Origin of the sequence: Planococcus sp. A6, from assembly GCF_028823615.1 — a bacterium.
GTDB lineage: Bacteria > Bacillota > Bacilli > Bacillales_A > Planococcaceae > Planococcus.
Window position 1 is genome coordinate 1 of record NZ_JAPEHT010000001.1, and the last position, 57,671, is coordinate 57,671.

At 44.3% G+C, this 57,671-nt stretch carries 54 protein-coding genes, 1 pseudogene and 1 riboswitch; of the genes and pseudogenes, 41 read left to right on the forward strand and 14 right to left on the reverse strand.

Annotation, left to right across the window (positions count from 1 at the left end; translation table 11 throughout):
- Positions 1 to 13: 13 nt before the first annotated feature.
- On the reverse strand, positions 14 to 1,198 hold the full coding sequence (locus ON064_RS00005) for an MFS transporter (RefSeq protein ID WP_274623065.1): 1,185 nt from the start codon (positions 1,196 to 1,198) through the stop codon (positions 14 to 16).
- A gap of 309 nt (positions 1,199 to 1,507) precedes the next feature.
- Positions 1,508 to 1,607: riboswitch (purine riboswitch) on the reverse strand.
- Between the two features lie 149 nt (positions 1,608 to 1,756).
- Here ON064_RS00005 and ON064_RS00010 point away from each other — a divergent pair.
- The 3 genes from ON064_RS00010 (at position 1,757) to ON064_RS00020 (ending at position 3,720) form a co-directional block, all read left to right on the forward strand.
- A complete protein-coding gene (locus ON064_RS00010; protein WP_274623066.1) occupies positions 1,757 to 1,927 on the forward strand; it encodes a hypothetical protein in 171 nt (56 codons plus the stop codon).
- A gap of 117 nt (positions 1,928 to 2,044) precedes the next feature.
- Complete coding sequence (locus ON064_RS00015; RefSeq protein ID WP_274623067.1) at positions 2,045 to 2,728, forward strand: response regulator transcription factor; 684 nt, start codon at positions 2,045 to 2,047, stop codon at positions 2,726 to 2,728.
- A 2-nt stretch (positions 2,729 to 2,730) separates the two neighbouring features.
- Positions 2,731 to 3,720: a sensor histidine kinase gene (locus ON064_RS00020; protein ID WP_274623068.1), complete on the forward strand. Its 990-nt coding sequence runs from the start codon at positions 2,731 to 2,733 to the stop codon at positions 3,718 to 3,720.
- A gap of 84 nt (positions 3,721 to 3,804) precedes the next feature.
- On the opposite strand, the gene ON064_RS00025 is transcribed toward ON064_RS00020, so the two are convergent.
- Positions 3,805 to 4,035 (reverse strand): hypothetical protein, encoded by a 231-nt coding sequence (locus ON064_RS00025; RefSeq protein WP_274623069.1) that lies wholly within the window; start codon positions 4,033 to 4,035, stop codon positions 3,805 to 3,807.
- A gap of 486 nt (positions 4,036 to 4,521) precedes the next feature.
- Here ON064_RS00025 and ON064_RS00030 point away from each other — a divergent pair, with 486 nt between their 5' ends.
- Both ON064_RS00030 and ON064_RS00035 read left to right on the forward strand, forming a co-directional pair.
- Positions 4,522 to 5,205, forward strand: coding sequence for an ABC transporter ATP-binding protein (locus ON064_RS00030; RefSeq protein WP_274623070.1), 684 nt, complete (start codon positions 4,522 to 4,524; stop codon positions 5,203 to 5,205).
- Complete coding sequence (locus ON064_RS00035; protein WP_274623071.1) at positions 5,202 to 7,787, forward strand: FtsX-like permease family protein; 2,586 nt, start codon at positions 5,202 to 5,204, stop codon at positions 7,785 to 7,787. The genes ON064_RS00030 and ON064_RS00035 overlap by 4 nt, the downstream gene beginning before the upstream one ends.
- Positions 7,788 to 7,848: 61 nt before the next feature.
- Here the strand turns inward: ON064_RS00035 and ON064_RS00040 are convergent, their stop codons facing one another.
- Together ON064_RS00040 and ON064_RS00045 are read right to left on the reverse strand one after the other, a co-directional pair.
- Positions 7,849 to 8,145 carry a TIGR04104 family putative zinc finger protein gene (locus tag ON064_RS00040; RefSeq protein WP_274623072.1) on the reverse strand — a complete coding sequence of 99 codons (297 nt, stop codon included), beginning with the start codon at positions 8,143 to 8,145 and terminating at the stop codon, positions 7,849 to 7,851.
- 73 nt (positions 8,146 to 8,218) lie between these two features.
- Positions 8,219 to 8,509 carry a hypothetical protein gene (locus ON064_RS00045; RefSeq protein ID WP_274623073.1) on the reverse strand — a complete coding sequence of 97 codons (291 nt, stop codon included), beginning with the start codon at positions 8,507 to 8,509 and terminating at the stop codon, positions 8,219 to 8,221.
- Between the two features lie 181 nt (positions 8,510 to 8,690).
- On the opposite strand from ON064_RS00045, the gene ON064_RS00050 reads away from it, so the two are divergent.
- Genes ON064_RS00050 through ON064_RS00060 form a run of 3 tightly spaced genes read left to right on the forward strand, consistent with a single transcriptional unit; the run spans position 8,691 to position 9,359 of the window.
- Entirely contained in the window at positions 8,691 to 8,915 is a 225-nt protein-coding gene (locus ON064_RS00050) for a hypothetical protein (RefSeq protein ID WP_274623074.1), read from the forward strand.
- On the forward strand, positions 8,908 to 9,114 hold the full coding sequence (locus ON064_RS00055; protein ID WP_121300378.1) for a DUF2061 domain-containing protein: 207 nt from the start codon (positions 8,908 to 8,910) through the stop codon (positions 9,112 to 9,114). Before ON064_RS00050 ends, ON064_RS00055 begins: the two co-directional genes overlap by 8 nt.
- Positions 9,111 to 9,359: a hypothetical protein gene (locus tag ON064_RS00060; RefSeq protein WP_274623075.1), complete on the forward strand. Its 249-nt coding sequence runs from the start codon at positions 9,111 to 9,113 to the stop codon at positions 9,357 to 9,359. The genes ON064_RS00055 and ON064_RS00060 overlap by 4 nt, the downstream gene beginning before the upstream one ends.
- 44 nt (positions 9,360 to 9,403) lie before the next feature.
- Here ON064_RS00060 and ON064_RS00065 read toward each other — a convergent pair whose 3' ends face one another.
- Positions 9,404 to 9,958: a hypothetical protein gene (locus ON064_RS00065; protein ID WP_274623076.1), complete on the reverse strand. Its 555-nt coding sequence runs from the start codon at positions 9,956 to 9,958 to the stop codon at positions 9,404 to 9,406.
- A 348-nt stretch (positions 9,959 to 10,306) separates the two neighbouring features.
- Between ON064_RS00065 and ON064_RS00070 the strand changes: the two genes are divergently transcribed.
- On the forward strand, positions 10,307 to 11,530 hold the full coding sequence (locus ON064_RS00070) for a M48 family metallopeptidase (RefSeq protein ID WP_342455299.1): 1,224 nt from the start codon (positions 10,307 to 10,309) through the stop codon (positions 11,528 to 11,530).
- A 27-nt stretch (positions 11,531 to 11,557) separates the two neighbouring features.
- On the opposite strand, the gene ON064_RS00075 is transcribed toward ON064_RS00070, so the two are convergent.
- Positions 11,558 to 11,824, reverse strand: a complete 267-nt coding sequence (locus ON064_RS00075) for a hypothetical protein (RefSeq protein ID WP_274623078.1) — start codon at positions 11,822 to 11,824, stop codon at positions 11,558 to 11,560.
- A 214-nt stretch (positions 11,825 to 12,038) separates the two neighbouring features.
- Between ON064_RS00075 and ON064_RS00080 the strand changes: the two genes are divergently transcribed.
- The 3 genes from ON064_RS00080 (at position 12,039) to ON064_RS00090 (ending at position 13,907) form a co-directional block, all read left to right on the forward strand.
- Positions 12,039 to 12,194, forward strand: coding sequence for a hypothetical protein (locus ON064_RS00080; protein ID WP_157073443.1), 156 nt, complete (start codon positions 12,039 to 12,041; stop codon positions 12,192 to 12,194).
- 288 nt (positions 12,195 to 12,482) lie between these two features.
- Entirely contained in the window at positions 12,483 to 13,175 is a 693-nt protein-coding gene (locus tag ON064_RS00085; RefSeq protein WP_274623079.1) for a hypothetical protein, read from the forward strand.
- Positions 13,176 to 13,247: 72 nt separating this feature from the next.
- On the forward strand, positions 13,248 to 13,907 hold the full coding sequence (locus ON064_RS00090) for a hypothetical protein (protein ID WP_274623080.1): 660 nt from the start codon (positions 13,248 to 13,250) through the stop codon (positions 13,905 to 13,907).
- A gap of 66 nt (positions 13,908 to 13,973) precedes the next feature.
- On the opposite strand, the gene ON064_RS00095 is transcribed toward ON064_RS00090, so the two are convergent.
- The gene (locus tag ON064_RS00095; RefSeq protein ID WP_274623081.1) at positions 13,974 to 14,339 is read right to left on the reverse strand and encodes a type II toxin-antitoxin system prevent-host-death family antitoxin; all 366 of its coding nucleotides are present in this window, start codon (positions 14,337 to 14,339) and stop codon (positions 13,974 to 13,976) included.
- A 168-nt stretch (positions 14,340 to 14,507) separates the two neighbouring features.
- On the opposite strand from ON064_RS00095, the gene ON064_RS00100 reads away from it, so the two are divergent.
- On the forward strand, positions 14,508 to 15,731 hold the full coding sequence (locus tag ON064_RS00100; protein WP_274623082.1) for a DNA/RNA helicase domain-containing protein: 1,224 nt from the start codon (positions 14,508 to 14,510) through the stop codon (positions 15,729 to 15,731).
- Positions 15,728 to 16,348: a DNA/RNA helicase domain-containing protein gene (locus tag ON064_RS00105; RefSeq protein ID WP_483879750.1), complete on the forward strand. Its 621-nt coding sequence runs from the start codon at positions 15,728 to 15,730 to the stop codon at positions 16,346 to 16,348. Before ON064_RS00100 ends, ON064_RS00105 begins: the two co-directional genes overlap by 4 nt.
- Positions 16,349 to 16,677: 329 nt before the next feature.
- Here ON064_RS00105 and ON064_RS00110 read toward each other — a convergent pair whose 3' ends face one another.
- Positions 16,678 to 17,277 carry a CYTH domain-containing protein gene (locus ON064_RS00110; RefSeq protein WP_274623083.1) on the reverse strand — a complete coding sequence of 200 codons (600 nt, stop codon included), beginning with the start codon at positions 17,275 to 17,277 and terminating at the stop codon, positions 16,678 to 16,680.
- Positions 17,278 to 17,377: 100 nt separating this feature from the next.
- Here ON064_RS00110 and ON064_RS00115 point away from each other — a divergent pair, with 100 nt between their 5' ends.
- Positions 17,378 to 18,973 carry an HD domain-containing protein gene (locus ON064_RS00115; RefSeq protein ID WP_274623084.1) on the forward strand — a complete coding sequence of 532 codons (1,596 nt, stop codon included), beginning with the start codon at positions 17,378 to 17,380 and terminating at the stop codon, positions 18,971 to 18,973.
- 164 nt (positions 18,974 to 19,137) lie between these two features.
- Here ON064_RS00115 and ON064_RS00120 read toward each other — a convergent pair whose 3' ends face one another.
- On the reverse strand, positions 19,138 to 20,334 hold the full coding sequence (locus ON064_RS00120) for a GmrSD restriction endonuclease domain-containing protein (protein ID WP_274623085.1): 1,197 nt from the start codon (positions 20,332 to 20,334) through the stop codon (positions 19,138 to 19,140).
- A gap of 278 nt (positions 20,335 to 20,612) precedes the next feature.
- Between ON064_RS00120 and ON064_RS00125 the strand changes: the two genes are divergently transcribed.
- The 3 genes from ON064_RS00125 to ON064_RS00135 all read left to right on the forward strand — a co-directional run bounded on the left by ON064_RS00125 (position 20,613) and on the right by ON064_RS00135 (position 22,849).
- Positions 20,613 to 21,311, forward strand: a complete 699-nt coding sequence (locus ON064_RS00125) for a DUF4085 family protein (RefSeq protein WP_274623086.1) — start codon at positions 20,613 to 20,615, stop codon at positions 21,309 to 21,311.
- A gap of 40 nt (positions 21,312 to 21,351) precedes the next feature.
- Positions 21,352 to 22,188, forward strand: coding sequence for an SAV1803-related protein (locus tag ON064_RS00130; protein ID WP_274623087.1), 837 nt, complete (start codon positions 21,352 to 21,354; stop codon positions 22,186 to 22,188).
- Positions 22,189 to 22,300: 112 nt separating this feature from the next.
- Positions 22,301 to 22,849 (forward strand): hypothetical protein, encoded by a 549-nt coding sequence (locus tag ON064_RS00135; RefSeq protein WP_274623088.1) that lies wholly within the window; start codon positions 22,301 to 22,303, stop codon positions 22,847 to 22,849.
- A 530-nt stretch (positions 22,850 to 23,379) separates the two neighbouring features.
- On the opposite strand, the gene yfkAB is transcribed toward ON064_RS00135, so the two are convergent.
- A complete protein-coding gene (gene yfkAB, locus ON064_RS00140; protein WP_274623089.1) occupies positions 23,380 to 24,510 on the reverse strand; it encodes a radical SAM/CxCxxxxC motif protein YfkAB in 1,131 nt (376 codons plus the stop codon).
- Positions 24,511 to 24,731: 221 nt separating this feature from the next.
- Here yfkAB and ON064_RS00145 point away from each other — a divergent pair, with 221 nt between their 5' ends.
- Positions 24,732 to 25,058: a hypothetical protein gene (locus ON064_RS00145; RefSeq protein ID WP_274623090.1), complete on the forward strand. Its 327-nt coding sequence runs from the start codon at positions 24,732 to 24,734 to the stop codon at positions 25,056 to 25,058.
- Positions 25,059 to 25,194: 136 nt separating this feature from the next.
- Here the strand turns inward: ON064_RS00145 and ON064_RS00150 are convergent, their stop codons facing one another.
- Positions 25,195 to 26,724, reverse strand: a complete 1,530-nt coding sequence (locus ON064_RS00150; RefSeq protein ID WP_274623091.1) for an FAD-dependent monooxygenase — start codon at positions 26,722 to 26,724, stop codon at positions 25,195 to 25,197.
- A 264-nt stretch (positions 26,725 to 26,988) separates the two neighbouring features.
- Positions 26,989 to 27,873, reverse strand: a complete 885-nt coding sequence (locus tag ON064_RS00155) for an oxidoreductase (protein WP_274623135.1) — start codon at positions 27,871 to 27,873, stop codon at positions 26,989 to 26,991.
- Between the two features lie 280 nt (positions 27,874 to 28,153).
- Between ON064_RS00155 and ON064_RS00160 the strand changes: the two genes are divergently transcribed.
- The gene (locus tag ON064_RS00160) at positions 28,154 to 28,756 is read left to right on the forward strand and encodes a hypothetical protein (protein ID WP_274623092.1); all 603 of its coding nucleotides are present in this window, start codon (positions 28,154 to 28,156) and stop codon (positions 28,754 to 28,756) included.
- Between the two features lie 73 nt (positions 28,757 to 28,829).
- Here ON064_RS00160 and ON064_RS00165 read toward each other — a convergent pair whose 3' ends face one another.
- Entirely contained in the window at positions 28,830 to 29,786 is a 957-nt protein-coding gene (locus ON064_RS00165; RefSeq protein WP_274623093.1) for a calcium/sodium antiporter, read from the reverse strand.
- A gap of 274 nt (positions 29,787 to 30,060) precedes the next feature.
- Here ON064_RS00165 and ON064_RS00170 point away from each other — a divergent pair, with 274 nt between their 5' ends.
- From ON064_RS00170 to ON064_RS00215, 10 genes are all read left to right on the forward strand, one after another.
- The gene (locus ON064_RS00170) at positions 30,061 to 30,516 is read left to right on the forward strand and encodes a hypothetical protein (protein WP_274623094.1); all 456 of its coding nucleotides are present in this window, start codon (positions 30,061 to 30,063) and stop codon (positions 30,514 to 30,516) included.
- Between the two features lie 299 nt (positions 30,517 to 30,815).
- The gene (locus tag ON064_RS00175; RefSeq protein ID WP_274623095.1) at positions 30,816 to 32,345 is read left to right on the forward strand and encodes a DNA cytosine methyltransferase; all 1,530 of its coding nucleotides are present in this window, start codon (positions 30,816 to 30,818) and stop codon (positions 32,343 to 32,345) included.
- A gap of 535 nt (positions 32,346 to 32,880) precedes the next feature.
- The gene (locus ON064_RS00180) at positions 32,881 to 34,920 is read left to right on the forward strand and encodes a glycosyltransferase family 4 protein (protein ID WP_274623096.1); all 2,040 of its coding nucleotides are present in this window, start codon (positions 32,881 to 32,883) and stop codon (positions 34,918 to 34,920) included.
- A gap of 127 nt (positions 34,921 to 35,047) precedes the next feature.
- Positions 35,048 to 36,211: a glycosyltransferase gene (locus ON064_RS00185; RefSeq protein WP_274623097.1), complete on the forward strand. Its 1,164-nt coding sequence runs from the start codon at positions 35,048 to 35,050 to the stop codon at positions 36,209 to 36,211.
- A 203-nt stretch (positions 36,212 to 36,414) separates the two neighbouring features.
- Positions 36,415 to 37,755, forward strand: a complete 1,341-nt coding sequence (locus tag ON064_RS00190) for a uracil-xanthine permease family protein (RefSeq protein WP_274623098.1) — start codon at positions 36,415 to 36,417, stop codon at positions 37,753 to 37,755.
- A gap of 142 nt (positions 37,756 to 37,897) precedes the next feature.
- On the forward strand, positions 37,898 to 39,124 hold the full coding sequence (locus ON064_RS00195) for a DUF1572 domain-containing protein (RefSeq protein ID WP_274623099.1): 1,227 nt from the start codon (positions 37,898 to 37,900) through the stop codon (positions 39,122 to 39,124).
- Positions 39,125 to 39,339: 215 nt separating this feature from the next.
- Positions 39,340 to 40,296 (forward strand): sugar kinase, encoded by a 957-nt coding sequence (locus tag ON064_RS00200; protein ID WP_274623100.1) that lies wholly within the window; start codon positions 39,340 to 39,342, stop codon positions 40,294 to 40,296.
- 15 nt (positions 40,297 to 40,311) lie between these two features.
- Entirely contained in the window at positions 40,312 to 40,932 is a 621-nt protein-coding gene (locus ON064_RS00205) for a bifunctional 2-keto-4-hydroxyglutarate aldolase/2-keto-3-deoxy-6-phosphogluconate aldolase (protein ID WP_274623101.1), read from the forward strand.
- Positions 40,933 to 40,945: 13 nt separating this feature from the next.
- Positions 40,946 to 42,028 carry a mannonate dehydratase gene (gene uxuA, locus ON064_RS00210; RefSeq protein WP_274623102.1) on the forward strand — a complete coding sequence of 361 codons (1,083 nt, stop codon included), beginning with the start codon at positions 40,946 to 40,948 and terminating at the stop codon, positions 42,026 to 42,028.
- A gap of 28 nt (positions 42,029 to 42,056) precedes the next feature.
- Entirely contained in the window at positions 42,057 to 43,061 is a 1,005-nt protein-coding gene (locus ON064_RS00215; protein ID WP_274623136.1) for a LacI family DNA-binding transcriptional regulator, read from the forward strand.
- Between the two features lie 38 nt (positions 43,062 to 43,099).
- Here the strand turns inward: ON064_RS00215 and ON064_RS00220 are convergent, their stop codons facing one another.
- A complete protein-coding gene (locus ON064_RS00220; RefSeq protein ID WP_274623103.1) occupies positions 43,100 to 44,092 on the reverse strand; it encodes a LacI family DNA-binding transcriptional regulator in 993 nt (330 codons plus the stop codon).
- 446 nt (positions 44,093 to 44,538) lie between these two features.
- Between ON064_RS00220 and ON064_RS00225 the strand changes: the two genes are divergently transcribed.
- The 11 genes and pseudogenes from ON064_RS00225 (at position 44,539) to ON064_RS00275 (ending at position 57,631) form a co-directional block, all read left to right on the forward strand.
- A complete protein-coding gene (locus ON064_RS00225; protein WP_274623104.1) occupies positions 44,539 to 45,573 on the forward strand; it encodes a TRAP transporter substrate-binding protein in 1,035 nt (344 codons plus the stop codon).
- Between the two features lie 86 nt (positions 45,574 to 45,659).
- Positions 45,660 to 46,169, forward strand: coding sequence for a TRAP transporter small permease (locus tag ON064_RS00230; protein ID WP_274623105.1), 510 nt, complete (start codon positions 45,660 to 45,662; stop codon positions 46,167 to 46,169).
- Positions 46,170 to 46,182: 13 nt separating this feature from the next.
- A pseudogene (locus tag ON064_RS00235) lies at positions 46,183 to 47,476 on the forward strand (TRAP transporter large permease).
- A 63-nt stretch (positions 47,477 to 47,539) separates the two neighbouring features.
- Positions 47,540 to 49,915: a glycoside hydrolase family 31 protein gene (locus ON064_RS00240; RefSeq protein WP_274623106.1), complete on the forward strand. Its 2,376-nt coding sequence runs from the start codon at positions 47,540 to 47,542 to the stop codon at positions 49,913 to 49,915.
- Between the two features lie 74 nt (positions 49,916 to 49,989).
- Entirely contained in the window at positions 49,990 to 51,399 is a 1,410-nt protein-coding gene (uxaC, locus tag ON064_RS00245) for a glucuronate isomerase (RefSeq protein ID WP_274623137.1), read from the forward strand.
- A 26-nt stretch (positions 51,400 to 51,425) separates the two neighbouring features.
- Positions 51,426 to 52,262 (forward strand): SDR family oxidoreductase, encoded by an 837-nt coding sequence (locus ON064_RS00250; protein WP_274623107.1) that lies wholly within the window; start codon positions 51,426 to 51,428, stop codon positions 52,260 to 52,262.
- A gap of 451 nt (positions 52,263 to 52,713) precedes the next feature.
- Entirely contained in the window at positions 52,714 to 52,962 is a 249-nt protein-coding gene (locus tag ON064_RS00255) for an acyl carrier protein (protein WP_274623108.1), read from the forward strand.
- Complete coding sequence (locus tag ON064_RS00260; RefSeq protein WP_274623109.1) at positions 52,955 to 54,346, forward strand: AMP-binding protein; 1,392 nt, start codon at positions 52,955 to 52,957, stop codon at positions 54,344 to 54,346. The genes ON064_RS00255 and ON064_RS00260 overlap by 8 nt, the downstream gene beginning before the upstream one ends.
- Before the next feature lie 128 nt (positions 54,347 to 54,474).
- Positions 54,475 to 55,926: an MBOAT family O-acyltransferase gene (locus ON064_RS00265; RefSeq protein WP_274623110.1), complete on the forward strand. Its 1,452-nt coding sequence runs from the start codon at positions 54,475 to 54,477 to the stop codon at positions 55,924 to 55,926.
- A 155-nt stretch (positions 55,927 to 56,081) separates the two neighbouring features.
- On the forward strand, positions 56,082 to 56,987 hold the full coding sequence (locus ON064_RS00270) for a hypothetical protein (RefSeq protein ID WP_274623111.1): 906 nt from the start codon (positions 56,082 to 56,084) through the stop codon (positions 56,985 to 56,987).
- A gap of 170 nt (positions 56,988 to 57,157) precedes the next feature.
- Positions 57,158 to 57,631 (forward strand): DinB family protein, encoded by a 474-nt coding sequence (locus ON064_RS00275; protein ID WP_274623112.1) that lies wholly within the window; start codon positions 57,158 to 57,160, stop codon positions 57,629 to 57,631.
- Positions 57,632 to 57,671 lie beyond the last annotated feature (40 nt).

Sequence of the window (57,671 nt, forward strand, 5' to 3'; positions counted from 1 at the left end):
GCCTTTCTCTATATTATAGACTCTGAGATTTTTGATAGCTGCGAATGCTGCGCTCGATCGCTGGACGTGTAATGGAGAATACCGCACAGCCAAGCGCAACGAGTACAATAACGGCGCCGACCCAAGAAGTGCTGGTGACAGATCCGGTCTGCGTCAAGGTGAGACCGCCGACTGCAGATCCGAGCGCGATGCCGACTTGCAGCGCCGAGTTATTGAAGCTCTGCTGAATGTCGGATGTGGCCGGATCAGTTTCGATCAAATAGCTTTGCTGCGGCGGGGCAAGTGCCCAGCTGAGCGCCGCCCAAATGACCATTACCGGCAAGAAGATGACGAGCGAGAACGTCGTGAACGGAAGAACGAACAAGCTGACAGCAAACGCCGAGATGACGATCAAAATGCTTTTCTTTGAACCGATCGAGTCGGACAAGGTGCCGCCGATTGCGCCGCCGCTCACTGCTGCGATGCCGAAAATCAAATAACAAGCGCTGACCCAGAACGGGCTGAGCTGCATCGTCGTTTCCAAAAACGGCGTGAAGTACGCATAAACGGTGTAATGCCCGGCGAGCATGAATAGCGTCGCGAGGTGGGCCGTGCCGATTTTCGCACTCGCGACCGCTTTTAATTGCTGCTTAAGCGGAATCGCCGTGCCTCCAGGAATCGGCTGGATATAGAGCGCGATCAAAGCCATCGAACCGAGCGACAGAGCTGCAATCGCAAGGAAAATGACGCGCCAGCCGAACGCATCGGCAATCAAGATGCCAAGCGGAACGCCGAGCACGAGCGACGAGCTGATCCCCATAAAGATCAGGCCGATCGCTTTCGCGCGGTAAGGCGGCTCAACGATTTTCGCGGCAATCGTCAGTGACAACACGACGATGAGCGCCGTACTCGACGCGGTGATGACGCGTGCGATGACCATCCATGTGAAGTCCGGGCTGAAGAAGGTCATGATGTTCCCGAGGAAAAAGATGAACATGGAAATAAGATACACTTTCTTGCGCTCAAAGCGGCTGGTCGCAATCAATAGCACCGGACCCGCCACTGCATAAATTAAAGCGAACAAGGTGATCAATTGGCCGGCAGCGCTCACCGACACATCGAACTCTTCGGCAATAGTTGGCAAGATGCCGCCGACAATCAGTTCGACAAGCCCGACAGCCACCGTGGCCAAGGCTAAAATATAAACTTTCAAATTCATAACATACGCTTCCTTTCATAGATACAAGTTTTACTGTTTGGCACCTTTTGATGAATAAGTTACATTGCTAATGCTTTTGGCAGACATTCCGCAAAATCACTGCGCTTTCCTGCGGGCGAGCGCCAAGCCTCCTCAGAAGCTGCGCTTCCTGCGGGGTCTCGGCTGTCTCGCTTTCCCGCGGGAGTCTCCGTGATTTTGCTCCATATCTTTTGCGAAGAAGCTTTGAGCGTTCTTCTCATTTCGAGGCTTTGTAAGCTCAACTTGTAGAAGTATCTTCAGAAAATAAAAAAATCGGGCCTGATTACAGAAAACGAAAAGATCGCTTTCTGTAATCAGGATTTTTCGGTTCCTGGTAGAGACCCTTAAGCCGTATTCTTAAGGTTATACAGATAGATTATGGGGGTTATTCACTTTGAACAGCTTACTACATAGACAAGCTTTATGCAAGAGAATATACAATAGACGTCAGACCTCTCGAGAAGAAATGAAACTTAATTCCAGTTGAGCCGTAGAATAGACTACCGCATCAAAATCGGTCCACACGAAAGGAATGAGTCGATGAAAACGATCGGATATACGTTTCTCATGCTAGGCCTCGTGTTCTCTATTCTCAGCTTCACGGGCGACCAGTCGCCTGCAATCGGCCTGATCTTTATATCGGTCGGCATCACCTATTTCTTTTTGGAGGACGAGGACGAACAAGACGACAAGGACGAAAGCAATTCTTAAGATTTTCCACTATTTCCATTCAATAGCTAGTCACTTTCAGCGAAAGCCTGTATCGTAGATGATAATAAATCTACCGGTACCGGCTTTTTTCATTTCAACAGGAATAGGGGAATACAGATGAACATACTCGTAGTCGAAGACGACCGGACGATCGCTTCCGGCCTGACATATTCGCTCGAACAAGAAGGTTTCACCACGGTATTGTGCCATAGCGCAAAAGACGCCACCGCAGCGATTGAAGGGCAGCTCTCTACAATCGATCTATGCCTCTTCGATTTGTCTTTGCCCGATGGCAGCGGTTATGACCTATGCGCGCTCGTCAAAAAGAAAAGCGACATCCCGGTCATTTTCCTGACAGCGTTCGACGATGAAGTGAATGTCGTCATGGGGCTCGATATGGGTGCGGACGATTACATCACCAAGCCGTTCCGCGTACGTGAACTCTTGTCGCGCATCAATTCGGTGCTGCGCCGCTACCAGCGCAATGCGCAGCCGAAAACGGTCGTCGAACTCGGCGACGTGCACATCAACACCTCGGACGGCAAAGTACATAAAGCGGGCAATGAAGTTCTCCTCACTGCGCTGGAATATCGCTTGCTGCTCATTTTCGCGAACCATCTCGGCCAAGTGTTGACGCGTGCGCAATTGCTCGACCGCATCTGGGACGTCGGCGGCGATTTCGTCAACGACAATACACTGACGGTCTACATTAAACGGCTGCGCGAAAAACTGGAAGACGATCCTCAACAACCAATGCTCATCAAAACAGTTCGCGGCATGGGCTATAAGGCGGGTGAGTAAGGATGCTGCGCAATGTTGAAATCCGCTGGCTGCTGGTCGCACTCATCACAATCAGCGCACTTGGCACGATCTTCTCAGCCGTTTTTGTTTCCTATACAGCCGCTTGGTTCGTGCTCGGCGTCTCGCTACTACTGAGTACCACGGCGATCATCTTCACTTGGTGGCGCTATCGGGAAATCGAGCGCTTGTCCGGTTTCCTGCAGCAAATCAGCAGCGGCGATTTCCAGCTCGATGTGCGCGACAACCGCGAAGGCGAGCTAAGCCTCCTCAAAACACAAATCTACAAAGTGACGAAAATGCTGTCAGAACACGGCGCGCTTCTCACTGAAGACAAAGGCAAGCTGACGAATGCCATTTCGGACATTTCCCATCAATTAAAAACGCCGCTCACCTCGATGATGGTCATGGCGGATCTCTTACGCGACAGCGAGTTGGACGACGCAAAACGCACCGAATTCATCCGCAATCTCCACGTCCAGCTCGAGCGCATGGACTGGCTCGTGTCGTCGCTATTGAAACTATCGAAAATTGATGCCGGCACGATTCATTTCAAAAGAGACCGCATCCCGGTACCCAAGCTCATCGAAAAAGCGGTCGAACCGCTGCTCATCCCGATGGACATCAAAATGCAGGAGCTCGAGATCGAAGGAGATCGGGAAGCTGCGTTTACCGGCGACCTCAACTGGACGACAGAAGCACTCATCAATATTTTGAAAAACTGCGTCGAACATACCGGGGAAGGCGGCAAGCTGACGATTCGTTATAGTGAAAACGCACTGTACACCGGTATCCGCATCGAAGACAACGGCAGTGGCATTTCCAGAAAAGATTTGCCGTATATTTTCAAGGAAAACGCCGGCGATGACTCGGTCGGCATCGGTCTCGCGATGGCCTATAGCATCATCACCAGCCAAAGCGGCGACATCGAAGTTGCAAGCACACCAAACGAAGGCACCCGCTTCCATATCAAATTCTACAAGCAGGTGATCTAGCGCCTGCTTTTTTCTGTGGAATGAAAAAACAGAAACTCCGCATCCGTGGAATTTCTGCTCAACTTTTTCATTTAAAATCAACGCTTATCCCGAAGTACTGTTAAACCACCAGACGACCAGCGCGATGCTGACAACTCCCCAAGCAGTAACGCTCCATACCCACCAAATCATGTGCTTGGTATCTCTTGAAGCTTCCTCGCTGTCCGGGTTTGCTTTAACATGCGCGAGCTTCGTCTCTATTCGTTTTTTCATCAAAAGAAATACAAGCAATCCGATAAGGATGAAACCGATCATAAACCACAATAAAAAATCCACGTTTTACCCCTCCTCTATGTAGGTGAGTTGTTTCACGCTAAACCTGTGCGACCAAACTGAGCTCAATAGGAGTTTTAATAATTAAATTGTAACATGAAATCAATATCTGGAAATTGCCTTCCACTTCCAAGAGGGAGCACAACAGATCTCCACTCAATACTCCTTAAGTGACTAGACTGTCACTTGAAAGTCACCGGGCAGTCATTAACCCTCTCTATACTAAAGCTATCAGGTAAATCAAGAGTTCATAATCTGGTGAACGTATTTCACTAACTTTGTGCTTAGCGAATATTTCAATCAATTTTAATGCAGAAAAATGAAGTAAACTGCGAAGACGCCTGCGGGAAAGCGAGACAGCCGAGACCCCGCAAGGAGCAAAGCGACTGAGGAGGCTTGGCGCTCGCCCGCAGGAAAGCGGAGCGGTTTTGCGAATGTGGTGAAAATCCAACTTAATTAATAAACAGTAACCAAACGGAGGGTACACTCATGACAATCATGGAAGTAAAAAACTTATCAAAAGTATACGGCAAGGATGAAATGGCGGTCACTGCACTCGACGACGTGTCGTTCATCGTCAACAAAGGCGAATTCATCTGCATCATCGGGCCATCGGGTTCCGGCAAATCGACTTTGCTCCATCTGCTCGGCGGCGTCGACCGCCCGACCAGCGGCAATGTATCGATCGATGGCACGGACATCTACAAGCTCGACGAAACGCAGCTGGCGATTTTCCGCCGCCGCCAAATCGGCTTGATCTACCAGTTCTACAACTTGATCCCGATCTTGACGGTCGAGGAAAACATTACGTTGCCGATGCTGCTCGACGAACAGCGTGTCGACAAACATCAATTCCGTAAAATCTCTGAAGCACTCGGACTCGATCAACGCCTCAACCATTTGCCGAACCAATTATCCGGAGGTCAGCAACAGCGCGTCTCAATCGGCCGTGCGCTCGTCAGCAATCCAGCGATTATGCTGGCGGATGAGCCGACCGGAAACTTGGATAGCAAAAACAGTGAGGAAATCATGGAGCTTCTCAAGATGTTCAACAAAACATTCAAGCAGACTTTGATCGTCATCACGCACGATGAGCGCATTGCCTTGCAAGCGGACCGCGTCATTTCGATCGAAGACGGCAAAATCGCCAAAGACGAGGTCATCCGCTCATGAACATCGTCAATAAAGTCACCGTCCGCCACTTGAAGGAAAACAAACGGCGCTCACTCGTCACCATTATCGGCGCCATCATTTCCGTCGCCATGATCACCGCGGTCGCAACGCTCGGCGTGTCGTTTCTTGATCTGTTGATCCGGGAAGAAATCGAAGAAAACGGTGAATGGCATGTCGAGTATCAGGACGCGACCATCCAGCAGCTTGAAGCAATCGCAAAAGACGATAACACCGAACAGCTCATCGTTACAAGCAATGGGTTTGCCGCTTTCGACAACTCCAAAAACGAAAACAAACGCTATCTTTATTTTCGCAACTTCGAAGCACAAGGGATGGGCCATTTCCCACTTGCGCTCACAGAAGGGCGCTTGCCTGAAAACGCCAATGAAGTCGTCATCTCGGAAACTTTGAACAATAGTTCTGAAGAGACGTATGAAGTCGGCGATACTTTGACAGCAGGAGTGGGAGAACGCATACACACCCTTGAGGGCAGCAAGCTCACGGAGTATGAACCGATGCAATTTGGCGTAGGTGACATGCTCAACGAAGAACTAGTCGATGTAGAAGAGCAAACCTTCGACATCGTCGGTATCATCGAACAGCCGGGCTGGGAAGTGTCTTGGCTTCCGGTGGTGAGCGTCGTCGGATTTGCCGACACCAATACTGCCGCAGCGGATGAGACCTTCGACGGCTATGTCGTGGCTTCGAAAGTCAACAACGATTTATTCGAAGGTGCCTACGCGTTTGCCGAAGAACAAGGCATCCCCACGGTCGATTTCAATTCGGATCTCCTGCGCCTGTATGGAACGACCCGAAACGATAATTTGCGGACGACTTTGTTCTCACTCGCCGGCATCATCATGGGAATCGTGGTCATCGGCTCGGTCGCACTTATCTACAACGCGTTCGCCATCAGTGTCTCTGAACGCGCCCGTCATCTCGGCATGCTCGCAAGCGTCGGGGCAACGAAACGGCAGAAACGCAACTCGGTGTTTTTCGAAGGTGCTATCATCGGCGCCATCAGCATCCCGCTCGGCATTCTCGCAGGGCTCGGTGGCATTTGGGTGACGTTCCAATTCATCAATACCTTCTTGCAAGGTGCGCTCAATGTCGATCAGCAGTTGGAAGTCATCGTCACCCCGATGATGCTGATCGTCGCAGTCGGCGTCTCGGCACTGACGATTTTGATCTCGACTTACGTGCCGGCGCAAAAAGCGTCGAAGATTTCCGCGATCGACGCCATCCGCCAGACGCAAGACATCAAACTTACGGATAAAGCGGTGAAAACTTCGAAATGGGTGCGCAAGTTGTTCGGCCTGGAAGCGGAAATCGGCTTGAAGAACTTGAAGCGCAACCGCAAGCGCTATTTGGCGACAGTCTTTTCACTGGTCATCTCGATCGTTTTGTTCCTGTCGGTGACGTATTTCACCAATAACTTGAAAACCTCACTGGCCATGACGCAAAGCGATCTGCAATACGATATCCAATTGCACGGCGGCGAGTTAGATGCGGAGAACCTCGAACAATACGCAAGCCTTCCTGATGTGACCGAAGCCGGCTTCATCCGTCAATCAGGAGGCGAAGCACTCATCGCTCAAGACCAGTTGCCAGACGTATTGATCGAGCAGATCGAACGCGGCGAAGCCATACTTGAAGATGGCAAACTTCAGTATTTTGTCTCGGTGTATGCCATGGATAATGAAAACTTCGAACAATACGCGGAACAAGTCGGCGTGGATGCGTCGAGCTTTGGCCAGGAAACGCCGCGTGCCATCGTCATTGATGAAGTGGTCTACCAAGACGGCATGTCCGGCACCATCAACGAAACGAAGACCATCAAAGCAGAACCCGGCGAGACGATAGAACTTCTCGGTAGCTCCATTAATGAAATGGGCGAGGAAATCGAACCGGAAGTGCTCGCCAATGTCGAAATCGCGGCGTTGACGGATCAAGTACCCACTGGAGTCTCCACCTCATATCCGGGCAGTGTCGACTTAATTGTTCCGATGGATGCACTCGATGAACTCGGCTTCATCGCTGAAGATACGTATCCTGTCATCTCACTTGCGACGAGTGACCCGATGAAGACAGAGGCGGAAATTTTGGAAATCAATGAAGCGGACGTCAGCATCTCCAACGTCTTTCAGCGGCGCCAGCAAGAAGAACAACTCATCTTGCTCATGCAAGTGTTCACATATGGATTCATCACGCTGATCTCGCTCATTTCCATCGCGAACATTTTCAACACCATCTCGACAAGCATCCAATTGCGCAAACGGGAATTCGCCATGCTGCGCTCGGTGGGCATGACCCCGAAAGGCTTCAATAAAATGATCCGTTACGAAAGCCTATTCTACGGCGTCAAAGCACTCGCATACGGTCTGCCGATTAGTTTCGCGGCGATGTTCGCGATGCACTATGCACTGAACCAGACCTTCAGTTACGGCTTCGACGTCCCGTGGGGCAGCGTATTGTTTGTTGTCGTCGTCATCTTCCTAATTGTCGGTGCGGCAATGCTGTACTCGATCGCGAAGATCAAAAACGACAACATCATTGAAAGCTTGAAACAGGAAAATGCATAACTAGAAAACGCGCTCTGCCTTTTGGCGAAGCGCGTTTTTTGAATGGGCATCCAGCGAATGGTCACCAAAGCGGTTTTTGTTCATTTGCTAACTTAATTGTATAAGGGATAGTCACAGTCATCACAAGCGCCAAAGAAAACAATAAGAAAAAGAAAACAGCATCGTTTAAGTGGAAAAGCGGATTGGCGGTGATGAGAATCATGGAAGGAAGATAATAGAAGAGCAAGTGGCTCTTCTTAGTGTTCGGCGTGACATACTGCTGTTGGCCGCAGTTCGGGCATTTTTGAGAGTTTTTAATACTGATTATCAATGAATCTTTCCATGCCCATTGAAACCCGCATGTTTGGCATTCCGGCATTTCAACATCCTCCTCGAATAAAAGTCAAAGGTGTCCAGTAAGTTCATTACATGTTTTAGTTAAAACCGATATATTAGATTCTGCGGACGGCGTTTTTCTTGCGGAAGATTCCCATCAGCAATAACACCAAGCCGGTGATGAAGGTACTTGGGTACAGTATTGCGAGCATCGCCACTGCCGCCCAACCACTTCGCTCATAATGGGCATAGCCCATACTGACGAGCCAGGAGAACAACGGGCAAATGACAAACATCGTCGTGATGCCCCAGATGATGTATTTGCCTTTTCGCGAATAGTCCTTACCGAGCTGAAAGGCGAGAAGCAGCGAGACGAGCAAAATGCCACTGGCTGCGGCGTATTCCATGTCGGATAGCCTCCTTGTGATGGATGCCAATCTAAGATGAGTTTCTGTTTTATTGTTCACAGTTTAACACAAATTCCCAATTACTGAAGTTCTTCTTGAAAATCAATCTACTATCTTATTGGAAAGGTTTCCAGGTATTCCCTGAGGGTAACAGGGAAGTAGAGCTGGGAGGAGAGAGCATGTGAACAAACGAGTGAAGAACACAATAATCGGCACAATAATGTATGGCGTAATCGCTTATATCGTCACTTATATTTTAGACGGGCAACCGGTGTGGAACTTGGTATTCGGAATGGCGCTTGCTGGGTTTCTGTCTTATGGGTTTATTTTGCCGTATATGGAGAAGAAAAGATTAGAGAAAAACAGTGAAGCAAAAAAGCGGATGGGAGAGAACTCGAATGACTAACCGTGCAGTAAAGGCCATTTCCTGGGCAGTGGCATATGGCACTATCGCGTTTTTGGTGAGCTACCTACTCGGCGGCGAACCGGGATGGGTCTATTTTATCGGCTCCTTGATTGCCGGCTTCATCGTGTATGGAGTGCTGCGGCCCATCGTCCAGAACAAGCGCCGCAAGAAACAACAGCGAGCAGGTGAACGTATATGAGCTGGCCTGAAATCAAAGAACATCTGACAGAGCCGATTTTTTCGAAGAAGAAAGACCCGATACTCTTTTTCCCCTTAGTATTTCTCGTCACGTGGCTTGGGACAGTCGTTTATCAAAGAACCGGCATTTCTTATGTTGAATACATATTGTGGTTGATCCCGATCTCCCTCGTTCTTTCTGCCTTGTACATTTTATTGATTGTCTGGCTGAAAAAGAAACGGGCGAAACGCACCAATGAATCATAAAGAAAGCGCGTGTCTTCTAAGAGACTCGCGCTTTCTTTATGGTTTTATTCTTCAATCACATGGTTCTCTTTGTCGTAAAAAGTAAATTCGGCCGGCGCTGACGAGTGAATGGCGTCTGGTAGCTTCGCGTACTCAATGAGGTAGGGGTCACTAGCTGTCGAAAAATTGTATTCCAATTGAGCGGCTCCTAGAGTTTTCAGGGTAACTTGAGCGATTCGCAAGGAATCATTTGTGCCAACCAACACACCATAAGTTCCATCATTTGTCGGGATATCCAGATACGTGAAACCAGGAACAGTCCCGAACGTATTTATGCGCAAGCGTTTGAACCAATCAAGTTCGTAATGCGCATACATTGTCGTCCCGTTACTCGCTTCCAATAAGGCGATCCAGCTTTCGGAAGCATCTATTTTCTTGATTTCTTTCAGTGAAAAGTGCTTGTCGTCTGAGTTGCTGCGGTAAAGTTCATCAAATGCTGCTTGCGCGTGTTCCTCTAAATTGGCATGAAGATTATTGGCGTTGGCTGAAATGCTCAGCCCGTAGAATAAAATCGAAACGAGTATTAAAGATGCAAGAAACCACACAATTTTCCTGTTCAAGCCAATGCCTCCCTCACCAGTCAGTTGCCTCTATTTATTCCATTCATCATACATCAAATTAGGAGAAATAGAAGACAGCCTTGAAACAATTCAGCAGACCAGCCGTCTTCTGAATAGCTGTTAATCAGTCGGCAACATCTCCGTATTGATCAGCGAAACCACTTGAATCATCATTTTTTAATCTTAACAAAAAAATTTACAAATCGCGTGAAAATTCTATTCTACAAATGAGCAGTAAGTGCTATTATATGTAAGATATTCCAAATCGAGAGGGAGAAAATGATGAGTAAGACGAACATTCAATCAGATAGAGAGAGCATTTATTTTATTCTTAGCGTAATTTTTAGTGTGTTAATTTATGTATTGTTAGCCATCTCCATTGTTGGTATCGGCATTGCCTTGGCGATTTTCGCATTTTTGCTGTTCACCAATGCGGTGATGCTTGGGTCGATCCGTGGAAACGGCGTGCGCATCCACGAGCGCCAGTTCCCGGATGTCTACGAACGCGTGCAGACTTTAGCTGCGCAAATGGAATTAAAGAAAGTCCCGGACGTCTTCGTCATCCAATCCGAAGGGGCGCTCAACGCTTTTGCGACACGCTTCTTCGGGCGCGACATGGTCGTGTTGTATTCGGAAGTGTTTGAACTGGCGCGCGAGCAAGGCCAAGATGAACTGGATTTTATCATCGCCCACGAACTGGCTCACGTAAAACGCCGCCACGTCTGGAAAAACTTGTTGATCATGCCGGCTGGGTTCATCCCGTTCTTGAGTTCGGCATACAGCCGCTCATGTGAATACACATGCGACCGCCACGCGGCCTACGAAATCCAAGATGCTGCCGCTGCGAAACGCGCATTGACGCTGCTGGGCATCGGCAAGAAAGCATATGCAGAAGTGAACGAAGATGCGTACCGCGAACAGATCCACACTGAGTCAAATGCATTTGTTTGGTTGGCCGAAGTATTGTCGACGCATCCGCGTTTGCCGAAACGCATCCAATCGATTGACTGGTTCAGCAAGGCCGACGTCAAATTCTACCAGCCGAAACATGGCCGCATCGCTGTTGGCGCGACGATCTTGGCTCTTGTCATGAGCTTTGCATATGTCGGGATGCTTTCCTTGTTTATGGGAAGCGCTGCTTTTGCCGGGCCGTTTTTACTCGGATTTGAAGATGCGTTCTACGATGAAATGTATGCAGTTGAAGGACGGACGCCGCTCATGGCAGCCGCCGAGGAAGGGGATTTGGCCGGAGTCGAACAAGCCCTTGCTGACGGTGAAGACATTCATGCCAAAGACTCAGAAGGTGCCGATGCCTTGATGTACGCCATCTACTGGTACGATACAGAGGTTATGCAGACATTGATTGATGCAGGCGCTGATGTGAACACAAGCGATCATTATATGACAGCCTTAGCGAGAGTCGCTATGTACGGCGATTATGACATGGCCAAACTGCTCGTCGAAAATGGCGCAGACCCGACTCTGGAAGGACCGGAAGGCATGAGCGCCATGGATGAAATCGGCGCAAGCTCTGAAAAAGAATTCATGGAAATGCTGAAACAAGGATATTAATAGACTTCACCAAACAAGCGTCGATCGCTAACAGATCGACGCTTGTTTCATTTTTACGTTGCCATCATCCCCATCGACATGATCGATGCCCCATTCGCAATTCCCTTCATTTTCCCATTCCACTTCATAACGGCCCCAGCCATAGTCGATGGAAATCACTTCGGCTGTTCCAAATGAATTAGTGTGAAGCTCTTCAATAATAGCGATGGCCTCGGATTCACTAATCTGCGGTTCTTGCATGCAGCCGAATAATAGAGAGCTTAAGAACAATGCGAGCAAACTCAAGCGCTTCATGGTTTCACCCCTTTGGCAGATAGACGGAATTGAACCAACAAAAGTTACTGGAATTTTGGCTGAATATGTTATGTGTTTGCGATAGGCGGGTAGGCAGGGAGTAACACCCATTTATTTGGCAACTGGGAACAGCTTGGTGAATGACCGCAAATGGCCCGGATAGTTAGCACGGAGGAATAAACCTCAAAATCCTTACTAGAGAGGAATGGTTAAAATGAAAAAATTCGCAGCAATCATCTTTGCAAGCGGTTTGGCATTGTCCGCATGCTCAGGCGACAGCGAACCGGAAACGGAACCACTCGAAGAAAACGACGGCGCCGATGACACGATGACCGATACGGATGATGGTGAAGAAGAAGAAGAGGATTGATGGGACACCATTGTTGGTGAAAGGATATGTAGATAATAAAATATGATTTGAAATGAGAGCCTGTGTAATCACAGGCTTTTTTCGTGTGCAAAAACATCTTCTTCAATGAGCTTGTTATTTCTTTGTGATGAATAGGTAATATCAGTGAAATAACCCACTTAATTGGTAATTATATATTCCATCTAGTATAATTTGGCATTAACAACTTAACATTTATTAGTCATTCCGATGAAGAAGAGATGACATCTTGATTCACAGGACACCAAAGAAATGAGGAGGACGAGAAGAATGATTAAAAAATGGTTTGCAGCAGGAACGATTGGTGCAGCGTTGACGCTCAGCGCCTGCGGTTCGGATACGACCGAGGTCAATGAGGAATCGGAAACGACAGCTTCTGAAGGCGTGGATGAAACAGAAGAAACAACTGAAACAGAACAAGCGGAAGAAGAGGAGCCGCTCGAAGACGTCGAGGAAATTGAAGAAGATACCGGGGAAGGTGAGGATGTCCAAGAAGACGATAGCTTGAAGGCGACCAACACCTATACGAACAAAGAACTCGGCATAACAGGAGAAGCCGGACCAATCCAATATGAAATTCCGGGTATCCAATTAAAGATTTTAGAACCAAAGGATCAAGCGACAGCTGACCTCTTTGAAGTGGAAGTGGGCGATGAAGTACATGCCTTTACCATTCAACTTGCAGGAGAGAACACTTCGGATGAGGATATGAATTTTTATCTCGGTCAATCAACAGCAATAACCAACACTAAGGAACAGTTAGAACCGGACATGCTTATGTCAGAGCACATTAACGGGGAATATCTGGGCCAAGTACGGCACGAAGGGCATAATGTATACATCTTAGAAAATTCGACCGTCGATGAATTGGAAACAATCGAGTTGAGAATATCCGCTCCGACAGATGAGAATTTCGAAAGCCAAGGAGAAGATATTTCTCACACGATTGAAGTGAACCAATAAACGAGAAGTAAATTCTGACACGACTACCGAGTGAATAAACTAACGATCATTGAGAAACAGAAAGGAATTTTTATGAAGAAATTTGCAGTAATACTAGCGGCTATTGGACTTACACTGGCTGCTTGTTCGAGTGACAGCGAACCTGAAACCGAAGCAGTTGAAGAAGCGGGTAGCGCAGAAGAAGCAATGACTGATACGCAAGATACAGAAGACACTGAATCAGATGAAGAAGGTAAAAGCGTCAGCGTCGATGAAGGAATCTTCAATGTCGAAGTGACCATCCCAGCATCGTTCTTTAACGAAGAAGAAGACTTGGAACAAGTCGCAGCAGACGCTGAAGCCGAAGAGGTGAAAGAAGCAACCGTCAATGAGGACGGATCGATCACGTACAAAATGTCTAAATCCCAGCACGCAGACATGCTGCAGGAATTCTCGAACAATATCGATGAACTGACAAACGATATCCCTGAATCCGGGGACTATCCGTCTATCCAAGCGGTAGAAGCTTCAAACAATTACGATCACTTCACTGTTCAAGTGGACCAGGAAGCTTATGAAAATAGCTTCGACGGCATTGCTACCATGACTCTCGGTATTTCCGGCTCGTATTATCAAGTGTTGGACGGTGTCGACGTAGATGATTATGAAGTCACTATAGATATAGAAGATGCAGAAACCGGGGAAGTATTTGATACGATTGTTTATCCGGAAGCACTGGATGAGATGGGGTAAAAGTAGAATAATGGTATTCAAAAAAGCTCGCAGCGATGCGAGCTTTTTGCCGTTCACCACAATGAACTATTCAACATCGAACAACTCGTTATCGGCTATCTCATCTGGATCCATAGCCAAAATCCGTGCATAAGCTTGTTCCCCAATTGCTTCTCTCAACGACACCAATTTTTCAGGAGCGGCGTGTAGTTCCGAAATGCGATTGCTGATTTCAAACTTCCAAAATAGCTCCTTATAATACTCGAGCTCCTGATACAATCTCTCATATTCTCTGTAACCCAACATCACAGAATCGATTCGGCCATGAACGGAAATATATTGTGGTTTGTCTTTAGCCGCTTTGCATAAATAGGAAAAATTCTTCGAAGCCTTAGAGACTGTGATGATTTGGTCGGAAGTAATAGAAGGCTTTTGTCCCGATTCAGGAAGCACAAAAATCAACTCCTTATAATCTCTTTGTCTAAATATGCTCTCAAGCTAATAATTTGTCAATAATTGTAGTAATATTGCGAAAAGTATCCTCAGATTAGTTAAATAATGCTAAACTGAGATTAAGTAACAGACAGGATTTTACAACTAGAGAAGATAGGGGACGGCCACATGATTATCTATAACGAAAGTTCTTATAAATTCATTAGCCACGTACTGGAGCAGCGCATCGAATCTGTTCTTCTAGACCGGGTGCAGGAGAAAATGAACCATTCGGTTTCGCCAAGTGAGATCCGTTCGTGGACCAACTCATTACCTCAAATGGCGAAGATTTTGCGTGATGCGGATTTGAAAGACGGCACGCATGTATTACTTGAATACAAACTGCCATCAACCGAAAAGCGCATTGATTTTCTTATTACTGGCGAAGACAAGACCGGCAAGCAAAACGCGGTCATCGTGGAGCTGAAGCAATGGCAGAAATCCCAACTAGCAGAAGGCGATGGCATCGTCAAAACCTATCTTGGCGGGCGCAATCGCGAAACGGTGCATCCGTCTTACCAGTCCTTATCCTATAAGCGCTTTCTCGAGAACTTCAACGAATCCTTATATGAAGGCACATCGATCAATTTAAGCTCATGTGCGTATTTGCATAATTACATACCCAATCGTGAATCGGAGCCTTTGCTCGATGAACGCTACCAAAGCTATATCGAACAGTCGCCGGTCTATTTCCAATTCGATGACTTGTTATTGCGCAAGCGAATCAATGACGCGGTCTCGGAAGGAAAAGGCGACGAAATCGCGCGAAGAATCGAAGAAGGACGCATCCGACCATCGAAAAAACTGGTCGAAGCCGTTAATTCATTGTTCGAAGGCAATGAGGAATTCATCCTGCTCGACGAACAGAAAGTCGCCTACGAGAAAGTGCTATCCATTTACAATGGCTTAGATCTCGAAACCGACCAAAAGCACACAATCCTCATCAAAGGTGGTCCTGGCACCGGCAAGTCGGTCATCGGCCTGAACTTGATGAACTTCCTGCTGGGTGAGGCAGCGACGATCGAATACATCACGCCGAACCAGTCATTCCGTGAAATCCTGCGCAAGAAACTGATCGGCCGGAGCGGCTTCGTCGAAGTACGCAACCTGTTCAAAGGATCTGCCGCGTATGTCGACACGCCGAATAATTATTTCGACGTCCTTGTCTGCGATGAAGCACATCGCCTGAAAAATCAGGGCCATATGAAACCGAAAATCGAGGGCGAAAATCAGGCGACGCAAATTATCCGATCCAGCAGGCTCAGCGTTTTCTTTATCGACGACGAACAAGTCATCTCTAATAAAGATATTGGCCGCTTCGAACTGTTGAAAGAAGAAGCCGAAAAACAATAAACGTCCATGTCGTCGAACTCGATTCGCAGTTCCGCTGCTCCGGCTCCGGCAATTACCTGGAATGGCTCGATAATTTACTGTACGACAAGAAACAAGACATCCAGCTCGATGGAGACTTCGATTTCCAAATAGTCGATTCACCGCAGGAGTTGTATGAAAAAGTCGTCAAAGAAAAAGGAGGCAGGCTGCTTGCGGGCTATGCATGGGATTGGAATAAGAACCCGGTGGACGGAGAGTTACCAAAAGACGTCATAATAGAGGAACACGACTTCGCCATGCCATGGAATGACCCGAACCGCATCGACTGGGCGATCCATTCAGAAGGCTCGGAACAAATCGGCTGCATACATACCGTGCAAGGACTGGAGATGGAATACGTCGGGGTCATTATCGGTAAAGACTTGACCTATAATCCAGAAACGCAGTCGCTGAAAGTGAAGCGGGAGAATTTTAAAGATAAAGGGGCGAAACCTGGGAAGCCTAAGGGGAAGTATACGGTTGATCCGCTTGATCAGTTGGTGAGGAATACGTATAAGACCTTGATGACTCGGGGGATGAAGGGGTGTTATGTTTATTGCGTAGATAGAGAATTAGAACAACGGTTATTAATCGAATAAATACACAATTTTTTTAAGTAATACTTTAAAGGAGGTGATTATAAAATGGACTGTAAGAGGTGTGAAGTTGGGAAGATGATGTTTAACGAAGACTGGGACAAAGAATTCGATAGGCTAGATAGAACCTATCCTGATTATGATTCAATAAAAAGAGAGTTAAATAGGCGAGGGATTCCAAAATACATTTGTTCGAATTGTAAATTTGAGGAACTGGAAAAAATATGAATAGAAAAGGGGTGCAATGATAGACTGCAACCCTTGTAATTTCAAGTTAATAATAGGTAGAGATGAAGTAGCTTAAAGAGATTGTCGACAGATAGAAAAGTCAATTATAAAGATTCTATAAACCTCTTATATTTACTTTTATTGTTTAAATTATAAACTACACCTAATTTTTTGATTTTTTCAATAACATTTAAAGAATCTCTTTCATTCTCTATACCTTCTATTTCTAATTCATATTCTTCCTTACCATTTGGGAAAAATGAGTGATCTAACTCAAACTTGTGAGAGTAATCTTTAAAAAGTTCGATAGAGTATCTGATGTTTTTAAGAGAACCTAGGAGTTTTAAATCGTTTATGGTTTCAGTTATGTACTTACCTCCTTCTGGCGGTAGATAAGAGAATATTATAGATGGAGAAGTTGTACATTTTTGAAATACGTCAGCGGAAACTTCCTGTTCAAACTCCAAAGAAGAAGCATATGAATTATTAGGTAGAGAGAGTTGTTTTGCCTTTAAACAAAGTAACCACTTTTCATTTTCTTTTCTAATTCGCAATGTGATACCTCTTCTTCCTAAATCTAGGGTAGGGGTATCGAAATAATAGTTCTCTTGAATAATTTTTGATTTCACGTTATTAGCTTCTTGTAAAAGAATATGATATGTATTTTCTTTAAGAAGAAGTTTTAGTTCTTTTTCAATTTCCATTGTTTCAATTCTCCTTTGTGAAAATATAATACTAAAATTCATTTTAGCATAAGGATTAGAGGAGAAGATTCAAACATTTTATCTAAAAAGGAGAAATTTTATGGATTCTATTAAATTGAAATTATTTGGCAGTATTAATGATCCTATTCATGGATCGATAAAAATGAGCACTGAAGAAATGAATGTAATTGGACATCCATTATTTAGAAGGTTACATCACGTTCGTCAAAATTCTTTTTTATACAAAGTTTTTCCATCTGCTAAACATACTAGATTTGAGCACTCTATAGGAGTGATGCATGTAGCAAGTAAAATTCTATCTGCTTTATTGTTAAATGGAGAGAGTGCTTCAAAAGCGGGAGATTTAGCAGAGCTTGAAAGTCTTGAGGAAAAATTAGGAGAGGTTATGGGTTTAGGATTTACTTTAACTAATATAATGAAGGAAGAGGAAATAATTCAAATGTATAGAGAAGTACGTCTAGCTGCCTTACTCCATGATATTGGGCATGGTCCACTGTCACATTTATTTGATGCATTTGCTCCATCTACAGAAGATTTTTTAGAAATATTAAAATCCGATATTAATTTAAAAACAGGCTATCCGATAATTTTAGAGGCTTTTGAGAAGATGCTTATTGATTATAAGTATGAAGAAACAAAAGAGGCAGAAAATAGCGTGACAATAGAACATGAGCATGTTTCTTCATATTTCACGTACAGGATATTAGATACGCTCGAAATAGGGGAAGAACAAGAGAAAAAAGATTTAATTAACAATGTACTGACTATATTGAAACCCAAATTGGCATTGGGAAGAAAAATAATTGAAATAGATGGTATGGAAGTAGACGTTCTTCCTTTGCTAAATGACATCGTTGCTGGCGCACCAATTGACTGCGACAGGATGGATTATCTAAAGCGAGACAGCTATTTTGCGGGTGTTCCATATGGCAATTATAGTGAAGATAGAATTTTGAAATCTTTTTTACCTTTTATTTCATCTACTGGAGAGCATGTGGTAGCACGGTTAGGATTAAAACATAGCGGATTACATTCTATTGAGAACTTTCTACAAGCCAGGTATGAAATGTTTGTTCAGGTTTATGGGCACAAAACTAATGAAGCATGTAATTTTATGTTAAACAGTTTAGTAGAAGAGGAAAAGAAGGATTTTAAAATTTGGGCTGGTATAGAGCTAGATCATAATGAATTTGAAGATCTCTATGTTAATTTAACTGATGAAACTTTTCTAGAGAAACTCTCAAACAATTTAGGGCCGAAGGGTAAGCAAACAGTAAGCTGTTTGGTTGACAGAAAGCTGTGGAAGAGAGTTTATGAAACCGAAGAGTTTGTAGAAACTCACGAACAAAATCCACAATTAGAAAGTATTATGAATGAAGCTATTAATAAATTTAGTGAAGCAGATGATACCTTAAAGTTATTCAAAGGGGATAGGTTCCCACTAAAAGATTTTGAAAATGCAGCAAGAATTCTAGAAAAAAATTCATATTCTTATTATGCTGTTTCGCAAACTCCATTAAATAAAGCTTCGCAAATTATTGAATCTTTAAATAAAGGATTAAGAGTGTGGAGAATTTATAGCTTGAAACAAAAGACAGAGGCGGTCAGTAAACTTGCGAAGGAAGAAATTCACCCTCAAATAAAAAGCTTGCAAAATCTAGGGATCGTAAAATAGCTTTCTGAAATAAGGAACTTCTATTTATGTATCCTATTTATAGATAGTAAGGTTTTAATGGATCAATAGGATAGATTCACTCACAAAAAAAGCCGCCTTATGGCGGCCTTTCTAAACCTGGTCTGAGATGCATTTGATTTTGCAGCATGAGTTGTCTTCAAGATTCAACTAGAAGCTTTATCTAATAGTTCGTTATATATGCTTCTTCGAGCAGAATTACTTTGATTATTAAATTTCACCGTACAGACCCACGAATTGAGTTCAGCTTTTACTTGTTCGGGTACACTGTTTAAAGCGGTGTAAGGGCTATACACAAAGAATCCAATCAGATACAAAATATAATCAATCCTATTAATTTTATCAAATAAATTTTGCTCGTCTAAAAATTCTAAAGACAGTTCTAGGGAATTTAAAGTAAGAGTCAAAACTTCTCGAAATTTGACAATATCTAATTTAATTAATACATCTTCTTTAGTATCCGAAGGAATGGGAGCATAGTTAGTACTATGCTTACCATTTTTCATAATCACTTCATAAGCTGGATTTAAGGCGGCAATTGGATAAGAAACATTAGTGGTAAAGGGACTAAAGAGTTCATCAATACCATAAGATTTAAACATTTCTTTAAACGGGATAGTGTATTCAGTATAAATATCGAAATTTTGCAATTTTAATTTGGAAAAAGCCATTTGAATTGTTGTAACTCTACTACCGGCATTATTCAAAATTTCGAACCATTCTACCTGTTCTTCTTCAGTTAAATCCTCTGCAATATTTATAGTGTAGTTATAGTTGTGAATTTTACTTCGAACATTCACTAGCAAAGGATAAAGTTTGGAAATGAGATTTCGTTCTGCTAAATATTCCTCGAGTAATCTTTCATCCTCATTTAATAAAATTCCGACAGGGATTTCAGAATTTGAAGGCGAACCTTCTATAATTCTAAATTTTGCTCTTGAAACATCTAATACAACATTCACAAAATCAGGGTGATTAATAAAGCATTTAAAATTAGTTGTTAACCTTTGTTGTCCATCTATAGCAGATTGATGAGCATTTAAAATTTGACTATCGGCAATTAATTCTCTATCAATGAAGGAAATTTGAGAGACGGAATTTTCAGCATAGATTTTATTTATTTCATTTATTGAAATAGGAGAAACGGGGGCTTTTCCGAATAGTTGGTAATTCAAAAGGTCTACGGACTTCTTTAACGTCCAACTCACATCCCTTTGATAAAGAGGAAGGGTAATTTTGTTTTCTTTAATTTTTCTGCACATTTCATGAACTTCCATACTATGACTTTTTTTCGTGGGGTTAAAAGACACGGCTTGTCTGAGCTTAGTACTTATACGAACCATAAAACTCCTCCTTGTAGTAGCTGCTAAAAAGTAGCAGCTACTTAATTTATTTACATTTTATACTTATCAGATTAATTAATCAAGTTTTTAGTGAAATAAAATTTCAAAAAAAGATCTTTTATTTAAATGTAAAATAATTTTAGTTGCGAAATGAGAGAGCTGCACTAGTACTAGGTGGTGTGAAACAATGTATTTCTCTATATTTTTTCATTGCAAAACACGGTTGGTTCGGAAGTATGTCACTTTAAGGGAAACGAAATGCTAAGGAGACTCAATCGATGAAATACTTCACGAAGGCTTGGTATGAAGAAATGCAGGTTGCCGGTTTTCTCGTATTGCCGGAGACAGAAGAGGATTGGCAAGAGGAATTGGATTATTACCGTGAGGAAGGAAAAGATTTGCGGGAGTTGAATTTGCGCAATCTGGCCGATATGCGGGAAAGTTTGATGCGCTATTTGCCAGAGACGTTTCATCCATATATCTACGATGGCACACTGGTGACAGAATACCCGACACCAGAGCTGCGCATGCTCGTTAATCGATGGGAACGAGATTACGAGCGGCGGATGGAAGAACTGAGTGATCAGTATCAGCAGGATTTCGAATCGATCAAAGTGGAGCTTCCGCCAAATGCAGTCGAGCTGGTGGATAATGGTTTGCACGATGCGGTTGTCCGTTCTGTTGAAAGACCTTCTGAAGATCGGCTAGTCCTGACGCTCGACTGCAGTGGAGGTTTCTATTACTTCACCGACGTCCGGTTCACTTTTGAAGGGGTGACTTATTCAGATATCCCGGCTGATTTCAAAGGTGCCTGGTGGCTGTGTGACGAGATTTATAAAACAGAAGATGGCTTCGATCTTCATACCTTGTTTGATTCCCCAATGACGGAGACAGTGATCCGTGCACGCGATGTGAAAATCGAGCCTAGAAAAATGCCGTTGATGCGCCGGCTGCAGACTTGGTATAGAAGAAGGTAGCTAACTTTAATTTTTCAAACTGAGATTAGGGGTAATATCAATGGACAGTTATAAAGAATACTTGGTCTTATTATCCAAAAGTTATGAAGACGCAATAGAATGGTTGCTTCAAAAATACGGTTCTGCACAAGATGATTATTTCAGGGAAGCTTCATACCAGAGGTTTATGAACGGAGAAATAAAGAACATTACAAAAGGTAAATTCTCGAGAACAACTGAAGGTCTATATTGCCATCATATAGATGAAATCAAGTGGTTAAAGATATCTGATCAAGATTTTGTAAAAGATTATAGTATCCCCTTTGAGTCTCAAAGAAAAAACAGGTTGGTACATTGTGACTTAGCCGAGCATACGATTTTGCACGTATTGATAACAAAGGAAACTTCTTTTGAATATGGCTATCCGGGATATGAAGTGTTTTTAAAAAGGCTAATGGAAGAATGGTACCTTGATGAAAGAAAACCCAATCCGGACTGGATGAAACGGTGTTATTTGAAGTCGTTTCTGAAGCCTCAACAAGCATTTGAATTGGTAAAAGAAATGCAGAGAGTATTAGTAGAGAGTTATTTTAACAGTTTAGAGGATTATTTTGAGGAAAAGAAGAAAAGGGAAGAACAAATACAACAGTGGCAAGAACAGCGAAAACAAAGACGAATAGACGAGAGTGCACGTTGGATTGAGGTTGCAAAGCAATTACATCATAAGAGCCTTAGGAATGATATTGTTACTGCCAGCTATTTTATTCGCGTAGAATATAGAGATGTAATGGATTTATCAAAACAAGCCACTACCTTTAAAGAGTATGATCGCGAGATGAAAAAATATAGAAAAGAAGAAATATTGGATGAGCTTTTGGTATATATAAAGTCTTTTTGAAATTGGTGTAAAGTGTTAAAAATAGAACACTCTCGTTGGTGTAAGGAAGGGCAATTTTCAATCTTTTTATTTATTATCGATTTATAGAAATCGTAATTAAGAGGGGGACAATATGAGTTCAATTTATGGAAGGAATTTACTTGAAACCGTCATTGAAAAATCTTCAAAGAAATCGTGGGACAGCGCTGTACTAGAATGGGAAATCGATGATGTAATTGAAGATAAAGATAATAAATCTACTTGTATATGTGGGAAAGAAAATATTAGATATTTATTTACAATCAGAAATTCATATAATCAAAATACACTTTTCCCTATTGGAAGTTCTTGTATTAAGAAGTTTAATCGTGAAGATTTAAATGAAATTACTTTAATTAATGAAAAGTTGTTTAAGTTATTTCATGCTATTAAAACAAATAAATATATCCAATTAAGTTCTGATTATTTTTCGAGAAAACTATTAGAATACTTTTTTAATCAAGGGGTTTTCAAACCTAGTCAATATAACAATTTTAATGGGGAAAAGGATTACAATTTTATGCTGAAAATGTTTAATATGAGAAGCCAGCCGACTGCCAGCCAGTCAAAGAAAATAAATGCTATTATCATGACTTCTATAAAACCGTATCTGGTACACATGCTTAATGATAAGACTTTGTGAGAATTGAGTTCAAGAAAGGACCGATGTGGAAACTGCTGAGTTCGCATACGAGTCAAACAACAGGTGTTGTGCTGTTCCCTGAGAAGTATGTGAATTACCCTAGCCTTCTTTCCTATTACTATCCTAGTCTGCTCCAAAAGCCACAATCTCAAAAGCCTCCAAATACATTTTCAACATACGCAGCCATTACTTTTCAGTCGCAAGCGCCACATGGCCATCCGGCCGAATCAGGTATAGCTCATCTTGCTTAAATCCTACATTCCTCATTTTAGCTTTCCAAGGAAACCCATGGAGCTCAAGTGAATGCAAACAGGCAAAGTCGATGAGTTTTGGGTTTGCTTTGCCGTAGATAAGGATTTGCCAATCGACGGAGCGTAGCGGCACGAAATTATCGCCATTTGCGGTTTCGTTCCACGGCAAGGGCCTGCTACAGTAATTGATATGGATTTAAGAAAACACCTTAAATGCATTTCTTGAAACGCAAAAACCCGATCCAGCGCAAAGTTTCCACACCGGATCGGGCTTTTCATTTAAACAGTAATTCTCGATTTTTGGACGGTGAAATCGATGTCGGGGTAGTAGGCATCTTTCACCAATAAATTCGGTCCGAGGCATTTGGCGGCTGGGCAATGGCAGGCGATCGTTTTGGCTAATGGCCGCTCCAGCCAGCGGTCAAGCATTGCCGGCAGCGAATCGTGCTGGATATTGCCCATCGCGGGTGTGTCGCCGAAATCGGTGACGATGACTTCACCGGTGAAGATATTCACATTGAGCCGTGAGCGTCCGTCTGGGTCATTGCGGACGGTGACGTTTTTGCTTGAGTGGATGCGGTTCAGGAGTTCAATGTCTTCGTCGTTTTGGCTGCACGGGTAAAACGGCAAGGTACCAAAGAGCATCCAGACATTCTCATCGCGGACATCCAGTAATTCGTGGATCGCTGTTCTCGTTTCATCGAGCGACAGCACTTCCAATTGGCTGGCGAAATCGCTTGGGTACATCGGATGCACTTCGTGGCGTGCGCATTTCATTTCTTCAATGATTTGCTTATGTATGTTTTTCAGATGAGGCAAGGTCCGCTTGTTCAGCATCGTTTCCGCCGAGACCATGACGCCCGCTTCTGCGAGTGCGCGGCTGTTGTCGATCATGCGCTGGAACTGTTCAGCCCGGCGCTCACGGGAAGGCTTGCGTTCCATATTGGCAAATCCGCCATCGACAAAATCATCGATCGTGCCCCAGTTATGGGAAATGTGCAGGACATCCAAATAAGGGGCGATTTCCATATAGCGGTCCAGCGGCATCGTCAGGTTTGAATTCATCTGTGTGCGGATGCCGCGTGCATGGGCGTATTTCAGGAGGGGCAAGACATAATTGGCGACCGATTTTTTCGAAAACATCGGCTCTCCGCCCGTCAAGCTGATGGTCCGCAAATGAGGGATTTCATCGAGGCGCGAAAAGAGCAGCTCGATCGGCAGCGCATCCGGATCCTTGTGCTCGAGCATATAGCCGACCGCACAATGTTCACAGCGCATATTGCATAAATAAGTCGTGGTGAATTCGATGCTGGATAATGTCAGTTTCCCATGGTCTTCGATATCCATATACGCTTCCCATGGATCGTATTGAGGGGTGATCTGTTTGAGTGTTGTTGCCTGGTTTTCCATATGTATCGTACTCCTAATCATTTTTTCGACTCTTAAGTATGCGCTTTTCAAATGGCTTGCGCAAGAGCTTGTTTAATATGGTATAAAGGGTGCGAACTAGTTTCATTTATTCTTTTATCATTTTTTAACTAAATATTCTATTTTTTTGAGCTTTTTACTAGTAATCAAACGTTTGTTCCGGTATATTAAAAGCATATCACTATGGGATGAGGTGGATTTCGATGGTGCTAGCGATCAAAGAAGTGAACGGATTTGAAAAAGGTATGGAATATACGAGGGATCTTGAGTTTTTGTCATGCTTTACAAACGACGAACATCGGGTAGTCTCTTTAATAGATACAGACGGCAATGTTTTTTACTGGACGACTACGGAAGGGTCGCCCGAATATCGAAACTTCCGGTTAAAAGCTACTTATACATTTAAAGTTAGTTATATATCGACCATACTGGGCCCTTCCAGCCCGAAGGTCATTATTGCCGAATTGAAGGACATATCAGCCAGAAAAAGCATGTATGGCAAGGCAAAGCGCTTCAAACTAAATGCTTGATTCACATAAATCATCGCCCTGTGTCAAAATCGATTCAGTGCATGGACTGCAATTGTATGCAAAATAAGCCGTATCCAGAAACCTTGATGGTTAATGGGTGCGGCTTATTTTGTGTATTTTCATTGCTGTTTCAATCTTATTTTGCTCCAAAAGCGACAATACCAAAAGACTCCAAATACATCTTCAACACACGCAGCCATTGCTTGTCAGTCGCAAGCGCCACGTGGCCATCCGGCCGGATCAGGTACAGTGCGTCTTGCTTGAATCCTGCGTCTTTCATTTTAGCTTCCCAAGGAAACTCATGGAGTTCAAGCGACTGCGAGCGGGCGAAATCGATGAGTTCAGGAGTCGCTTTGCCGTAAATATGGATTTGCCAATCAACAGAGCGCAGCGGCGCGAAGTTATCGCCGTTTGCGGTTTCAATCCACGGCAAGCGCATGCCGGCGAAGATTTTGCCGGCTTTACCTTTACTTAAGAGACTGTTGCGGTAATTAATGTGGATTTGGGACAAAATCTTGAACGCATTTTTTGAGGCGAACGAAAATTGGAATACGGACGGCAAGACGTAAGGGACGGCATACTCCCGAAGCAAAGTCCCCGGCAGTTTTTGATTGACGATTGTCTGGAATGCTTTGTCGGTCGTCGCGATCAGCCGCCGCGCAAAGGCGATGCGTTCTTGTTCGTATGTGCTGAGTATCATAGGAGCGGCTTTCCCTTGAACGACGGCTGCTAGTTTCCAACCGAGATTGATGGCGTCCCCGATACCGGTGTTCATGCCTTGCCCGCCGGTCGGGCTGTGCAAGTGGCCGGCGTCGCCCAGGATGAAGATACGCCCTTTGGTGAATTTTTCGCTGACGCGGTTGTGGACGCGGTAGGTTGAAAACCAATTGACCTTGGACGCCTTCACATCGATTTTATTTTCAACGTAATTGGTGATTTCGCTGTACTCGACATCGGTGCGTTCGTTGAATTCTTCTGGCACGATGCCGAGTATGCGTTTCGTATGGGCGTTTCGGACATTCATATAGAGCATGAAGCCGTCATTGTCCATGTACATATCCATCTTTTCCATGTCGTCGACCGGCTTAGCGGTTTCGATATCGGCAACAAAGAACAATTGCTTGTACGTGCCGCCGGGGAAGTCGAGATCGAGTCCTTTTCGGACCATGCTGCCGGCGCCGTCGCATCCGCATAAATAGGCGAATTCGGCCATTTCGACAGGCTCTCCAAGTTGTTGCATGACGGCGTTCACGCCATTTCCTGTGTCTTCAAACGAAATCAACTCGGTGTTCCATTCCACTTCGACGCCGATCTTGCCTAATTCATCGACTAATATTTCTTCGTGATCGTCTTGCGGCAAACTCAGGATAAACGGAAACGGGCTCTGCCCTTTGCCGAGCTCATGGAATTTTACTTGGGCTCGTACTTTTTTGCCGTCGCTGACATCGAGCGATAAAATCGGATGCCCGCGCTTGATGTTGCGGTCGGCGAGGCCGAATTGCTCGTAATGCTCCAATATGCGCGCATGTACTGCAAGCGCACGTGAGGCGGTGCCGGTTCCAGAGTTACGGTCGATGATGCGAAACGGCACGCCTTGACGCGCCAGGCTATAGGCCAGAGCCAAGCCGGTGGGGCCCGCTCCGACGATTAAGATTTGTGGGTTCATGATATAGACCTCCTAATGAGTATCACGCCTGTTGATGGATTTTGTTTCAAGTATCGTGTGAAGCTGAATAATCAGGTATAAGAAAAATTGAAAGCACGTGATACCGAACAAAAAACCTTGTATAGCTACTATATCCTTAATTGAAGGGTTTCAAGCATCGGCGCGTGCAATAAACGAAATGCCAGAAAAGCGTATGCGGTTTCCCTCGGAAGGAGACCGCATACGCTTCATTTTATGGTCTTGAATAGGTTCATTTCAAAGATGTCATTGATTGAAATCAAACGTGACGCCGGTCAGGTGTTCTGATACGTCCCACAGTTTCTGGCGGGTGGCTTCATCATTCACTGCCGGATCCGGTTTTTCTAAAGTCGGGTAGCCTCTCCGTTGGCCTTTGCCATCCGGCCCGATGTATTCGCCGCCTGTGATGCCAGATGCCGTAGCGGCATAAACGGTTGGAAGTGCCCCCATTGCGGCAGGCTGCAAATAGCGGTTCATGAGCCCTTTGAAAATGCGCGGCATTTCGCGCCCACCGATTTTAAACAGATTGGTCGAAGAAATCCCGGGATGGCAAGCGAGGCTCAGTGTCGATAAGCCATGTTGCTTGAGTCGCTTATCGAGTTCAGTGGCAAACATTAAATTTGCCAATTTGCTTTGGCCGTAAAACTTCATCGCTTTATAGCCCTTTGAGCCGTCCAGGTTATCAAAGTCAATGGTGGAATTGCGGTGTGCCAGACTGCTGAGTGTCACCACCCGCGAATTCTCGGTGTTGAGAAGCAACGGCAGGAGCAGGCCCGTCAAGGCGAAATGCCCAAGATGGTTGCTGCCGAACTGCAGCTCAAAGCCGTCTTTCGTCTTCGCATAAGGCGGCGTCATCACGCCGGCGTTATTGACCAGCAAATCGAGGGACTCGAAGCGGCTGATGAAGGTTTCTGCAAAATTCCGTACGCTAGCCAAATCGGACAAGTCGAGTTGCATGACCTCAATAGGTGCCTTGGGAGATTCTTCTCTAATTTCTTGTTCAGCTGCTTTCCCTTTGTCGAGATCACGGACCGCCAAGATGACCCGTGCGCCTAAGCGGACGAAGGTTTTAGCTGTTTCCAGTCCGAGTCCGCTATTGGCCCCTGTGATAATAGCCGTTTTTCCTGTCATTGTATTGAATTCCACAAGCTCAGCTCCTAGTTCTGATAGATTCTACTTACATGTACCCTAATGATGCTTTTGATAATCGGGTGAGAAAATGTCCCTGTGCACGAAACAATTCGAAACGATTCTGACAATACGCTACAATTTATAGCATATACACGAATATGGCTGTTAACATTATACGTTTAATGCCGATTTTTCTTTTTATGCAGCTTTATAAATTGTGTATAAATTGTGTGGTGCACAGGGACAAACAGAAGGAACAAACAGAAGGAGCGTGGATGAAATGAAGGTTTTCAGCAAGATCATTTTTGCAGGCAGTGCAATTGTATTGCTCGCTGGGTGCGGGGACGATGCAAACGAAAGTCCGGAAGAAAATCCAGCGAGTGATCAAGCTCAGGACACTGGCAGTGAAACAGAAGAAAGCACTGCCAGCACTGGGCAAGAGGCTGAAGAGGATCAAACTGCAGGCTCCGAAGAAACTGTTGCCGAATCGGAAGAAAATGCCTTGTCTTCGTATTCAAGTGAACAAATCGAATATGCTAGGGTGTGGCTGCAGCTAGGGCCTAACCAGGACATCGATGGCTTATACGTCAAACAGATCCCGGCTGGAACACCGCTTAACCCGGACGACGAAACCAGTGCCACCTATCCGGAAGATGTTATTCAGCTAGCCGGATCGCGCTTGGTCGATGGCGTCGTCACTTATAGCGGCAATGGCGACGGCACGGTGAATGTCTACAACGTCCCGCTTCGCTGGGATGGAGAATACCCGGCAGGCGAGGCGTTCTATAACAATTTGATTGACAATACGGAATTGGTGGCCATTAATGCGGGGGAAGACGAAGACGTGATTCGCTTGATCGAACTGTTGGAGATGGAACCGTAACGTATATTGAGCGAGCCAACCAAACAGGAGCAGCACCTAGTTTTTAGGCGCTGCTCCTGTTTAGTTAACGCGGTTAATTCCGCAAGATGATAAAAATTAAATAAACGATGTAGATGGCGGCCAAGAGCCCACCTTCAATCCTCGAAACCGTGTACTTGGTTCTTGAGAGAATCATCAAAAGAATGGTCACGACGATCATCAGAAAGATGTCCGTGAAGATTTTCGAGTCTACGGTTAACGGGTGAATCACGGCTGAAGTGCCCAACACAAAGAAGATGTTGAAGATATTGCTGCCGATAATATTGCCTAACGCGATGTCGACTTGTTTTTTCAAAGCGGCCGTTATCGAAGTGACCAGTTCGGGAAGGGACGTGCCGACCGCTACAATCGTCAAGCCGACCAGGGTTTCACTCATTCCAAGTGAAAGGGCGATCTGGACGCTGTTATCGACGACGAGGCTCCCGCCGAAGATGATGCCGGCAAGCCCGCCGACGGTTAACAGCGAATTCTTTACCCAGTGTTTGTTCGCGGCGTCAGCGTGAGTCTCCTCGTTATTCCGGCGGTCTTTCCGTGCCACTTCGAAGATATAATAGAGAAAGATGGCAAAGAACAACAACAGCACGATGCCTTCTGTTCTGGTGATGAAGTTGCTGTCCAAAGATTGGAGCTGCTGGTCGCTGATCAAGACGAGCAACGCCACGGCACTGAGCAAGGCGAACGGAATCTCTTTACGAATGGTGTCGCTTTGGACGAGCAACGGGAAAACGAGCGCAGTAGCCCCTAAGATGAACGTGATATTGAAGATATTGCTGCCGACGACGTTCCCGATCGCGACTTCACTGCTCCCTTCGAAGGCGGCAATAAAACTGACGGAAGCTTCCGGTGCGCTGGTACCGAAAGCGACAACCGTCAAGCCGATCAATAACGGCGAAACCCTCAAGCTTTGCGCTATTTTTGAAGCTCCTTCTACAAAGAAATCGGCGCCTTTGATCAACAGGGCGAAGCCGACCAATAACAATAAATAAGCCACCGGGTCATCACGTCCTTCCGATTGTATGTATTTTAAACAAAACCGTTTGATTCTTTCTATGAACATACCCTTTAACCAATTTTCAAAATCCCTAAAAGAGGTCCATTTTATGGGAAGGCTAGAAATAAACTTTAACTACAGAGCTAGCAGAACTGCGTGATAGAATAACAGAGAGTGAAACAGCAGCAACAACAGCAACAACGGAGTTGCCTTGTCTAATCGGAAGTGCAACATTCATAAACGATAGATGAATTGAAAGGAATGAGACAGCCTAATGAACAAAATGGTCGAACAGAAAATGAACGAGATGACTGATGTCTTTAATAGCTTGCCGAATTGCCGCGTGGAAACGAGTGAGGACGGGCGGATATTGATCTTGAGCGATAAGCCGGTTCCTTGGAGTGACACGATTGAGAAGCGGGACGCGCACTCGGAATATAAAATCGGATCCATCACGCCCCATAAAGCGGCTCTCGGCCTGTATATCGATTTCCCGCATAACCTATTGGATATCGACCGGGTGGAGGACATCGTCGATCCGGACATCACCTTGACATACTACGAACCGGGTACCAAGACCTCGACTGCGAAAAGTTGGTGGCGCTTCCGGTCGGACGAGAAATTCGACAGCGTCCATATGGTGTTGAGAAAAACGGAGCTGGAGTTGTATGATTTCACGAGAGACAACTGGGTTGGATTGATGGAAGAGATCACCGCTGTTCATAAGTGATTGGCAACTTGGCTGAATAACTGAAGTTCTCAGAATTGAATCAATTTCTCTAAAAAATTCGATTGCAAGATACATCATAGGTAGACCGTTCCTCCATCCTTATTGCCATATATGCGATGCTCTACAAAAAATGTCTCCTGTGGCAAGAGTTAATGATTGATAGTTTACTTTTCAAAGTTCCACTTATAATTTTTCGGTTTTTCAGAAACTTTTTGTTTTTTTCTATGGCGTCATAAAAAATTATTTAGTCTGCTAAAAAGTAGGAGTTAATATTTAAAATTGGAAGAGAGAGGATAACTATGCAAGGCGAAAAGCAAAACCCAACTGCAATTTCCCTTTATTGTGGAGCAGGTGGAATGGATTATGGATTTAAACAAGCTGGGTATGAAATTTTGTTAGGTATAGAAATAAATAAAGCTTACTCTGACACTTATGAAAAATTCTCAAATACAAAGTTTTTGAATAAGGATTTAATCGACATAGATTATAGGGATATTCCTTATGCGGATGTTGTTATAGGGAAATTCCCTGTACCACCATTTACAACAAGACTAAATGAAGTTCAAGATTTCTCAGGTATTAATTCTGTATTAAAATTATTAAAGATAAAAAAACCACGTGCGTTTGTTTTAGAAAGCTTTAAAGGACTAGTGAATTTTAAAAAGGGTTCTTTTTTTCAAGAATTACTAAAAGTGTTTTCAGAAAGCAACTATCAAATTACTCACGAAGTTATAAATACTAAAGACTTTGGAATTGCACAAAATAAAGAAAAGTTGATCATTGTAGGAATCAGGAATGACATAGGAAAAGAATACACTTTTCCAGGTCGAAAAATGGAAAATGTTCTTGTCAAAGATGTTGTATGGGATTACAGATTCGATGATAAAGATTATAAATCGTCATTGCTGAATCCGCCTTCGCAAGGACCAAAAAACAGATATAAAAAAGTTATATTGGAATCCATTTCTCCTCCGCTTTTAGGGACTTCAAGATATGTTATTGGAAATGAAAAGGTTGGTTTTTCACCTTTGACATTAGAAGAAGCAGCTGCAATCCAATCTTTTCCTAAGGATTTTGAATTTGTTGGTTCTAGACATTCTAAAATGAATCAAATAGTCGCTTCATTTCCACCTAAATTATCTTTCGAACTTGCAAAAAGTCTGCTCACTACACTAGATATCGAAGAAAAAATAAATGTAATTGGTAAAAATGGTGAGAACCCAACTTCTAATTTAACTGGAAAAGTGAAAAAAGAAATGGGAAATCAGTCAAAACAAGAAGATATGGATAATAATCTAAGTGTAGACCCCGAAATTAAAAATATCTCAATGATTTTACCAGGTAAAGAGCAAGCGCATGATTACCATAATACGGTATTCGAATATTTGAAAATTATTTTTGAAAAAGAATTGAGAAGAGGTAGAAAAGAGACACCAATTAATTCTGGAAGAAAAAGGATAGATATAACTTTCGACAATGCAGGGAAGGAAGGCTTCTTTTTTGATTTGAAAAACCAATATGATATTAAATGTGCCAAAATCTTGATTGAATGTAAGAATTACAATGAAAGTCTTCAGAATCCAGAATTTGATCAACTAACAGGAAGATTTAATAACTGGTATGGAGAATTTGGACTATTAATTTGTAGATCTGTAACTTGCAGAAAAAAAAGCATTTCTCAATGCAAAGATATTTTGAATAGTGGCAAAGGGGTGGTCATAGTTTTAACTGATGAAGACTTGAAAAACTTAATGGCTTTAAGAAACAATTTGGATTTCCAAGGAATTAGCGATTATATGAGGGATTTATTAAACGAAGTTATTGTGTAATTTAATCATTTTACTATTCTATAAAACTTTAAAAAGCACTAATATTACTTGCAAAGTAAATTGAAATAAATTTTGAATTCACTTTAGTATATTTATGAGAGTTACTTAAAGATGGTGCTTTACCCAATGAATTTGAGAATTATAGTACGTAGCTTTTATATTTTCAATAAGTATAATGAGCATGGGGATGGTTAAAAGTAAGGGACTCGCTCAAAACACATTTTACTAACTGGATTGCTACACTTGCTGAATCACTTCGGCAGGTGTTTTTTTATTGTCCCACACTCCGCAAGCGCCTCAAGGAGAGAGTGGATATTGTGTCTTTTATCTTCACATGTTCCATTAGCCATACAGCACAAAAAATGATGTATAGGGAATGGAGTATATTTGCCCCTAATTGCTTCAAGAGTTTTGGCATTAATTGGCACCTTTCGCTTTATTCAAAAGAATGAGCAAGCGTATGCGCATATAGTAGCACTACCTGTGGTATAGAATAGGAAGAAAATAATCTACTGAAAGCATCGGAGGATGAAAAATGAATGAGTTTGTTGAGTTTAGAAATCGTGTTTATGGTAACAACGGCAATTATAGTTACCCTTTTCAATTTTTGGATGAGTACATAAATAACAGCACGGCGCTAAACTCCGATGAATCCAGAGTGGTCAAGCAAATTCGAGCAATCAAGCAACTGGAGCTGGACAAGCAATTAGGTGAAAAGGAAATAGATGAATTATTGTCGTTTTTGGGAGAGCACCCAACGACAGACCGATTTATCGTAGATGCGGTTTTACGCTTATTTAATGACGAAAGCAAGCAATTACTAGAAGCAAAGATCAAAGAGCTATTGGTAAACCAGCAATACGATAGTCAAAAGCTCTATCATGTTTTGGATCTCTGTATTGAATGTGGTATCGACATGTTAAGCAATGAGGATATCTCATTTATGCTTGAGCGCTACAAACAGGATTGGGAGATCGTTTCTCTGTTGCTGGACTATCTGGACCGTTTTGAGCGGCAGGGATTTAAAGACCTTATATACGAATTATTGGAGCTCGATTACCCGGATGGCATAAAAATCCAAGCCCTCAATTTATTAATGAAATTGGGTCCAACGGAAATGGCTGACCAATCCTTCGTGCAGAAGCATATCAGAAACGAGAAAAATGAAGTGTTTTTTGATAGTTATGTAGACTTTCTCAAGACAGATTTTAATTTCGACAAACAAGGCGTTTCCGTTTTACAGTCGATGTTTTATGGGGATTTTGAAGATAGCGGGAAAGGGAATAATGGAGGCTTAGCCGTATTATTAAAATCTTTGGGTGAAGAGGTATCGAAAGACGATCGCATCGCTCATGTGTTTACGATCACGATCACGCAAGAATCCAATAAGCCTTTTATCAGCTTCCATGGCGATAAACATGTCTTTATCAGATTGCCCATCTATTTAGATCAGTCTCGATCAGACAAGTTCATTAAACGAGAGTTATTCATCAAAAGGCAGATTGCCCATTTTTTGAAACGGTCTGACATAAAGCCCGATGTCTTCCATATCCGGTTTTTAGACAACGCATCTAAAGCGGTTGCCCATCTGAGCAAGGATTTAAACAGCAAACTGGTCTTTACCCTAACGCCAGACCCGCACCGAAACATGTTTGAGGGATCGGGGCAGTTAAAGGAATTTAATTTTAATGAGCTGATTGAAAAACTGAACAAGATCAAGATAGGTGATGAATTAATCCACACGAGCGATGGCATCGTTGGCATCGGGAATGGAGACGTGAAAACAGAACTTGCGGTCTATTTCCCTCAATTTAAGGATGAGGATGTAAACAGAAAAATAAAAATGATCGGTGAAGGTATACAGACAGGCCAAGCAATTAATGTAAAAGACATCGCTCCCCATTCAACTGCGCTTACAGAATGGAGCGAAACAAACAAAGCTTTCTTTGAAAAACCCGTCATCTTAAACGTCGGTAGATTGGCTGTGTTAAAAGGGCAGATGGAGCTGTTAAAAGCGTGGGCAAACTCCAAGCTTTCTGACACCCATAATCTTCTCATTATCGGCGGAGATTTGGAGCGGCCGAGCGCAGAAGAAAAAATGGTGATTGATTTCTTTGAGGATTTCTTGCAACAGCATCCCGAGTTCAAAGACCGGTTCATCCATAAAGGGGCCATGTCGAATGTGGATATCAGATCGCTCGAACGGAATATCATTAAAAAAGACTTTGACTACCCCCATATCTACCTATGCTCGAGTGCAAAAGAGGAGTTTGGTATCGCTATTTTAGAAGCGATGTCAATCGGATTCCTAACTTTGGGGCCGATCAAAGGCGGAGTGAAAAGTTACATGAAGAGTGGCGAAAATGGATTTTTGATCGACACCAGCAATTGGGAGACGATCGCCAGAGAAACGGAAAAACATCTGTATGATCCCCAAATCGATAAAGAGGCAGTAAAGAAAATTCAAGTTGCAGGACAAAAAACGATAGATGAAAACTTTTCGATTCAAAACATTTCAAAGGAGTTTGTGTCATTTTATTCGTCTTTAGAAGGAGAAAATGAAAATGAAATATAAGAAAATATTCTTTATCAGCCCGCCTTTTTATTCGCATTTTAACCCCTTGCTCGTGTTGGCCAAAAGCTTTCAAGACCATGGGGCAGACGTGACATTTGGCTGCAGCATCGAATTTAAGGAAAAAATCTTGAAGGAGAATTTGAATTTTTATGAAATAGATATAAATTCGAATAAAAATATTGGGAAAGGTGAACACGCGATACAACCGGATGCGGAGAGAATGAGGTTAGAAGAATTTTTTGAGTCGACCAAAAAAGGGGCAGTGGAAACACTGATCACACAGTCCCGCCATCGAAAAGCGGATATGCTGTATAATCCGCAAGAGCTGATCGACAATATAAAGGCCATCGATGATTCCATGGATGTTGACCTGTATGTGGTGGATATCCTGTCGTACTCGGTTACGCTGAGCTTGTATTTCCTGGGACTGCCTTTTGTGACTTTCTGTCCGCCTCATCCCAATACCATTCCAAGAGACGGACGGTATTTTAACGTACCCAAAAGCTGGCCTGAGGCGATAACGGTCGAAGAAGAAGACTTGAAGATGTTAAAGCAGGTATCCACCCAAACACAACAAGAGTTTACGGAAGTTTTCAACACGATTATCACTGAAAATAAATCGATTAAAAAAATCAGCAATGCGTTTAGCTTAGTTTCTGAAATTGCGGTCATCTACAATTATTTTGATTTCAACAATATTGAAAAACATGATGAAAACCCAAAAGAGCTGTTTATAGGAAATTCATTTGAAGCGGTTGCCTTAGATGAAGAATGGATGGAAAAAATAGAGACAAACGAACAGAAAATCATGATCAGTTTGGGGACGTTTTTATCGAATCGAAAAGATGTACTGGAAAAACTCATCTTGTCGGCCAGAGAAAGCCATCCGGATGCGCTGTTGATCGTTTCGGCAGGAAGCCATGCGGAGGAACTTAAAAAATACAGTTCGCCCAACACAATCATCGAAGGTTTTATCCCTCAAGTCGCGCTGATGCAGTATGTTGACACCGTTATCTTTCACGGGGGATGCAATACCTTGACAGAAGCGATGTACCACGGGAAAAAGATGGTCATCCTGCCATTTTCCAGCGATCAGTTCAATATCGCGTATGATATTGAAAAGAATAATTTAGGAAGAGTGCTGGACCCGAATAATTTCAGCCAAGTGGAATTGGCGAAGGCATTGGCTGAGCTAGAAGAGAGTTCTAAAGACAATTTACGGTATTGGCGAAACTTCTCAAGAGAACGAGGCGCAGATTATGCAGTGAAGAAAATATTGGAGATTGAATGACATACAAATATATTGACTGACTTATAATCTTTCATTGTCGATATTCCGCAAAACAGCTGCGCTTTCAGCGGGCCCGCGCCCAAGCCTCCTCGGTCTCAGCGCTTCGTCCGCGGAAAGCGTCCGCATGGAGTGCAGAGTCCTGTATACCGAAGATGACACGATGGATTGAATAATAGCTAAATAAAAGTGAAAAGAGGCGTTTTATGAAGGAAATAGTTGGAGCTGACACGAAGGCTAGGAATACCAATAAATACGATGTAGATGGCGTACCGCCGTTAAAAGAAGCCATCCCGTTAGGACTGCAGCATATTTTCGCGATGTTTTTAGGAAATGTGGCCGTTCCGATCATCATCGCGGGGGCGGTCGGCATCACAGGAGCTGATTTAACGATCTTGATTCAAAGTGCCATGGTCATGGCTGGAATTGCGACGATTATCCAATGTTACCCAATATGGCTAGTCGGGGCACGGCTCCCGGTCGTGATGGGGACGAGCTTTGGGTTTCTGCCGACCAATCTTGTTATCGCCAGTTCCTACGGCATAGGCGGATTATTGGGTGCCAGCCTGATTGGCGGATTATTTGGAGGAGCTTTAGGGTTTTTCATTAGGAAAGTACGGAGATTCTTTCCGAAGATCGTCACCGGTACGGTCGTTTTGACGATCGGTTTATCCCTGTTGCCTACAGGGATTGTCTCGATGGCTGGCGGCAGTGGTTCTGAAAATTTCGGGTCAGCTAAAAACTGGTTGGTGGCTTTATTGGTATTGGCCATTGTGCTCTTCCTGAATAGATATGCGAAGGGAATGGCGAAAACATCCTCCATTTTAATCGGCATTATTATTGGATACATAGTGGCTCTGCCACTGGGGATGGTCGAATTTACTGCCATGAGAGAAGCCAGTTGGTTTTCCCTTCCACAACCGTTTTATTTTCCGATGGAATTTTACTGGGGCGCAATCCTCCCTATGATGATCATGTTTATCGTGACATCGGTTGAGACCGTAGGGGATGTTACCGCCATGACTAACGGGGGAGCCGACAGAGAACCTACAGAAAAAGAGCTTTCCGGCTCCGTAATCGCGAATGGTTTCACGTCCTCTTTGGGAGCGATCTTTAACTCGCTGCCGAATACATCATTTAGCCAAAACGTAGGGATGATTGCATTTACCAAAGTAATGAGTCGATATGTCGTAGCTGTCGGCGCCGGGTTTTTAATCCTGGCCGGGCTGATTCCTAAGATGGGCGCACTGATTTCCACCATGCCGCCGGCCGTCATTGGCGGGGCCACGGTCACTATCTTTTCCCAGATTACCTTAACCGGCATCTCCATATTGACTTCAGAGCCATTAAATGAAAGAGCCAAGATCATCATCGGATTGTCTTTAGTATTTGGGCTCGGCTTAAGCCAAGTACCTGATGCGATGAATGGGTTTCCGGAAGTCATCAAGTTATTGTTCGGCGGATCGGGCATCACGATTGCCTGCTTTATGGCAATCGCATTGAACCTGATCATTCCGGAGGAGTCAACGAAAGAAGAAAACGCATAAACGAAATCAAGCCCTTGGCAACAAGGGCACAAAAAAAGGCCGTATTTGGCAAGCTCAACGCTTGTTGGATACGGCTTAAGTATTTTATTAATCGATAGTTCTTTAGTAAACTATGAACGACCAAAGAAATGGGGTGTAGTTAATGGAATATATGTATCTCTTGATTGCGGCCATTGCAGTGATATTGGTGGGCGTCTTCGTTTACTTGAAAAAGAATAAAGACGCGCCTGTTCAAATAGAAGAAACACCAAATGAAAGTGTGGAAGAAGAAATCGAAGTGGAGGAACCTGAGCCAAAAGACGACGACAGCCATTTGAACCCGGTCGTGACGGAACTGGAAGACGCGGAACTCGTCAAGAGCGGCTATAAGCGGATCGAGATTCCAGCGAACATGATTCCGGTGATTGCTGAGACGCTGAAAGACGGAGCGATGATTTTCCACCAAAGCCGGACGTTTCGCATCGAGTTCAGCCCGGAAGTGGTGAAGGGCTTGAAGGATAAGAGCATGACGCTGATTGAGCGGGTCAACGGCAAGGGCTATATGCCGGCCGTGAAAAAAGACGGCGTGAAAGGGATATACGAGCAGGCGGTGTTGGTGAAACGGGTGAACCCTGGGCTCCTGGCCCATGCGAGCATGAACTTGTTGACGACGGTGGTCGGCCAGCAGCAATTAATGGAAATCCAAAGTTCCTTGAAGAGCATGGAAAAGAAACTCGAGACGCTCATTCAACACCGGGAACACGATTTCGCCGGGAAGATCGACGCGCGCTTTGGCTATTTCAAGGAAGTCATCGAACGCTTCCGGCGAAACGGCATCACACTCGGCGGCGTGGAAGACGCGGAAATCGAAGGCTTTTACACCGCGACGCTGCAGGATTTGAAAGTGCTGACGAAAGACTTGAAAGCAATCGTCGCGAGCGTCGAGAACTTGAAAGAGCACGAAACGCTGCGCAAATGGGGAGAAGCCCCGGTGAAAAAAGAGTACGAGCAACTCATCGGGCGCTTCAACGCCAAACAGGAATTATTGCTGCTCAATGTACAATTTATCCAGGAATGCTACGAGCCATATCTGCGGACCATTCGGAATTACGAAGAAGCCGATGCGAAATCGCAGACTTTGGCGGAGATCGTGGCGGAGAATCATGCATTGATACAAAGCATCGAAGAGAAAGTGAAAAGCATCGAAGAAAATTATCAAGTGAAGATCAACTTCGGCCTGAAAGCATTGAAGTATCGTAATATGGAGAGCTTGAAAGAACTGGCGCCTGTGAAGATCAATGAGCACCGGGCTAAAGAGCAGCAGGTTCCTTCTGAAGTGTTGGTTGAAGTGACGGAAGACGATCAGGCTTATGCGTATGTGCCGCGTTAAAGAGGAGAAGTTTGTTTTAGAATTGAGTTCCTTTTGAAATTAACGATAAGAGCTGCCCATCTGAAAAGGTGAGCAGCCTTTTTTATAGCAGAAAAGCCATCATTCCATTTTCAGAATAATACGTAATCGAAGTTGATTTTGAAAACGCCATCAACTATACTTTTACTAAACCGGTTTATTAAACGATGAAATATAGGTTGGGAGAGGTACTGATTATGGCAGAAACGCATAAGATTTTAACATTGGGAGATGCATTGATTACATTTAACCCATCGGAAACAGGGCCGCTTCGCTATGTGCCAGCATTTACGCGAAAAGTCGGCGGTGCAGAGTTGAATTTTGCAATCGGCAGCGCACGTCTGGGCATGGGGACAAAGTGGGTCAGCCGTCTCGGCGGGGATGAATTTGGCCGTGTCATCTATAACTTTGCTCGAGGAGAAGGCATCGATATGTCCGATGTGCAATTTGTCGAAGGTTATCCGACCTCTTTGAATTTTAAGGAAATCCGTGAAGACGGTTCAGGAAAAACCTTCTATTACCGCTATCAATCGCCAATACTGACGATGGAAGCGGAAGATATCACGAAAGAGATGTTCGAAGGTGTGGATCTTGTGCATTTGACGGGCGTGTTCTTGGCAATCGACCCGAAAAACTTGGCGATCGTTAAACAAGTATTAAAAATTGCGGGTGAGCAAAATATCCGTGTGTCGTTCGATCCGAACATCCGTTTGAAGTTATGGACCTTAGAGGAGGCGCAAGCAGCGTATCAGCAAATCCTGCCTTCAGTCGATATCTTATTGACAGGTTTGGATGAGATTGAAATGTTGAATGGTACGGCAACAGATCAAGCATTGGAAGGCTTCGCACAACAATACGCTATTAGCCAACTGGTCATCAAAGACGGCGGAAACGGCTCTAGAGTCTATCAAGAAGGTACGTGGCATATGAAAGAGGCGTTCAATGTGAACGTAGTGGACACAGTAGGGGCTGGGGACGGCTTTGATGCGGGTTATATTTACGCAGTGCTTAACGGATATGTCCCGGAAGATGCGCTCGAGTTTGCCAATGGCGTCGGCGCTTTAGTGACGACAGTGTCTGGAGATAACGAGGGGCTGCCGTATTTGCAGGAAGTGCTGGCGTTGGTACGTAAAGAAAAATTAGTCGAACGTTAAAGGGGAGAAACTATCATGTTAAAACATGAAATTTTAGCAAGCATTACCGATACGAAAGTGGTTGCGGTCATCCGTGGCAACAGTGCGGAAGAAGCGATCGAACTCTCAAAAGCCGCGGTGGAAGGCGGCATCCGTGCCATCGAATTAACTTATACAACGCCGCAAGTACAAAAAGCATTTGACGCCTTGCACGGAACAGACGTCTTGCTCGGCGCGGGATCCGTTTTGGATGCAGAGACTGCCCGCCATGCCATTCTGTCTGGAGCGAAATTTATCGTTAGTCCACATTTCGACGAAACCATTGCGCCAGTCTGTAACCGTTATGGGATTCCTTATTTGCCAGGCTGCATGACAATCCGCGAGATGGTCAAAGCTTTGGAAGCAGGATGCGAGGTCATCAAACTTTTCCCTGCAAATAACTTCACGCCTTCATTTATTAAATCCGTCAACGGACCGCTGCCGCACGTGCGCATCATGCCGACAGGCGGCATCAACTTGGATAATATTCAGGACTGGTTAGCCGCAGGAGCCGTCGCAGCCGGCATCGGTAGTGATTTGAACAAAGCATATGCGGCGGGCGGGTATTCTGCTGCCGTGGAATTGAGCCGAAAATACGCAGGAAAAATCGAACAATAAAGGAGCAAAATTCATGAATATGACATTTCGCTGGTATGGCCAAGGCAATGATACGGTCACACTTGAACACATCAAACAAATCCCAGGCGTCAAAGGCATCGTTTGGGCACTTCACGATATACCGGCTGGAGAAGTCTGGTCAAAAGAAGACATTGCGAAAGAAGTTGCATATATTGAGTCACACGGATTCCATGCGGATGTTGTGGAAAGCGTTAACGTCCATGAATCTATTAAGCTTGGCAATAGCGAAAGCTCGCAGTACATTGAAAACTATAAAGAGTCGATCCGCAATCTAGCGGAAGCGGGCGTTAAAGTGATCTGCTATAACTTCATGCCGATTTTCGACTGGACGCGAACGGAAATGTTCCATCCTCTGGAAGACGGCTCGACGGCGTTGTTCTTTGAGAATGCTAAAGTAAAAGATGCGGATCCAAAAGAATTGATCCGCACCGTCAGTGAAGCATCGGATTTGACTTTACCTGGTTGGGAACCCGAGAAACTGGATCGCATCACCGAATTGTTCGATGCCTATAAAGAAATCGACGAGGCGAAGCTATGGGCAAATTTAGAAGTTTTTCTGAAAGAGATCTTGCCGGTTGCTGAACAAGCAGGCATCAAAATGGCTATCCATCCGGACGATCCACCGTTCTCTATCTTTGGCTTGCCACGCATCATTACGGGTGCAGCAAGCTACGAAAAACTCATCGAAATTTCCGATTCGCCATCGAATGCATTTACGATGTGTACCGGTTCAATGGGCGCTAGCAAATCGAATGATATGGTAGCGATCGCGAAGAAATATGCCCACCGTTCGCCGTTTGCGCATATCCGCAACGTGAAAATTTACGATAATGGTGACTTTACCGAAACCTCTCATTACACGCAAGATGGCTCGATCGATATCAAAGGGGTTGTGAAGGAATTGCATGAGCAAAACTTCACGGGCTATGTGCGCCCTGATCACGGTCGCCATATTTTTGGTGAAGTGTGCCGTCCGGGCTATGGTTTATATGACCGTGCACTGGGCATTATGTATTTACTCGGCTTATGGGATGCGTACGAGACAAAACGCATTACCTTGGCTGAACAACGCTAATCTGTTTTATCCGGGAGTTTGAGTGATGATGAAAAATGTAACGATGGCCGATGTGGCGAAGCATGCAAACACGTCGAAAAGTACGGTTTCGCAGTATTTAAACAAACGTTATGAATACATGAGCGAGAAAACCAGGGAGCGCATTGAGCTGGCGATTCAAGAACTGAACTATCACCCGAACATTGTTGCGAGAAGTCTTTCGCAAAAGACCACGTATACGGTCGGAGTGATCGTCGCCAATATTCTCCATTCTTTTTCCACGCACATTATCAGGACGCTGGAAACCGAGTTCAACAAGAAAGGTTTTCACACTATTATCTGCAATGCTGATGATGATCCGGAAAAAGAACGCAATTACATTGAAATGCTGCTGGCAAAACAAGTAGATGGGTTAATCGTTTTTCCGACTGGTGAAAACTTGGACTTGTATGAACAAATGACAAAAAGGAATTTTCCGATTGTCTTTATGGACCGCCAAGTGGAGGGGTATGACATCGACACGGTGATGCTTGATAATCGGCGGGCTGCGGAACTTGCTGTCGATAAGCTCGCATCGCTCAACTACACAAAAATTGCGATGATCACTACCTCAGTCATCCGCAATATCAGCCCGCGCGTTGAACGCATCGATGGCTACAAGAGGGCGTTGGAAAAGCACGGCATTCCATTGCAGTCGGAATACGTCAAAACGGCGGATGCTGAGTTACTTCAAGAGACGCTGCATGGTTTGTTTCAGCTCGAGCCAAAGCCGGAAGCCATTGTGGCTGGCAACGACATTGTACTGACCGAAGTGCTGAAATATATCAAACATCATCATCTCTCGATTCCGGGAGACGTGGCAGTCATTGGCGTCGATGAAGTCACCTTTGCGAGCTTCTATACACCGCCGATTACGGTCGTGGAGCAGCCGAAAGTGGATATGGCTAATCGTGCTGCTGAATTGCTGCTCGAGCAAATCAAAGGTGAAAAAATATCGGACAAACCGGTGGTTGAACGTTTCACACCGACATTGATCGATAGAGCTTCTTGTTGACGCAAACGGACAATAAAAAAGGCGCTTTTTTGTCATGCTTATTTTTCTGTTGGCGTGCCAATCGCAGCACAAGAACTTCTTTCGGTGATCACTGGAGTTAAAGTTTGGACAGCGGGAACGGAATCCGGATCCTTGATGTAACGCGTCAATGTCTGGACCATCGCTTGAGCGATTTCTTCTACTGGTGCACCGACACTGGTTAGCGGAATTTCCATATTCGCCATCTGTGGAATATTGTCGTAGCTGAGTACGGAAATATCATTTGGAATCATATAGTTTTCCTGCCTCAGAGCGCGGATGAGGCCAGCGCTAATATCGTAACTGGCACTGATGATTGCTGTGGGGCGGTACGGAGAATTGATGAGGCGGACGGTCGCCATATAGCCGTCGTACCAGCCTAAGCCTTTCGTATCGAGTATATGGTCTTCTTGGTAGATCCCAAAATTTTTCATGGCTTTTTTAAAGCCGGCTGCTTTTTCTATTTGCCGCTCGTCATCAGTTGTAAGATCACCGATAAAGGCGATATCGCGATGGCCAAGTTCGTATAAATACGTCACGGCATCATTCATAGCCCCTTGGTAATTCACATCGATTACCGGGAAAGGGGTATCTTTTTTGACGCCATAAGTCAGGCAGGGCAAAGGGGAAGTCGCAGGCATATCATTCAGGTATTCGTTAAAGATAATCACTCCGTCTACTTGGAAGCGCTTGAACATTTCAAGAGAGGTTTGAAGGGGGTTGACGGACAGAATCATTGAGTACGAGCTTTTCGATATTTCTTCGTTGATTTTTGTCACGAGTACAGATGGCGCTACACGTTCTAAAGTCGGCCAAATAAGGCCGATGACTTTCGATTCTTTTGAAACCAGGCGCTGAGCTGCATAATTCGGTTCGTATCCCATTTCTTTTGCGATCTTTATAATTCGATCTTTAGTTTCGGGTTTGACAAGTGAACTGTCATTTAATGCTTTTGACACCGTTGAATAACTGACTCCGGCAACAAGAGCCAAATCTTTTATTGTGATGGTCATAGTAACCCTCCCTCCATGTAAGCGTTTTAAATTTTTTATGGGTTCAAAAACATGATATCAATTGCATACTAACAGAAGCAATGCCAAAAGTATCGCTCCATAATGGAGTGGTTTTCTCAACTCAAAACGGCGATAAAAGAAATTTCAAAAAACATACTTGATTATTTAGGTATATTACTTTAAGATGAAATTTGTAATAACAACGTTGTTATTTGTTGTTGTCTCAAGTCTAATGTAAATTTATATATTTTTCAACAAAATGAAAGCGTTTGCCTTTAGAACGACAATTGCTTGTTTTAGAAGGGAGAACTGTTCGTTTGTTACTCAATAACTTGAGTTCACGGAATTTTCAACTAGTTCGATAAAGAAAATGGATCAGTTCCCGGAGTTTCACTGCAGTGTATTTTGATAATTGAAAGCGTTTTATAAAAAAGGAGGAATTTCATATGGAATTCAAAAAAGGATTTTCATTCGCAACGATTGGTCTAAGTTCATTCTTATTGCTAGCAGCTTGTGGAGACGATAACAGTGCGCAGGGAAGCGCTGAAGGCGGAGGAGATGGGGAATCCGTCTCCCTACGGCTTGCTCACAACCAAGGCGAAGATCACCCGGTACATACCTCATTGGTTGAGCTGTCCGAGTTGGCTGCAGAAAATTCAGGGGACAGTGTGGAAATTGAATTGTTCCCGAACGGACAATTGGGTGATGAGCGCGGTGTCATTGAATTGGTGAAATCAGGAACGCTTGATATGGCGAAAGTCAGTGCCAGCGCGCTAGAATCTTTTGATAGCAACTACGCAATTTTCTCGCTTCCTTATGTATTCCAAAGTGAAGAACATTATTTCGATGTAATGGACAATAGCGAAGCGGTCCAGGAAATTTTCCAAAACACGCGGGATGAAGGATTCTTTGCAGCCGGTTGGTATACAGGCGGGCAGCGCAGCATCTATACCGCGGATAAAGAAATTGCGACACCAGAAGATCTGAACGGCATGAAGATCCGTGTTCAAGAGAGCCCAACCTCTATCGCGATGATCGAAGCGATGGGCGGAGCGCCAACACCAATGTCTTTCGGTGAAGTATACACTTCACTTCAGCAAGGAGTCATTGACGGTGCGGAAAATAACGAAACGGGCTTGACGAGCAATAAACACGGTGAAGTAGCTAAGGCATATAGCTATACAGAGCATCAGTACGTACCGGATGTCTTGATCGTCAGCACTAGCATGTGGGACGGATTGTCAGAAGAGCAACAGGAAGCCATTTCCGAGGCGGCAGTGGAATCATCTGAAAGCCACAAGCAAGTATGGGCTGATGCCATCGAAACAGCCATTACAGATGCAGAAGAAATGGGCGTAACGTTCTATGAAATCGACAAACAGCCGTTTATTGATGCTGCATCCCCGCTTCATGAAACATACCAGTCTGAAAGTGAAGACAGCAAACGCTACTTTGAAGACTTCCAAAGCTATGTCAAATAAACAATGAATAACAGGGGCTCAACTTGTGGCAAGAAACCCTTGCACTTGTGGGGCCCTTAATTTATATAGGAATGGAGAGAATCCCAATGAGAGATATTGTGGATAAAATCACGGCATTTTTGACATGCTCCTTGATGGTGGCAATGGTTCTAGTGGCTTGTTGGCAAGTATTCACACGTTTCGTCTTAAATTCACCTAGTACAGTATCTGAAGAATTTCTTCGCTATTCCCTAATTTGGCTCACGATGCTTGGTTCTGCTTATGCATACGGCCAAAAAAAGCATTTAGCCGTGGTGTTCATAGCGCGTAAAGTACCAGAAAAATTTAAGTTTTACGTGGACATGCTTGTTGAACTCATTGTGTTGGCGTTTATTTTCATCATCTTGCTCTACGGAGGCATGCAAGCTTATCAAAATTCAGTCGGACAGGTTTCATCTGCTTTGAATATGCCGACGCAGTATTTGTATTTAAGCTTAATCGTTGCAGGTGTCTTGTTTTTATTTTACGCGGTCATCCATATCATCGAACATTTCCGCAATCATAAAAAAATGAAAAACGTAAAAACCAAGTTTGAATCAGACGAGATTCTAGAATAAGGAAGTGAACGTTATGGCGTTGGAGGCAGGAATCGTACTAGCGATTGTATTTGCAGTAATGCTCATTATCAGTGTACCGATATCGGTCAGTATCATCATTGCTTCATTGGCAGCAATATTGATTAGTTTACCTATGGATATGGCGATTTTTACTGCCAGCCAAAAACTTGTTACTGGGCTGGATAGTTTCACCTTATTGGCAGTTCCGTTCTTCATTTTGGCAGGGATCTTAATGAATAATGGCGGAGTTGCCGAGCGTTTGATCAACTTTGCCAAAGTGCTTGTCGGGCGTGCGCCAGGAGCATTGGCGCATACGAACGTGCTCGGGAACACCTTGTTCGGTTCTTTGTCGGGTTCTTCTGTAGCGGCGGACCGCAATTGGCGGCGTTATGGGGCCATTGCAGAAAAAAGAAGGATACGATCCGAAGTTTTCCGCAGCGGTCAATATTTCCTCTGCACCGATCGGTTTGATTATTCCGCCAAGCGGAACCTTAATCATCTATTCGCTTGTCAGTGGAGGAACGTCGGTCGCGGCATTGTTTGTCGCAGGATACTTACCGGGCTTGCTATGGGCATTCGCTTGCATAGCCGTGGCATTTATCATTGCGAAAAGAAGAAATTATCCAACATCAGAAAAAGTCAGCTTTCAGGTAGCCTTTAAAACATTCTTGGATGCGATTCCTAGTTTGATGTTAATTGTCATTGTAATTGGCGGAATTTTGTCAGGGATTTTCACTGCGACAGAAGCAGCAGCCGTGGCAGTCGCGTATACCTTTATACTGTCTTTGGCTTATGGCGCAGTTAAGTTCAAGCATCTTCCAAGAATCATTATGGAATCGGTGGAAATAACCGCTGTCATCATGCTTCTCGTATCCGCTTCGGCGGTCATGTCGTGGGTCATGGCGTTCACGGGCATTCCGTCAGCAATCAGTGAATTGATCTTGGGCATTTCAGAAAATCCAATTATTTTATTGCTGATCTTAAACCTTTTCTTGTTATTCATTGGAACATTTATGGATATCACGCCGGCTGTCCTTATATTTACACCAATTTTCTTGCCGATTGTGGTCGGTTTCGATATGGACCCAATCCATTTTGGCATCATGATGGTCATGAACTTGAGCATCGGGAACATTACGCCTCCTGTAGGAAGCGCTTTGTTTGTCGGATCCAGTATTGCGAATTTGGATATTGAAGACGTGATCAAACCGCTCATTCCATTTTACGCCGCGATTATCGTGGTACTCCTATTGGTTACATATATTCCCGCAATCAGCATGTGGTTGCCGAATTTGCTCGGTTATTAATCCGAACAGGCAACAATCACAAAAACAAGGTTTTTCAATGCACAACGAAAGGGTGTACGGCTCATGTCTTTAAAAGAACAGTATTTATTTGAATTTCAAACAGAACAAGACAATATTCTTACATTCCATCTCGGAGACCCTTCGGTTACCGCACAAGTAATGGTGTTGGAACAGGACATCATCCGGGTACTTATGATGAACGGGGATCAGCTTGAAGTCGACAATACATGGCTAGTCGCTCCTGGAATGGACGATGTCCCATTTGAAGGCAGAAGCCGTTTTGATTTGTCGCCGTTCTCACTTCCTTCTTATAAGGCGCATACAGAAGGGAACACAGCGAGCGTTGAAACAGAAATGGTCAAACTATCCATTGACTTAGATGGTTTTAAAGTCACATGGTTTTTCAAAGGAAGCGATGGAAAACTCACCGAGATTGCAGCAGACCGGAAAACCCAAGCATATAATTTCGACGGTTCACTCGGGAATGGCATATTCCACTACTTGCAAAGAAATCACGATGAGCAGTATTTCGGCTTAGGGGAAAAAAGCGGCGATATGGACCGTTACGGCAAACGCTACCGCATGCTGAGCGTCGATCCGATGGGATACGACGCACAACACACGGATCCATTGTATAAACACATTCCGTTTTACATTACGCGTAATAAACAATCGGATATTTCCTTTGGGATTTTCTATGACAATATGGCGCAAAGCGTGTTCGATATGGGCAATGAAATGGACAATTACCACGGATGGTACCGCTACTATCATTCATTCGCTGGAGACTTGGATTATTACATAATTGCCGGGCCACAAGTGAAAGACGTTGTGAAACGCTATTCTTGGCTAACAGGGAAAACCATCTTTTCCCCGAAATGGAGCCTCGGCTATTCCGGATCGACAATGACCTACACGGATGCACCTGATGCCCAAGAACAATTAAAAGACGACATCATCTGCGATTCGTTCCAATTGTCTTCAGGCTATACTTCCATCGGCGACAAGCGTTATGTGTTTAATTGGAATCGGGAGAAGTTCCCAGATCCGAAAGGCTTTATCGATGAATATCATCAAAAAGGCGTGCAGTTATGCGCGAACATCAAGCCGGCGCTATTGAAAAGCCATCCGCAATTCGAAGAACTGGAAAAACAAGGCGTGTTTATCCGCAACCGTTCAGGTGAAGTGGAAATGGTTCAGTTCTGGGACGAAGTTGGCGCCTATATTGACTTCACCAATGTAAAAGCCATTCAATGGTGGAAAGAAAATGTCACTTCGCAATTATTAGAGTACGGCATTGACTCCACATGGAATGATAATAACGAATTCGAAGTCTGGTCGACAGAAGCTGTCTCCAATGGGTTCGGCAAAGAGCTGCCATTTGAAACGATGCGTGCTGTCCAGCCGCTGCTCATGATGAAAGCATCCTATGAAGCGCAAAAGGAATACGCGCCTCATTTACGTCCTTATTTGATCTCCCGTTCTGGCAGCCCAGGCATGCAGCGTTATGTCCAAACTTGGTCTGGCGATAATTACACGAATTGGAAATCGCTTAAATACAATATCAAAATGGGCTTAGGGCTGAGCATGTCGGGTATTTATAATGTCGGCCATGACATCGGCGGATTTTCAGGTCCTGCCCCGGAGCCGGAGTTGCTGGTGCGCTGGGTACAAAATGGCATCTTCCATCCGCGCTTCACCATCCATTCCTGGAACGACGACCAAACCGTCAATGTCCCGTGGATGTATGAAGAAACGACAAGTACAATCCGTGAATTGATGAAGTTCAGGCACCGTATCACGCCTTATTTGTACACGGCACTGTATGATGCTCATGCAAACTACGAGCCGATTATCCGACCAACCTTCTACGATTTCGGAGGAGATATCAAAACGTATGAAGAGAACGATGAGTTCATGTTGGGCGAGTCTATCTTGGTAGCGTCAGTTGTCGAACAAGGTCAAACGGAAAGAGCGGTCTATTTACCGGTGAGTGAAGGCGGCTGGTTCAATTTCCATACTTCAGAATGGCACGATGGCGGCCAGCATGTAACAGTGCCGGCGCCGCTCGACTACAATCCGTTGCTGATTAAAGCAGGAAGCATCGTACCGATCAACGACGCGGAGCCGAGCTTTGCGACAAAAGATAAAGTGGAGCGTGGCTTTATGCTATTCCCGCATCGCGAAGAAGGCAGCTCGACGTATCGTTTGTACGAGGACGATGGCATTTCCGCAGACTACGAGCAAAATCATGCAGTGATCACGGTCTCGATGGAATCGAGTGCTTCGGAAATCGAGTTGAGCTTTGACGTTAAAGGAACGTACACTTTGCCTTACGACACAATCCGTTTTTACATGAACGGGGACGATAAGCGTGCCGTGTCTGTAAACGGCAGCGAAATTGAGAAGAAAAACGGGTGTTTCGAAGTTGAAATTTAAGAAGTTGGACGCTTGACTGGAGTAACGGAGCAAGACAAAGACTTTTTGAAAATAATTGCCTTACTGGGAGTGGCCTGATGAAATTTATGGATGAAGATTTTTTACTGAATAGCAAGAGCGCGAAGATCCTCTATCATGAGTACGCAAAAGATCTTCCTTTATACGATTTTCATTGTCATTTGAGTCCGCAACAGATTGCGGAAGACCATCGCTTTGAAAATATTACCGATGTCTGGCTAAAAGGCGACCATTATAAATGGAGAGCGATGCGCGCATTTGGGATCGACGAGCAATTCATTACGGGAAATGCCAGCGACAAAGAGAAGTTTCACGCATGGATCCGCACGGTGCCGCATACGATGGGGAATCCGTTGTATCACTGGTCTCATCTGGAGCTGAAAAAGTATTTCAACTACGACGAAGTGATCAAAGAAGAAAACTGGGAAGCGATGTGGGAGCAGCTCAATGAGCTCGTTCAATCAGATGCTTTCTCCGTTCGGAAGTTAGTAAAAGACAGCAATGTCAAAGTCATTTGCACCACTGATGACCCGGCTGACAATTTGGAATATCACATGCAAATTGCTGCAGATGCGAGTGTTGAAGCGAAAGTGCTGCCGACATTCCGCCCGGACAAGGGCCTTGCCATTTCTGCTGACGGATTCACTTCATACATTCAGGAACTTGGAACATCAGCTCAACTGGCTATCCATAACTACGCAGATTTCTTGAAGGCTTTGTCTGAAAGAGTCGACTATTTCCACAAGCACGGATGCCGCATTTCGGATCACGGCTTTGAGTATTTGCCATATCAAGAAACTCACTTTGAAGAAGCTGCAAGTATTTTCGAAAAAGCGTTATCGGGCGAAAAGATTTCCAAAGTCGAAGAAGAAAAGCATAAAACGTTCACGATGCAATTCTTGGGTGAGCTATATGCAAAACACGATTGGGCAATGCAATTACATATTGGCCCATTGCGCAATAACAATACACGGATGTTCGAGCAGGCTGGCGCCGATAGTGGCTTCGATTCCATAAATGATTTTGAGTTGGCTCGCCCGCTCAATCAATTTTTAAACAGCTTGGATCGAAAAGAAGTGTTGCCAAGAACGATTATCTACCCGCTCAATCCGGTCCATTTTGAAATGGTGGCCAGTACGATCGGCAATTTTCAATCCAGCGAAATGAAAGGGAAAATCCAATTCGGTTCCGGCTGGTGGTACAACGACCAAAAAGATGGCATGATGCGGCAAATGAAAGAATTGGCCAATGCTGGGTTGTTGAGCCTCTTTGTCGGCATGTTGACGGATTCGCGCAGTTTCCTGTCCTTTACACGCCACGATTATTTCAGAAGAATCTTGTGCCAATTGGTTGGGAACTGGATCGAAGAAGGGGAGATCCCGGCGGATTATGAATTCGTCGGCCAGATGATTCAAGATATTTCTTACCACAACGCAACACAATACTTCGCTATTAACTTGGACTGATACAAGTCTGGAAATGAGGGTGCTTTATGATTCCTATCCACAAAAATTTAAATGGCCGTGTAGCGGTTGTCACTGGGGGCAGTGGCGTCCTGTGTTCGGAAATGGCGCGTGAACTTTCGAGGCAAGGCATGAAAATCGCTATTCTCAATCGTACTGCTTCAAAAGGCGAGAGTGTGGCCAATTCAATCATTGAAGCAGGTGGACAGGCGCTTGCGCTGCCAGTCGACGTGCTCGATCGTGCATCACTGGAACAGGCAAAGCAGCAAATATTGGAGAAATTCGGCCAGATCGACTTGCTCGTCAACGGCGCAGGCGGCAATCACCCAGATGCCATCACAGCTCCTGAAACCTATGATGAAAAAGCCGCTGGACAATCCTTTTTCGATTTGGACGAGCGCGGCTTCTCCTCGGTCTTTTCACTTAACTTCACGGGAACCTTTTTGGCCTGCCAAGTATTCGGGCAAGAGTTGTTGAAAAGTGAATCGCCGGCAATTATCAATCTATCATCGATGAGTGCTTATGCACCACTGACGAAAATTCCAGCCTATAGTGCGGCGAAAGCTTCCATCAATAACTTCACACAATGGCTGGCGGTGCATTTTGCAGAAACAGGCTTGCGCGTCAATGCCATTGCACCAGGTTTTTTCCTGACAGATCAAAACCGGGATTTGTTGATGGACAAAGACGGAAATCCTACAGCTCGCACGAAAAAAATTCTCGAAGCGACGCCGATGAACAAGTTCGGCGAGCCGGAAAACTTGCTTGGAGCCTTGCTGTTTTTGGCGGATGAATCGTATTCATCGTTTGTGACAGGAACAACCATGGCAGTCGACGGCGGTTTCATGGCTTATTCCGGAGTGTAAACGTACACTATGTCTCTAATAAGTTAAAATTCTCATAAAACACCCTCTACTGAGCGATTGGCATTTGCCGTTGCTCGGCAGAGGGTGTTTTTTCCTGTCCTGTTCCCAAGAATAACCCAGTTCAATCAAACGTGCTTCACTGAATGCTTGTGCACTTAATGTGACCCAAAACTTCTCGCATAATAATGCCTCTATATTCATTCTTAAAAAAACCTGGAATTCAGTTCCTCTCCAAAGCATCTCCTCAGATTTCCCATTGACATTTTTCCTCGCATATTTATAATTGACCATGATAATCATTTTCAATTAGATGTTTGTAGATGATTTTCGGGAAGGTCGAAAGACAGTGACTGCGTATGTGATCCGTCATTGCGATGGCGAGGATATACTTGAAACAAACTAAAGCTTCCTGCATAGGCAAGTGATACTAACGAGTGAAAGGAAGTAAACAATGAAAAACATCGAAAAATATCGAAATGCATTTATAGAAGCCTTGGAATTGGACGAAAATGAGGCATTGGAAGAGTTGGCATTGGGCGAGTCAAGCGAATGGGATTCGCTGGGGCATATGATTCTTATTTCTACTTTGGAAGAGGCTTTTGATGTTTCCATAGATGCGGATTTGATGACTGAATTCGATTCGTATCAGTCCGGGATCGATTTATTGACTCGTATGGGAGTAGACTTCGTCAATGAATAGCTTCAAAAAAATCGAGCAGTTTGGAAGCCGTTCAGCGGTATATGCGGAACGGGAATATTCTTATGCTGAAATGGGGGGAATTGCTGATGCGATCTGCGCTCAAGTAGGGGAAAGAACGCTCGTTTTTTGCTTGTGTTCGAATAATAAAGAGTCTTTATTTGGCTACGTGGGCTTTATTAGAGGCGGCGTTGTGCCGGTGCTGTTGGATGCCTCCATCCAGCCCGACCGGCTGCAAAGGCTGATTGCCCTTTATAAGCCTGCATACATATGGGCGGAGAGTGAAAATCAGAGCCTCTCCAATGCAATGGATCATTCGTTTGTGTACGGGAATTATACTTTATTCAAAAATCCGGAGCGTTTTCAACAGGAGCTTGATGAACATCTTGCGCTTCTTTTAACCACTTCAGGAAGTACCGGAAGCCCCAAATTTGTTCGCTTGAGTTATGAAAATATTTTCAAGAACGCTGAATCCATAGCGGAGTATCTTGACATCAAGCCAGACGATAAACCGATCACCACTCTGCCGATGAACTATTCTTACGGCCTTTCGATCATCAATAGCCATTTCATCAAAGGCGCGACGGTCATTGCAACGGATGCCTCCATCTTGAAAAAAGAATTTTGGGATTTGTGCAAAGAACAACGGGCTACCACTTTCGGGGGCGTTCCGTTCGTCTACGAGATGCTCGATCGGCTGAAGTTTGAAGCGTTTGACCTGCCGAGTTTAAAAACATTGACGCAAGCAGGCGGGAAATTAAACCCGGGGTTGGCGTCCAAGTTTGCGGCAGTATGCAATGAAAAAGGAATGCGTTTTTTCACCATGTACGGCCAAACGGAAGCGACGGCACGGATGAGCTATTTGCCGCATGAAAAAAACCAGGCAAAAGTCGGAAGCATCGGAATTGCCATCCCCGGCGGAGAATTGATGCTCCAAGATGAAGAGGGCAATAACATCACAGCACCCCATGTAAACGGCGAGTTGATCTATAAAGGGGCCAATGTCTCCTTAGGGTATGCGGAGTCGCTGGCGGATCTTTCGAAAACAGATGACAATGGCGGCGTGCTGCACACAGGTGATCTGGCGTATGTTGACGAGGACGGGTATTTCTATATAACGGGGCGCATCAAAAGAATCATTAAAGTCGCCGGAAGCCGCATCAGCCTGGATGAAGTGGAAGAGCTTTTGGGTGAGCATGGCCATGAGTGCATCTGCAGTGGCACGGATGACCGAATGCATGTGTACACACTGAAGGAAGATTGTGTTCAAATTAAAAAAATAATAAAGGAAAAATTAAACTTAAAAGGCGTTAAGGTGACGGAAATTAAGGAGATCCCACGCAACCAGTTTGGGAAGATACTTTATTCCGAGTTGCCTGCAGGATGATCGCCTGACCCTTCACAGGAGACAAGGTATAGGGGACACCATTTTAAAGGCTGAGACAGAGGGTGTTCAAGGCACTGGAATCTCTCGTTTTATGAAAAATCTTAAGTTTATTTTGATCAGGTGATTGAATGACGTTTATTTCAATTGAGTTTCTGCTATTTTTTGCCGTAATCGTTTTCACTTATTATTCCATCCCGCATCGTTGGAGATGGATTCTTTTACTGGCTGCCAGTTATAGTTTTTATGCGAGTTTGAATAGCTATTTTGTGCTGTTGCTGCTTGCAAGCACGGCGTTCTCTTACGTTACGGGAATCATCATTGAAAAGCAGGAGACCAAAAAGCAGAAGAAACGAGTCATGCTGGCGGGCATTTGCGTATTATTGTTCATTCTCGGCTGGTTTAAATATTTTAATTTCGTCAATGACTCAGTCCGGGCCATTGCCATCTACATGAATTGGAATTATAGCGTCCCTTATCAGGAAATCGTGATGCCAATAGCTATTTCTTTCTATACTTTCCAGGCAGTCAGTTACCTGGTGGACATCTATAAAGGAAAGCTCAAAGCGGAACGGCATTACGGTTATTTCTCCATCTATTTTGCCTTTTTCCCGCAATTGGTGGCAGGCCCGATTGAACGCGCCAAGAAATTGCTTCCCCAATTCAAAGTGGAACAGACATTGAAATATGAGAATCTAAGCTATGGAATGAAGCGGATCGCCTGGGGATTTTTTAAGAAAACCTTGATTGCGGATCGTCTGGCGCCGATTGTTGCCAGTGTTTACAATAGTCCTGATGCGACCGGTTCCGAAATTGTGCTGGCGACGATCCTGTTTTCGATCCAATTATACGCCGATTTTTCGGCACTCAGTGACATCGCTATCGGCTGCGCCCGAATTTTGGGAATCAAATTGACGGAAAACTTTAAGCAGCCGCATTTTGCCGTTTCGATCGGGGATTTCTGGAACAGATGGCATATTACGCTTTCCACATGGCTCCGCGACTATATCTTTATCCCGTTAAGTAAAGGGAAAAAGAAGAGAAGTGAAATTTATCTGGTCATTGTGATTACTTTTTTAGTAAGCGGCATTTGGCACGGGGCAGCTTGGACTTTTGTTTTGTGGGGCTTGATTCATGGGTTCTACCGTGTTTTTGGAGATCATACAAAGCATGTTCGAGGGAAGATGGCGTCGTTTACGCGGCTAGATCAGAGTCCATCCTTGCATAAATGGGTGAAAATCACCATTACATTCCTGCTGGTTTGCTTTTCCAGGGTTTTCTTCCGCTCGGATAGCGTAGCCGAAGCATTTGAAAATGCGAAGCTTTTCCTGACGCCACACTCGTGGAGGCCGGCCGGAATGATCGATGCACTTGAATTGTTCTCGCTGCTGGATTTAATGATCTTCATGTTCTTCTTTGTTATTGTTCAATTGTTCCACTATATCGAGAGAAAAAACACTTCGACATGGGACTGGCTGTCGCAACGCCCGGCGTTCACCCGGTATGCAGTATATGTGTTGATCGTGGTCTCTGTCCTTATATTCGGTGCTACAGGCCAAGGGTTCGTGTATGGCGGATTCTGATCCAGCCGCGCCAAAACACCAAGTGGCCAGCCCGTTTGAAGGCTGTATTCCCTTATTCATTTTAAAACGACCTTATCGATCGCATGTGTATAGAAATTCGGCTTGCGAGCCAATCCGTAAATTGAAAAAGACCTACTGTATCGAGAGGATTTGCCGTGAAACGTTTATTCATTAAATTAACAATTATCATGACTGTGGCTTTGCTCGTGTTTATACCCGCAAATAATCTGGTGAAGCATTCCCGGAGTTACAACATCAATGATGACATATTGGCGTTCAAGAAAGATCCGCATCCGGTTGATATCATCAATCTGGGTGCTTCCCATTCCATGTATGGGTATTATTTTAAGCCGACTGGACTTACCCATCTGGACTTGGCACTGCCTTCCCAGACGATTCAATACGATTTTAAATTGCTGAAAGAGTATGGCAAGTATTTGAAACCGGATGGTGTCGTCCTTATATCGATTTCGCAAATCACGTTCGCAAATGCTGAAATTGAGAACGTAGAAAATTATTATGAAATTCTGGATCATTCCCAAATCGAGCCGTTTCGCTTAACGGACTATTACAGATACTTGTACTTTCCTGGGACCCAAAGCGAAAGTTTTACTTCTGCGCTCTCGAGTGAAATGAAAAAACTCAAATGGGATTCCCATCAGCCCTGGGCAAATGATGGGAAAAACTATGCGGCCAGAAAGTACGATTATGTGGAAGATTTATATAGGGCAGCCGAAGAAGAAAATTACTTCGAACAAAATTTGGAGCACTTAAAAGAACTGCTGGAATATTGTCAGGAGAACGGCTACCAAGCAGTACTGACGATGGAGCCTGTGCATCAGACGTACGAAACATATTTTGATGAAGCAAAGATGGACAAATTTGTTTTTCAGTACTTAGATACTTTGGAAACAGATGTCCCTTTTTTAAACCATATGAACGATCCACGATTCGCTGACAATAAAGACTATTTTATCGACTCCGACCATTTAAACAGTGATGGAAGAAAAAAGTATTCCTGGATCATTTATGAGGAGCTCAAGGAGTTAGGCTATTTTTAGAAGAAGGCTTTCTCGCGTTCGAGTAGAACGTGAGAAGAGTCTTCTTTTTTCTATTCATACACTTGAAGCCATTGACGCTTTCGAAAACACTATGTTTCCAGGAGGGGTGAGGCAGGTAAGGATAAGGATAAGGAAAGGTGGTTTTAAATACTTCGGCAAGGAGGAATTTGATGAACAGGCAATTTTTCAAGAAGAGCTTGCATGGAAAAGACGCAAACGTCGATACGGCAGTCGTTTTTAATGGTTTGGATTGGCAGCAAGCAGGCCAGAAACCGGCGGAGTTCCCCCATACGGTTTGGGAATTGTTGTTTCATATGAATTATTGGCAAGATTTCATGCTAGACCTGTTAACTGGCAAAATATCCACAAGCCAGAATCCGGACGAAGAATCCTGGCCGGCTGTACCGTCGCCCGACAGTGAAGGCGAATGGGATTCAGCTGTGGCGCATTTCCTGGAAGGGGTGCAAAAAGCCGAGCAGGAAGCGGGGAAAGATTTATCGGAAAAAGTGGTGGAAGGGAAAGAAGAGACCCGGGCCGACTGCCTGCAGACAATCATCTTGCATAATACATATCATGCGGGACAAGTGGTGTTTGCGCGGAAAATCCTCGGTGACTGGCAGCCTCCTACTGATAGTGGCAGCTGAATCGTCTCGTTGAAGGTCCCCTTAAAAGCGAGAAGTGATG

Excerpts from the sequence above, each read along its gene's own strand:
- ON064_RS00040 (WP_274623072.1), bottom strand. The coding sequence starts at position 8,145 with ATGCCGGAATGCCAAACATGCGGGTTTCAATGGGCATGGAAAGATTCA.
- ON064_RS00100 (WP_274623082.1), top strand. The coding sequence starts at position 14,508 with ATGATTATCTATAACGAAAGTTCTTATAAATTCATTAGCCACGTACTG.
- ON064_RS00005 (WP_274623065.1), bottom strand. The coding sequence starts at position 1,198 with ATGAATTTGAAAGTTTATATTTTAGCCTTGGCCACGGTGGCTGTCGGG.
- ON064_RS00180 (WP_274623096.1), top strand. The coding sequence starts at position 32,881 with ATGAATGAGTTTGTTGAGTTTAGAAATCGTGTTTATGGTAACAACGGC.
- ON064_RS00020 (WP_274623068.1), top strand. The coding sequence starts at position 2,731 with ATGCTGCGCAATGTTGAAATCCGCTGGCTGCTGGTCGCACTCATCACA.
- ON064_RS00015 (WP_274623067.1), top strand. The coding sequence starts at position 2,045 with ATGAACATACTCGTAGTCGAAGACGACCGGACGATCGCTTCCGGCCTG.
- ON064_RS00240 (WP_274623106.1), top strand. The coding sequence starts at position 47,540 with ATGTCTTTAAAAGAACAGTATTTATTTGAATTTCAAACAGAACAAGAC.
- ON064_RS00275 (WP_274623112.1), top strand. The coding sequence starts at position 57,158 with ATGAACAGGCAATTTTTCAAGAAGAGCTTGCATGGAAAAGACGCAAAC.
- ON064_RS00255 (WP_274623108.1), top strand. The coding sequence starts at position 52,714 with ATGAAAAACATCGAAAAATATCGAAATGCATTTATAGAAGCCTTGGAA.
- ON064_RS00160 (WP_274623092.1), top strand. The coding sequence starts at position 28,154 with ATGAAGGTTTTCAGCAAGATCATTTTTGCAGGCAGTGCAATTGTATTG.
- ON064_RS00120 (WP_274623085.1), bottom strand. The coding sequence starts at position 20,334 with ATGGTTCGTATAAGTACTAAGCTCAGACAAGCCGTGTCTTTTAACCCC.
- ON064_RS00125 (WP_274623086.1), top strand. The coding sequence starts at position 20,613 with ATGAAATACTTCACGAAGGCTTGGTATGAAGAAATGCAGGTTGCCGGT.
- ON064_RS00150 (WP_274623091.1), bottom strand. The coding sequence starts at position 26,724 with ATGAACCCACAAATCTTAATCGTCGGAGCGGGCCCCACCGGCTTGGCT.
- ON064_RS00230 (WP_274623105.1), top strand. The coding sequence starts at position 45,660 with ATGAGAGATATTGTGGATAAAATCACGGCATTTTTGACATGCTCCTTG.
- uxuA (WP_274623102.1), top strand. The coding sequence starts at position 40,946 with ATGAATATGACATTTCGCTGGTATGGCCAAGGCAATGATACGGTCACA.
- yfkAB (WP_274623089.1), bottom strand. The coding sequence starts at position 24,510 with ATGGAAAACCAGGCAACAACACTCAAACAGATCACCCCTCAATACGAT.
- ON064_RS00030 (WP_274623070.1), top strand. The coding sequence starts at position 4,522 with ATGACAATCATGGAAGTAAAAAACTTATCAAAAGTATACGGCAAGGAT.
- ON064_RS00115 (WP_274623084.1), top strand. The coding sequence starts at position 17,378 with ATGGATTCTATTAAATTGAAATTATTTGGCAGTATTAATGATCCTATT.
- ON064_RS00035 (WP_274623071.1), top strand. The coding sequence starts at position 5,202 with ATGAACATCGTCAATAAAGTCACCGTCCGCCACTTGAAGGAAAACAAA.
- ON064_RS00090 (WP_274623080.1), top strand. The coding sequence starts at position 13,248 with ATGAAGAAATTTGCAGTAATACTAGCGGCTATTGGACTTACACTGGCT.
- ON064_RS00225 (WP_274623104.1), top strand. The coding sequence starts at position 44,539 with ATGGAATTCAAAAAAGGATTTTCATTCGCAACGATTGGTCTAAGTTCA.
- ON064_RS00155 (WP_274623135.1), bottom strand. The coding sequence starts at position 27,873 with ATGACAGGAAAAACGGCTATTATCACAGGGGCCAATAGCGGACTCGGA.
- ON064_RS00190 (WP_274623098.1), top strand. The coding sequence starts at position 36,415 with ATGAAGGAAATAGTTGGAGCTGACACGAAGGCTAGGAATACCAATAAA.
- ON064_RS00170 (WP_274623094.1), top strand. The coding sequence starts at position 30,061 with ATGAACAAAATGGTCGAACAGAAAATGAACGAGATGACTGATGTCTTT.
- ON064_RS00060 (WP_274623075.1), top strand. The coding sequence starts at position 9,111 with ATGAGCTGGCCTGAAATCAAAGAACATCTGACAGAGCCGATTTTTTCG.
- ON064_RS00110 (WP_274623083.1), bottom strand. The coding sequence starts at position 17,277 with ATGGAAATTGAAAAAGAACTAAAACTTCTTCTTAAAGAAAATACATAT.
- ON064_RS00075 (WP_274623078.1), bottom strand. The coding sequence starts at position 11,824 with ATGAAGCGCTTGAGTTTGCTCGCATTGTTCTTAAGCTCTCTATTATTC.
- ON064_RS00175 (WP_274623095.1), top strand. The coding sequence starts at position 30,816 with ATGCAAGGCGAAAAGCAAAACCCAACTGCAATTTCCCTTTATTGTGGA.
- ON064_RS00135 (WP_274623088.1), top strand. The coding sequence starts at position 22,301 with ATGAGTTCAATTTATGGAAGGAATTTACTTGAAACCGTCATTGAAAAA.
- ON064_RS00085 (WP_274623079.1), top strand. The coding sequence starts at position 12,483 with ATGATTAAAAAATGGTTTGCAGCAGGAACGATTGGTGCAGCGTTGACG.
- ON064_RS00055 (WP_121300378.1), top strand. The coding sequence starts at position 8,908 with ATGACTAACCGTGCAGTAAAGGCCATTTCCTGGGCAGTGGCATATGGC.
- ON064_RS00010 (WP_274623066.1), top strand. The coding sequence starts at position 1,757 with ATGAAAACGATCGGATATACGTTTCTCATGCTAGGCCTCGTGTTCTCT.
- ON064_RS00220 (WP_274623103.1), bottom strand. The coding sequence starts at position 44,092 with ATGACCATCACAATAAAAGATTTGGCTCTTGTTGCCGGAGTCAGTTAT.
- ON064_RS00265 (WP_274623110.1), top strand. The coding sequence starts at position 54,475 with ATGACGTTTATTTCAATTGAGTTTCTGCTATTTTTTGCCGTAATCGTT.
- ON064_RS00130 (WP_274623087.1), top strand. The coding sequence starts at position 21,352 with ATGGACAGTTATAAAGAATACTTGGTCTTATTATCCAAAAGTTATGAA.
- ON064_RS00215 (WP_274623136.1), top strand. The coding sequence starts at position 42,057 with ATGAAAAATGTAACGATGGCCGATGTGGCGAAGCATGCAAACACGTCG.
- ON064_RS00195 (WP_274623099.1), top strand. The coding sequence starts at position 37,898 with ATGGAATATATGTATCTCTTGATTGCGGCCATTGCAGTGATATTGGTG.
- ON064_RS00205 (WP_274623101.1), top strand. The coding sequence starts at position 40,312 with ATGTTAAAACATGAAATTTTAGCAAGCATTACCGATACGAAAGTGGTT.
- ON064_RS00250 (WP_274623107.1), top strand. The coding sequence starts at position 51,426 with ATGATTCCTATCCACAAAAATTTAAATGGCCGTGTAGCGGTTGTCACT.
- ON064_RS00080 (WP_157073443.1), top strand. The coding sequence starts at position 12,039 with ATGAAAAAATTCGCAGCAATCATCTTTGCAAGCGGTTTGGCATTGTCC.
- ON064_RS00260 (WP_274623109.1), top strand. The coding sequence starts at position 52,955 with ATGAATAGCTTCAAAAAAATCGAGCAGTTTGGAAGCCGTTCAGCGGTA.
- ON064_RS00200 (WP_274623100.1), top strand. The coding sequence starts at position 39,340 with ATGGCAGAAACGCATAAGATTTTAACATTGGGAGATGCATTGATTACA.
- ON064_RS00045 (WP_274623073.1), bottom strand. The coding sequence starts at position 8,509 with ATGGAATACGCCGCAGCCAGTGGCATTTTGCTCGTCTCGCTGCTTCTC.
- ON064_RS00145 (WP_274623090.1), top strand. The coding sequence starts at position 24,732 with ATGGTGCTAGCGATCAAAGAAGTGAACGGATTTGAAAAAGGTATGGAA.